Origin of the sequence: Sorangium sp. So ce375 (genome assembly GCF_051473855.1) — a bacterium.
Taxonomy (GTDB): domain Bacteria; phylum Myxococcota_A; class Polyangia; order Polyangiales; family Polyangiaceae; genus Sorangium.
Genome location: NZ_CP150335.1, coordinates 11,022,691 through 11,078,817, shown reverse-complemented (window position 1 = coordinate 11,078,817; position 56,127 = coordinate 11,022,691). Strand labels below are relative to the sequence as shown.

At 70.2% G+C, this 56,127-nt stretch carries 55 protein-coding genes (1 of these 55 only partly in view); 37 read left to right on the top strand and 18 right to left on the bottom strand.

Going from position 1 to position 56,127, the window contains the following annotated elements; genetic code table 11:
- Nucleotides 1–1,045 precede the first annotated feature (1,045 nt).
- On the top strand, nt 1,046–1,615 hold the full coding sequence (locus WME90_RS41475) for a hypothetical protein (protein ID WP_437277615.1): 570 nt from the start codon (nt 1,046–1,048) through the stop codon (nt 1,613–1,615).
- Between the two features lie 93 nt (nt 1,616–1,708).
- Here WME90_RS41475 and WME90_RS41470 read toward each other — a convergent pair whose 3' ends face one another.
- From WME90_RS41470 to WME90_RS41460, 3 genes are all read right to left on the bottom strand, one after another.
- Complete coding sequence (locus WME90_RS41470; RefSeq protein WP_437277614.1) at nt 1,709–3,136, bottom strand: hypothetical protein; 1,428 nt, start codon at nt 3,134–3,136, stop codon at nt 1,709–1,711.
- Between the two features lie 226 nt (nt 3,137–3,362).
- Nucleotides 3,363–4,322 (bottom strand): SUMF1/EgtB/PvdO family nonheme iron enzyme, encoded by a 960-nt coding sequence (locus WME90_RS41465; protein ID WP_437277613.1) that lies wholly within the window; start codon nt 4,320–4,322, stop codon nt 3,363–3,365.
- A 251-nt stretch (nt 4,323–4,573) separates the two neighbouring features.
- Entirely contained in the window at nt 4,574–5,290 is a 717-nt protein-coding gene (locus WME90_RS41460; RefSeq protein ID WP_437283728.1) for a hypothetical protein, read from the bottom strand.
- A 647-nt stretch (nt 5,291–5,937) separates the two neighbouring features.
- Here WME90_RS41460 and rplV point away from each other — a divergent pair.
- From rplV to rplQ, 24 genes are all read left to right on the top strand, one after another.
- Entirely contained in the window at nt 5,938–6,276 is a 339-nt protein-coding gene (rplV, locus tag WME90_RS41455) for a 50S ribosomal protein L22 (RefSeq protein ID WP_012240567.1), read from the top strand.
- A gap of 17 nt (nt 6,277–6,293) precedes the next feature.
- Nucleotides 6,294–6,986 carry a 30S ribosomal protein S3 gene (rpsC, locus tag WME90_RS41450; protein ID WP_437277612.1) on the top strand — a complete coding sequence of 231 codons (693 nt, stop codon included), beginning with the start codon at nt 6,294–6,296 and terminating at the stop codon, nt 6,984–6,986.
- 12 nt (nt 6,987–6,998) lie between these two features.
- Nucleotides 6,999–7,412: a 50S ribosomal protein L16 gene (rplP, locus tag WME90_RS41445; protein ID WP_437277611.1), complete on the top strand. Its 414-nt coding sequence runs from the start codon at nt 6,999–7,001 to the stop codon at nt 7,410–7,412.
- Between the two features lie 8 nt (nt 7,413–7,420).
- A complete protein-coding gene (gene rpmC / locus WME90_RS41440; protein WP_437277610.1) occupies nt 7,421–7,624 on the top strand; it encodes a 50S ribosomal protein L29 in 204 nt (67 codons plus the stop codon).
- A 53-nt stretch (nt 7,625–7,677) separates the two neighbouring features.
- Nucleotides 7,678–7,977 (top strand): 30S ribosomal protein S17, encoded by a 300-nt coding sequence (gene rpsQ, locus WME90_RS41435; RefSeq protein WP_272102908.1) that lies wholly within the window; start codon nt 7,678–7,680, stop codon nt 7,975–7,977.
- Between the two features lie 4 nt (nt 7,978–7,981).
- Complete coding sequence (rplN, locus tag WME90_RS41430) at nt 7,982–8,350, top strand: 50S ribosomal protein L14 (protein ID WP_012240562.1); 369 nt, start codon at nt 7,982–7,984, stop codon at nt 8,348–8,350.
- Nucleotides 8,350–8,667, top strand: coding sequence for a 50S ribosomal protein L24 (gene rplX, locus WME90_RS41425; protein WP_437277609.1), 318 nt, complete (start codon nt 8,350–8,352; stop codon nt 8,665–8,667). Before rplN ends, rplX begins: the two co-directional genes overlap by 1 nt.
- A gap of 2 nt (nt 8,668–8,669) precedes the next feature.
- Nucleotides 8,670–9,401, top strand: coding sequence for a 50S ribosomal protein L5 (gene rplE, locus WME90_RS41420; protein WP_437277608.1), 732 nt, complete (start codon nt 8,670–8,672; stop codon nt 9,399–9,401).
- Nucleotides 9,402–9,411: 10 nt separating this feature from the next.
- Nucleotides 9,412–9,597, top strand: coding sequence for a type Z 30S ribosomal protein S14 (locus WME90_RS41415; RefSeq protein WP_012240559.1), 186 nt, complete (start codon nt 9,412–9,414; stop codon nt 9,595–9,597).
- Nucleotides 9,598–9,601: 4 nt separating this feature from the next.
- Complete coding sequence (rpsH, locus tag WME90_RS41410; RefSeq protein ID WP_012240558.1) at nt 9,602–9,997, top strand: 30S ribosomal protein S8; 396 nt, start codon at nt 9,602–9,604, stop codon at nt 9,995–9,997.
- The gene (gene rplF, locus WME90_RS41405; protein WP_437277607.1) at nt 9,997–10,614 is read left to right on the top strand and encodes a 50S ribosomal protein L6; all 618 of its coding nucleotides are present in this window, start codon (nt 9,997–9,999) and stop codon (nt 10,612–10,614) included. Before rpsH ends, rplF begins: the two co-directional genes overlap by 1 nt.
- Nucleotides 10,615–10,661: 47 nt before the next feature.
- Nucleotides 10,662–11,021, top strand: a complete 360-nt coding sequence (gene rplR, locus WME90_RS41400) for a 50S ribosomal protein L18 (RefSeq protein WP_437277606.1) — start codon at nt 10,662–10,664, stop codon at nt 11,019–11,021.
- Between the two features lie 79 nt (nt 11,022–11,100).
- Nucleotides 11,101–11,709, top strand: coding sequence for a 30S ribosomal protein S5 (gene rpsE / locus WME90_RS41395; RefSeq protein WP_437277605.1), 609 nt, complete (start codon nt 11,101–11,103; stop codon nt 11,707–11,709).
- Nucleotides 11,706–11,909: a 50S ribosomal protein L30 gene (gene rpmD, locus WME90_RS41390; protein ID WP_437277604.1), complete on the top strand. Its 204-nt coding sequence runs from the start codon at nt 11,706–11,708 to the stop codon at nt 11,907–11,909. Before rpsE ends, rpmD begins: the two co-directional genes overlap by 4 nt.
- A gap of 50 nt (nt 11,910–11,959) precedes the next feature.
- A complete protein-coding gene (rplO, locus tag WME90_RS41385; protein WP_437277603.1) occupies nt 11,960–12,451 on the top strand; it encodes a 50S ribosomal protein L15 in 492 nt (163 codons plus the stop codon).
- A gap of 48 nt (nt 12,452–12,499) precedes the next feature.
- A complete protein-coding gene (gene secY / locus WME90_RS41380) occupies nt 12,500–13,828 on the top strand; it encodes a preprotein translocase subunit SecY (protein ID WP_437277602.1) in 1,329 nt (442 codons plus the stop codon).
- Between the two features lie 10 nt (nt 13,829–13,838).
- Entirely contained in the window at nt 13,839–14,480 is a 642-nt protein-coding gene (locus tag WME90_RS41375; protein ID WP_437277601.1) for an adenylate kinase, read from the top strand.
- Nucleotides 14,477–14,728: a translation initiation factor IF-1 gene (gene infA / locus WME90_RS41370; RefSeq protein WP_012240550.1), complete on the top strand. Its 252-nt coding sequence runs from the start codon at nt 14,477–14,479 to the stop codon at nt 14,726–14,728. The genes WME90_RS41375 and infA overlap by 4 nt, the downstream gene beginning before the upstream one ends.
- A 31-nt stretch (nt 14,729–14,759) precedes the next feature.
- Nucleotides 14,760–14,876: a 50S ribosomal protein L36 gene (gene rpmJ, locus WME90_RS41365; protein WP_012240549.1), complete on the top strand. Its 117-nt coding sequence runs from the start codon at nt 14,760–14,762 to the stop codon at nt 14,874–14,876.
- A 43-nt stretch (nt 14,877–14,919) separates the two neighbouring features.
- The gene (rpsM, locus tag WME90_RS41360; RefSeq protein WP_437277600.1) at nt 14,920–15,300 is read left to right on the top strand and encodes a 30S ribosomal protein S13; all 381 of its coding nucleotides are present in this window, start codon (nt 14,920–14,922) and stop codon (nt 15,298–15,300) included.
- Between the two features lie 20 nt (nt 15,301–15,320).
- Nucleotides 15,321–15,731: a 30S ribosomal protein S11 gene (rpsK, locus tag WME90_RS41355; RefSeq protein WP_437277599.1), complete on the top strand. Its 411-nt coding sequence runs from the start codon at nt 15,321–15,323 to the stop codon at nt 15,729–15,731.
- Between the two features lie 11 nt (nt 15,732–15,742).
- Nucleotides 15,743–16,372, top strand: a complete 630-nt coding sequence (gene rpsD, locus WME90_RS41350) for a 30S ribosomal protein S4 (protein WP_020740963.1) — start codon at nt 15,743–15,745, stop codon at nt 16,370–16,372.
- Between the two features lie 207 nt (nt 16,373–16,579).
- On the top strand, nt 16,580–17,620 hold the full coding sequence (locus WME90_RS41345; protein WP_012240545.1) for a DNA-directed RNA polymerase subunit alpha: 1,041 nt from the start codon (nt 16,580–16,582) through the stop codon (nt 17,618–17,620).
- A gap of 20 nt (nt 17,621–17,640) precedes the next feature.
- The gene (gene rplQ, locus WME90_RS41340; RefSeq protein WP_437277598.1) at nt 17,641–18,159 is read left to right on the top strand and encodes a 50S ribosomal protein L17; all 519 of its coding nucleotides are present in this window, start codon (nt 17,641–17,643) and stop codon (nt 18,157–18,159) included.
- 157 nt (nt 18,160–18,316) lie between these two features.
- Here the strand turns inward: rplQ and WME90_RS41335 are convergent, their stop codons facing one another.
- Nucleotides 18,317–20,524: a hypothetical protein gene (locus WME90_RS41335; RefSeq protein WP_437277597.1), complete on the bottom strand. Its 2,208-nt coding sequence runs from the start codon at nt 20,522–20,524 to the stop codon at nt 18,317–18,319.
- The gene (yccX, locus tag WME90_RS41330; RefSeq protein ID WP_436620013.1) at nt 20,524–20,802 is read right to left on the bottom strand and encodes an acylphosphatase; all 279 of its coding nucleotides are present in this window, start codon (nt 20,800–20,802) and stop codon (nt 20,524–20,526) included. Before yccX ends, WME90_RS41335 begins: the two co-directional genes overlap by 1 nt.
- A gap of 422 nt (nt 20,803–21,224) precedes the next feature.
- Here yccX and rho point away from each other — a divergent pair, with 422 nt between their 5' ends.
- From rho to WME90_RS41310, 4 genes are all read left to right on the top strand, one after another.
- A complete protein-coding gene (gene rho / locus WME90_RS41325; protein ID WP_012240541.1) occupies nt 21,225–22,472 on the top strand; it encodes a transcription termination factor Rho in 1,248 nt (415 codons plus the stop codon).
- Between the two features lie 115 nt (nt 22,473–22,587).
- Nucleotides 22,588–24,675 (top strand): GAF domain-containing protein, encoded by a 2,088-nt coding sequence (locus WME90_RS41320; RefSeq protein WP_437277596.1) that lies wholly within the window; start codon nt 22,588–22,590, stop codon nt 24,673–24,675.
- 49 nt (nt 24,676–24,724) lie between these two features.
- Entirely contained in the window at nt 24,725–25,819 is a 1,095-nt protein-coding gene (locus WME90_RS41315) for a (Fe-S)-binding protein (RefSeq protein ID WP_437277595.1), read from the top strand.
- Nucleotides 25,816–27,498, top strand: a complete 1,683-nt coding sequence (locus WME90_RS41310) for an ATP-binding protein (RefSeq protein ID WP_437277594.1) — start codon at nt 25,816–25,818, stop codon at nt 27,496–27,498. The genes WME90_RS41315 and WME90_RS41310 overlap by 4 nt, the downstream gene beginning before the upstream one ends.
- Nucleotides 27,499–27,567: 69 nt before the next feature.
- On the opposite strand, the gene WME90_RS41305 is transcribed toward WME90_RS41310, so the two are convergent.
- The 5 genes from WME90_RS41305 to grxC form a co-directional block, all read right to left on the bottom strand.
- On the bottom strand, nt 27,568–29,118 hold the full coding sequence (locus WME90_RS41305) for a serine/threonine protein kinase (RefSeq protein WP_437277593.1): 1,551 nt from the start codon (nt 29,116–29,118) through the stop codon (nt 27,568–27,570).
- 173 nt (nt 29,119–29,291) lie between these two features.
- Entirely contained in the window at nt 29,292–31,259 is a 1,968-nt protein-coding gene (gene acs, locus WME90_RS41300) for an acetate--CoA ligase (protein ID WP_437277592.1), read from the bottom strand.
- A gap of 303 nt (nt 31,260–31,562) precedes the next feature.
- Nucleotides 31,563–32,795, bottom strand: a complete 1,233-nt coding sequence (locus WME90_RS41295) for a hypothetical protein (protein WP_437277591.1) — start codon at nt 32,793–32,795, stop codon at nt 31,563–31,565.
- A gap of 7 nt (nt 32,796–32,802) precedes the next feature.
- Nucleotides 32,803–34,479, bottom strand: a complete 1,677-nt coding sequence (locus WME90_RS41290; protein ID WP_437277590.1) for a serine/threonine-protein kinase — start codon at nt 34,477–34,479, stop codon at nt 32,803–32,805.
- 191 nt (nt 34,480–34,670) lie between these two features.
- A complete protein-coding gene (grxC, locus tag WME90_RS41285) occupies nt 34,671–34,970 on the bottom strand; it encodes a glutaredoxin 3 (RefSeq protein ID WP_437277589.1) in 300 nt (99 codons plus the stop codon).
- Between the two features lie 74 nt (nt 34,971–35,044).
- On the opposite strand from grxC, the gene WME90_RS41280 reads away from it, so the two are divergent.
- From WME90_RS41280 to WME90_RS41265, 4 genes are all read left to right on the top strand, one after another.
- Nucleotides 35,045–37,660, top strand: coding sequence for an ATP-dependent Clp protease ATP-binding subunit (locus WME90_RS41280; protein WP_437277588.1), 2,616 nt, complete (start codon nt 35,045–35,047; stop codon nt 37,658–37,660).
- Between the two features lie 340 nt (nt 37,661–38,000).
- Nucleotides 38,001–38,309, top strand: a complete 309-nt coding sequence (gene rplU, locus WME90_RS41275; protein WP_012240531.1) for a 50S ribosomal protein L21 — start codon at nt 38,001–38,003, stop codon at nt 38,307–38,309.
- A gap of 14 nt (nt 38,310–38,323) precedes the next feature.
- On the top strand, nt 38,324–38,581 hold the full coding sequence (gene rpmA / locus WME90_RS41270) for a 50S ribosomal protein L27 (protein ID WP_272102141.1): 258 nt from the start codon (nt 38,324–38,326) through the stop codon (nt 38,579–38,581).
- An 85-nt stretch (nt 38,582–38,666) separates the two neighbouring features.
- Nucleotides 38,667–39,509 (top strand): HAD family hydrolase, encoded by an 843-nt coding sequence (locus WME90_RS41265; protein ID WP_437277587.1) that lies wholly within the window; start codon nt 38,667–38,669, stop codon nt 39,507–39,509.
- Nucleotides 39,510–39,708: 199 nt separating this feature from the next.
- On the opposite strand, the gene WME90_RS41260 is transcribed toward WME90_RS41265, so the two are convergent.
- Together WME90_RS41260 and recD2 are read right to left on the bottom strand one after the other, a co-directional pair.
- Entirely contained in the window at nt 39,709–40,845 is a 1,137-nt protein-coding gene (locus tag WME90_RS41260) for a tetratricopeptide repeat protein (RefSeq protein WP_437277586.1), read from the bottom strand.
- Nucleotides 40,846–41,281: 436 nt separating this feature from the next.
- The gene (gene recD2, locus WME90_RS41255; RefSeq protein ID WP_437277585.1) at nt 41,282–43,708 is read right to left on the bottom strand and encodes an SF1B family DNA helicase RecD2; all 2,427 of its coding nucleotides are present in this window, start codon (nt 43,706–43,708) and stop codon (nt 41,282–41,284) included.
- 225 nt (nt 43,709–43,933) lie between these two features.
- Here recD2 and WME90_RS41250 point away from each other — a divergent pair, with 225 nt between their 5' ends.
- The gene (locus tag WME90_RS41250) at nt 43,934–45,148 is read left to right on the top strand and encodes a LysM peptidoglycan-binding domain-containing protein (protein WP_437277584.1); all 1,215 of its coding nucleotides are present in this window, start codon (nt 43,934–43,936) and stop codon (nt 45,146–45,148) included.
- Nucleotides 45,149–45,238: 90 nt separating this feature from the next.
- Here WME90_RS41250 and WME90_RS41245 read toward each other — a convergent pair whose 3' ends face one another.
- From WME90_RS41245 to WME90_RS41225, 5 genes are all read right to left on the bottom strand, one after another.
- Nucleotides 45,239–45,874, bottom strand: coding sequence for an AMIN-like domain-containing (lipo)protein (locus WME90_RS41245; RefSeq protein WP_437277583.1), 636 nt, complete (start codon nt 45,872–45,874; stop codon nt 45,239–45,241).
- Between the two features lie 117 nt (nt 45,875–45,991).
- Entirely contained in the window at nt 45,992–46,576 is a 585-nt protein-coding gene (locus WME90_RS41240; protein ID WP_437277582.1) for a thioredoxin, read from the bottom strand.
- A gap of 1 nt (nt 46,577) precedes the next feature.
- The gene (locus WME90_RS41235; RefSeq protein ID WP_437277581.1) at nt 46,578–48,632 is read right to left on the bottom strand and encodes a TonB family protein; all 2,055 of its coding nucleotides are present in this window, start codon (nt 48,630–48,632) and stop codon (nt 46,578–46,580) included.
- Nucleotides 48,633–48,903: 271 nt separating this feature from the next.
- Nucleotides 48,904–49,800: a hypothetical protein gene (locus WME90_RS41230; RefSeq protein WP_437277580.1), complete on the bottom strand. Its 897-nt coding sequence runs from the start codon at nt 49,798–49,800 to the stop codon at nt 48,904–48,906.
- Between the two features lie 52 nt (nt 49,801–49,852).
- Nucleotides 49,853–50,776: a hypothetical protein gene (locus tag WME90_RS41225; protein ID WP_437277579.1), complete on the bottom strand. Its 924-nt coding sequence runs from the start codon at nt 50,774–50,776 to the stop codon at nt 49,853–49,855.
- A gap of 699 nt (nt 50,777–51,475) precedes the next feature.
- Here WME90_RS41225 and WME90_RS41220 point away from each other — a divergent pair.
- Nucleotides 51,476–53,095 (top strand): AgmX/PglI C-terminal domain-containing protein, encoded by a 1,620-nt coding sequence (locus WME90_RS41220; protein ID WP_437277578.1) that lies wholly within the window; start codon nt 51,476–51,478, stop codon nt 53,093–53,095.
- Nucleotides 53,096–53,171: 76 nt separating this feature from the next.
- Here WME90_RS41220 and WME90_RS41215 read toward each other — a convergent pair whose 3' ends face one another.
- On the bottom strand, nt 53,172–54,773 hold the full coding sequence (locus tag WME90_RS41215; RefSeq protein ID WP_437277577.1) for an APC family permease: 1,602 nt from the start codon (nt 54,771–54,773) through the stop codon (nt 53,172–53,174).
- A 189-nt stretch (nt 54,774–54,962) separates the two neighbouring features.
- Here WME90_RS41215 and WME90_RS41210 point away from each other — a divergent pair, with 189 nt between their 5' ends.
- Together WME90_RS41210 and WME90_RS41205 are read left to right on the top strand one after the other, a co-directional pair.
- The gene (locus tag WME90_RS41210; RefSeq protein WP_437277576.1) at nt 54,963–55,886 is read left to right on the top strand and encodes an alpha/beta hydrolase; all 924 of its coding nucleotides are present in this window, start codon (nt 54,963–54,965) and stop codon (nt 55,884–55,886) included.
- A gap of 69 nt (nt 55,887–55,955) precedes the next feature.
- Nucleotides 55,956–56,127: the start of a PEP/pyruvate-binding domain-containing protein gene (locus WME90_RS41205; protein ID WP_437277575.1), read on the top strand. The gene runs 2,888 nt beyond the window's last position; the window shows 172 of its 3,060 coding nt (coding positions 1–172); it begins with the start codon at nt 55,956–55,958; the stop codon falls past the right edge of the window.

Here is a 56,127-nt window from a genome sequence, read left to right as displayed (position 1 = left end):
GCGGACGCGCGGACTCGCGCTCGAGAGCGCGGGGCCGAAGGCTGAGCTCTCTCGGGAGCGCCCGATCGGAGCGGCCGACGACGATGAGCGCTCCTCCGCGCTCTGCCATGTAACGAGGCGTCCTGCGGGCCGAGCCGTGCGCGCGCGCCGGTCCGACGGACACGACGGCCTTCAAGCGGCGAGAGGGCCTCCACGCGGCTACCCCAGCGCCTGGCGCGGGCAGCAGCGTCGGGTGAGCGCGAGATCTCGAGAGCTGCGCTGCGCGGCCCGAGCGCGCCTCGGCGGCGGGATGGGCGCAGAATCATCATTTCGAAGAGCTCGGCGGGTTGGCTCGATCCGGACGCCAGAAGGGCCGGGGCACGCGCAATCCTCCGCGCGATGAGCGGATGTCGTGTGGAGAGCTCGACCCGGACTCCCGCCCCCGTCGGCGCTCATAGCGAAGCGCCCGTGCTGCGCCCCACCCCCTCGGGCGGGGCATCCTATCACGCCTCGGCATAGGTCAGTCGTGCGCCCAGGGCGTGCAATGTAGCCACGCGCCGGCCGCCTGTGTGTGGTCGCCAGGCGGTCGCACCCTGCGTGGGGCGCTTCAATGATTGGGGTGGGGAGGCTCGCGCGGGTCGCTGCGCGCCTCGCGGTTGTACGCGCGCCCGCATTGCCGCCCGTGACGGGCGTGGCCGTGAGGCGCGGGTTGCTCGGTTCTCGGACGGTGCTTACCTGACCGGACCCGAGCACCCCAGACACCCAATGCCGCGGTGCATCGTCAAGGGGGCCAAGAGGGGATTGGTGCGGCCTGGGCCGTCCTGCGCGGGGGAGGGGTCTCGGCTATCAATCGACGCTGACCGGGGTTTCATCGCTCGGTTCCTGTCGAGCAAAGCAGCCCAGCCGTTCGGGGCCGTCCCGTCCAATGACCTCTCCGATTGAGCCCGCCCGCAGCGCCTATTGAAAGAAAAGACGGCCCGCTATCCTCAATTCGCTTGACCAGGCAAGTGGCAACGGCATAGTCGTATCCAACCGCCGAGCTGGATTCGGCGACGAGGGAGAGCACATGGCAACGGACGCCTTTTCACAGCAGATTGTAAACCTCGTGCGGAAAATGCCGGACGAGGCGATCCTCGCGCTCGTCAAGAATCAGCTGGGCGCCGTGACAGGGGAAGCGCCGTTGGTTCCTCCTGCGGCCCCGCGCCGCAGCCGCTCGCGCGCCCGCGCTGCAGTGGTCCAGTCCAAAACGTCTTCCGTCGCGGCCAAGCGCGGCGCCGCGCCGAAGCGTCGGCCTGGTCGCCCGCGCAAGTCGCCGGCCGCCTCGGCGGAGCGTCAGGAGACGCTCGATGCCGTCGAGCGCGTCGTCAAAGCGAGCTCTGGCGTGAGCGCGAGCGAGGTGGCGAAGCAAGCGGGTATCCCGCAGACGCGCGCCGCCGCAGCGCTGAAGGAGCTCAAGCTGGAGAAGCGGATTTTCCAAGGTGGCGATCGTCGTTTCGCCCGGTATGCAGGCGATGCGAAGACGGCCGAGCAGGCGAGCGCGAACGCGCGCAAGACCGCGGCGGGACCTGCGCCTGTGAAGAAGCCGAGCGTCAAGGGGCGCAAGCGCGTCGCTCCGGCTGCCGCACCGCCGAAGTAGGTCCAAAGACCACCGCGCACGTCAGCATCAGATGGGGATGGAAGCTGTGCTGACGCGCTGCGTTTGGAATGGTTGTCCCGTTCGAGACGGAGCTCAGGGCGGGCTCCAGGTGAGCCCGCCATCATCGGAGGCCGCGACGTACCAGCCGCGGCGCGAAGTCCCGGTGACGTCCGCTTGGAGGAGCATCACGAGTCGATGTCCAAACGAGAGGAGGGTTCCTAGCTCGATACGGCCGCGCTCGCCTGTGCCTTCGCCGATTACCCTGGGGACATCGTAGATTTTGCCTGCTTCCGGCGATTGCGCGATGTAGAGCCCCCATCGCGCCGCGGCGCGAGAGGTCAGCACCGCCATGACCCCTTCACGTGTGGGCGCCAGGGCGACAGACCGCTCATGAGGCTCGAGCCAGGGGCGAAAGGGCGGTTTCTCCGCGATGACGCAGGTGCCTTGGAGGGTACACGTGGCGAGCGTGAGCTCTCCGGTTGTGGGCGTGATGACCTCGACCATGATGCGGTCGGCTGCGCAGCCGACCGATGCTCCAGGAGCGGCTTTCGCCGGGAGCTTCAGCACGGCTGTCTGGGTAGCGGAGACGGCGACCACGACGGTCTTGTCTGGCGGCTGAGGCACGAGCTGGATCGACCACCCGGCGAAGTCGCATACGGGTGTCGTGGAGAGCGAGGCCGTCGCCGCTGGGCTCATCGTGAGTCCCTCGACGCTCTTCGGTGCGTCGAGCGGTTTTCCCGGCGGGGGGACGGGCCGCACGAGGAGATTGCGCCCGCGCACCGAGAGGAGCACCGGTGGGCGGCCATAAGGCACGGGTAGCGCTTGTTCCTGCGTGGGGAGCGGGACGGGAGGCACCGGCTCGGCACCCGCCGGCCCCGCATAGACGAGGGTCGCGTGCCGGGGCTTGGGCTCCACGAGCAGCGCGGCGCTCTCGGCGGAGAGCACCGCGGGCACGGCGTTCACCAGCGGTCGCGCTCCGCGGCTCGGCTCGGGAAGCGCGACCGGTGAAGGCGCCGAGAGGTCGGTCGCGTCGAACGGAGCGAAGAAGAGACTCGGGGGGTCCAGCGCCGACGGGCCCCCTCGATTCCCGTTCGCCTCCTTCGGGAGAGCCGGGCCGCGCGGACCGGCGGTGAGCACGGTGGAGCCGTCTCCGCCGACCGACCAGGTCGACCACCCCTCGCGGACGCGCCGCAGAGATCGCCAGGTCCGGCCTGCGTTCTCGGTCACGAGGGCGATCGCCTCGTTCTCGACCTCTCCTGTCACCACGGCGCGCTTGTCATCGAGCACGAACGCCCGTCGCCATCGGGTCGACGACGGCGCGAGCGCCGAATCGATGCCACGCGCCTGGCCAATGGCGGTGCTGAGCTCATCCGCGGACGCAGCGCCTTGGGGGGGCGGGACGGTGATGGGCGCTGCTTTTTCCTTCTTCCCGCACCCGAGCGCCAGGAGCGCGGTCAGGGCGGCAAGGGCGGTCGCAGCGACACGCCGCCGCGTGGGCGCGCTCACTACGGAGTCGAGCATCGGTAATCTCTCCGCTGGTATCGCCCTGGTGTGCTGCGCGGCGGCCTTGGCCTCTCCACGACTCGCACGCGCGCTCGCGCCCCGCGCGAGCCCTCTTGTCGGAGCGCCCGTCGCGTCACGGCGGGATGCGCGGGCGGCCGTCGCCTCGCCTCCCCGCTGCATCGCCCCGAGCTCCGCGTCCGATTCGCACCCACCCTACGGCTGACCGCACGCCGCGCGGCCAGCACTAGTCGGCCTGCTCCGGATCCATGCAGCACCGGAAGCCGGTCGAGTAGTCGTGGTAGCCGAAGGAGTGGGCGGTCGTCGCATACTTGCACCCCTCGCCGTTGCGCGTCGTGTCCATGAAATAGCCGCCGCGGAAGGTGCCGCTCGGGTCATCGACCCACTCGTGGAGGTTGCCGACCATGTCGAACACGCCGTAGGCGTTGGTGCACCCCGCGCGCTCACCCGTCGGGAGCAGCGCCTGCGACAGCTGGTTGATGAGCGGGTTGTTCATCGCCGTCGTCCAGCGCTCCTCGGGCTTGATGTCGAGCAGCGCCGCGATCTCGGCGACGGGGTGGACCCGTCGCTCGTCATCGTTGCACACGCCCTGCTGGCGGAGCGCGCCGTAGGGGAAGGTCGTGTCGTCCGGCCCTCGGCAGGCGGTCACCCACTCCTCCGAAGTGCACAGGCGCTTGCCCGACGCCGCGCACGCCAGCTTGGCCTGCCGCCCGCTGATGTAGCCTTGCGGGATGACCCCCGGCCAGGACACGGCGCGGACGCGGCGCTCGTTCCCGTCGATCGGATCGTAGGGCGACCAGGGGCGCTCACCGCTGGGCGTCAGCTCGACCAGCGTGCCCTCCCAGCGGTCGACGCACACGCGATCGTCCACGAGGGCCATGTCCGCGGGGCAGGGCGTGCTGCCCGTCGAGGAGGAGATCGGGGCGGCGCCGATCTCGGGCTCCATCCCCGACGCGAGCGTGGCGCTGTCCTTGACGGCCGCAAGCGCGCTCTCCTTGGCCTTGATGCGCCGTTCCGTTCGGACGGCGGCGGTCCCCTCGAGCGAGGCTCGCACCATCAGGCGCGGCGTGATCTGCTCCGCTGTCGTCGACCCCGGCGCGCAGCCGGCCGACGCGACGAGCACGCCGAGCAGCGCTCCGCCGCGGAATGGACGCGCCCCCGACGATCGCGGAAGGGAAGCTGCCATACGCGGGCGGGAGGAGTCCTTGGCCACGGAGGAGGCGAGGATCCCTTCCCACGATCTTTTTTGCAACCGAATAGCGCGCTCGGGGGCTCCCCGAACGGGCCTACATGAGAGGGTGCGCGCGATGCGGCGCTAAGGTGGGTGTGAGCTGGTACGCAGGCCAGAGGTCATCTGGTGTGCGTTGAATGTCGGGAGAAAAGAACCGCGAGAGCAGAGCGGGCGCTCGTCGCGCCTCTCCGGCGGCGATCTGGTCGCTAGAAGTACAAGACCTCCCCGAAGCAGGTGTCATACGCCTGCTGACAGGTGACATCGAGGTTGTTGTTCATGCACTCGACGACGTCTTCCTGCGTGGCCGTGTTGATGGGGTTCATGTCCTTCGCGCAACTCGCAGCGTCGAACGTGCCGGCATCACAGGACCCGGAGATGACATTGCAGATCGCGACGGCCTGGTCGGGGCACGCGTTGAGGTAGATGCGGCTCACGCACTGCTGAGGGGGATCCTCGTCGCACGCGTTCTGCACGCCGATGTCGCTCAAGCAGTCCACGAGGTCCGCGGCGTGACCCGGGGCGAAGATGGCGAAGCCGCGCTTGCAGAGCGCGTAGCCGCTGGGCTCCTCGTTGCGGTTGGGGCCGCACTGGCTCGTCGCCCCCTGCGCCGGCGCGATGTTCAGGTCCTCGCAGTCGTCGACGGTGAGGTTGCCGTCCGACGCCTCGATGCAGGCGTCTCCGCCGCCCTGGCCGCCGTCGCCCCCGCCGGTCGTCGAGCCGCCCTGGCCGCCGTCGCCCCCGCTGGTCGTCGAGCCGTCGTGGCCGCCGTCGCCCCCGCTGGTCGTCGAGCCGTGGGTGACGCCGGGGCCGGACGTCTGCTCGACGTCGTTGTCGGTGTCCGCCGTGGTCACGACGCAGCCGGTGAAGACGGCGGGCAAGAGCAAGGAAAGCGCGAGAAAAGAAGGGCGATGGCGAGCAAGCATGGTCACGTTGCCTCCTACAATGTCAGGGAAGAGTTCCACGGTCTGGTGTACGTTCGACTGAACCTGGGGCTCTCCTATTCCCCTCGCAATCCTGCTCCTCGGCGCGGTCCAGCCGTCCGACGCCGACGCTCCAGGGGCACCCCCGCCTTCGGCGGCCCAGGCCGCCGAGGACGGCTTGTTTCAGCTGCATTTCGTTCTTGTCAAGAACAGTTTTCAACCTCGTGGGCGTCCGCCCGCTTTCCGGCATCGCCGCTCTTTCCGGCATCGCCGCTCGACGCGCGCGGATCCCCCCGACGTCCGTTCAGGAAGATCTGAAAGACTGCTCAGGCCGCGGGGACCTGCGAAACAAACTGAAAGGGAGCGGAAGGATCGCGCTTGCGTACCGCCCATCCCGCTGGTAATCACCGCGCTCCGTTTTCCCGGGCGATCGGGTGTCCTCCCGGTCTCCCAGTAGAAGAGCCGTAACGGCGCTTCGATCTCAGCTCCGCCCCTTCGGCCGCCGCGGGAGCCCCCCCGGTGACGCGAAGGGGGCCCACGTCGATGGACGTCGGGCTGGGACCGGAAGCGTACGACGGTGCAACCGGTTCGCAGCGAACCGAAACCCGGTACGGAGTCACTCCGCCCGCCGGTGTCGCGAGGTGTCTCGAATGGTAAGCAAAGCCAGTGCGATGTTTTCGCGGATCGCCCCGCGTAAGGCTCGCATGATCGCGGATCTCGTCCGGGGTCGCGACGCGGACGAGGCGATCCAGCTGCTCTCGTTCACGCAGAAGAGCGGAGCCCCCGTCCTGCGGAAGATCATCGAGAGCGCGGTCGCGAACGCCCAGCAGGCGGGCGCCGACATCGACGCGCTCTTCATCAGCAAGGCCACCGTCGACAAGGGGCCGAACAAGTTCAACCGCCGCTGGCGGCCGCGCGCGATGGGCCGTGCGACCCGGATCACCAAGGGCGTGTCGCACATCGTCATCGAAGTCGACGAGAGAAAGTAAGTAGAGGACCTGCCGATATGGGACAAAAGACCCATCCGTATGGCTTCCGCGTCGGTGTCATCAAGACGTGGAGCAGCAAGTGGTACGAGGACGGCGCTGCGTATCAGAAGTGGCTCCACCAGGACATCCGCATCAAGCGCGCGATCAAGCAGTACCTCTACAACGCGAACATCGCCGGCGTGGAGATCGAGCGTGCCGCCAACCGCGCGAAGGTGATCGTCTTCACCGCTCGCCCCGGCATGGTGATCGGCAAGGGCGGCAAGGGCATCGAGACGCTGAAGAGCGGCAACGTCGGCACCGCGTCCAAGGGTGAGACGCTCTTCCCCGGCGTGTCGTCGTTCACCGACAACGAGGTGTTCATCGACGTGCAGGAGGTCCGGAAGGCCGAGACCAACGCGCAGCTCGTCGCCGAGAACATCGCGACGCAGCTCGAGCGCCGGATCGCGTTCCGCCGGGCGATGAAGAAGGCGGTGGCCACCGCGATGAAGTTCGGCGCGAAGGGCATCCGCGTGCGCTGCGCCGGCAGGCTCGGCGGCAGCGAGATGAGCCGCGTCGAGACCTACCGCGAGGGCCGGGTGCCGCTGCACACGCTGCGCGCCGACATCGAGTTCGGCCTCGCCGAGGCGAGGACGAAGGTCGGCATCATCGGCGTGAAGGTCTGGATGTTCAAGGGCGAGGTCCTGCAGCGTAAGGCGCGCCGGATCCAGTAGAGGGATTGCAGAATGCTGTCTCCGAAGCGAACCAAGTTCCGCAAGATGCAGAAGGGGAACAACCGCGGCCTCGCCATGACGGGCAGCGACGTCTCCTTCGGCGACTTCGCGCTCCAGTGCGTCGAGCCTGCCCGCGTCACCTCGCGGCAGATCGAGGCGGCTCGTATGGCGATCCAGCGGCACGTGAAGCGCGCGGGCAAGCTCTGGATCCGCATCTTCCCGGACCGCCCGGTGACGAAGAAGCCGCTCGAGGTCCGCATGGGTGGGGGCAAGGGCGCGCCCGAGGAGTGGTGCGCGCTCGTGCAGCCGGGCCGCGTGATGTACGAGATCAGCGGCGTGAGCGAGGAGATTGCGAAGGAGGCGTTCCGCCTCGCGTCGCACAAGCTCCCGATGCAGTGCAAGTTCCTCGCCCGCGGGCTGACGTGAGGTAGGCGATGAAGGCGAAGGATTTGCGTGAACGCACCACCGAGCACCTGCGCGAGCTCGAGAAATCTCTGGCCGCGGGTCTGTTCGAGTCGCGGTTCAAGAATTTCACGAATCGGCTGAACGACACGGCGACGATCCGCAAGGCGAAGCGGGATCTCGCGCGGGTGAAGACGATCCTCACGCAGCGCGCGCGTGCCGAGGAGAAGGCGTAGCCATGGCGAAGAAGAAGGCAGAGAACCAGCAGCCGGTCGCTGCGGCGCCCGAGCTGGCCGCCGCGGCGCCTGCGCAGGCCGAGACCGAGGCGAAGGCCCACGGCTTCCGGCGCAAGCTGGTCGGCAAGGTGACCAGCGACAAGATGAACAAGACGGTCACCGTCGAGGTCATCCGGAACGCGCTCGACCCTGTGTACAAGAAGTACGTCCGTCAGCGGGAGCGCTACAAGGCGCACGACGAGACGAACCAGTACAAGGTGGGCGATCGCGTCGAGATCACGGAGCACAGGCCGATCTCCCGCGACAAGCGGTGGCTCGTGACCAAGCTCGTTGCCCGGCCGGTGGAGGAGTAGCGCCATGATCCAGGTGTCGACGCATCTCGAGGTCGCTGACAACTCCGGCGCCCGAATCGTGAAGTGCATCAAGGTGCTCGGCGGCTCGCGCCGCAAGTACGCCGCCCTCGGCGACGTCATCGTCGTCTCGATCAAGGAGGCGTTGCCGGGGACCAAGGTGAAGAAGGGCGAGACGGCGCGCGCCGTCGTCGTCCGCACCGCCCGTGAGTACCAGCGCTCGGACGGCAGCTACATCAAGTTCGACGGGAACAGCGCGGTCCTCATCAACAAGGAGAAGGAGCCGATCGGCACCCGTATCTTCGGGCCGGTCGCTCGTGAGCTCCGCGCGAAGAAGTTCATGAAGATCATCTCCCTCGCGCCGGAGGTCCTCTGATGAAGCGCCTCAAGGTCGGTGACCTCGTGCAGGTCATCAGCGGCAAGGAAGAGGGGAAGCAGGGCCGCATCACGAAGATCCTCGCCGACGAGGAGCGCGTGGTCGTGGAAGGCCTGAACACGGTGACCCGCCACCAGCGGCCCACGCCGCGCAATCAGGAGGGTGGGAAGATCACCAAGGAGGCGCCGATTCACGCCTCGAATGTCATGCCGGTCGATCCGGCGACGGGCAAGCCGACGCGGGTGAAGGTCCGCGTCGGTGAGGACGGCAAGAAGACGCGCGTCGGCAAGAGCGGCAGCGCGATCGGTGTGGGCTAGCCATGGCGGACAAGAAGGACAAGGACAAGGCGGCCAAGGACGCCGGCAAGGGCAAGGACAAGGACAAGCCCAAGCCGCAGCAGGCCAAGCCGCAGGCGCCCGCCAAGAGCAAGGAAGCCAAGGGCGCGAAGGCCAAGGGCGCCGAGGCCGAGGCCTCCGGGCCGGCCGAGGATCGCCCGCGCGACCCGAACTACGCCCCGCGGCTGCGCACGCACTACAGGAAGAGCGTGACGGCCGCGCTGGCGAAGAAGTTCGGCTACAAGAACCCGATGATGGTGCCCCGCCTGCAGAAGGTGGTCATCAACATGGGGCTCGGCGCCGCGGTGCAGAACCCGAAGATCATCGACTCCGCCGTCGAGGACATGCGGGCGATCTCCGGCCAGAAGCCGGTTGTCACCCGGGCCCGGAAGTCGATCGCGACCTTCAAGCTGCGCGAGAACCTGCCCATCGGCGTGATGGTGACCCTGCGTGCCGAGCGGATGTGGGAGTTCGTGGATCGCCTGATCTCGTTCTCCCTGCCGCGAGTTCGCGACTTCAAGGGCGTGAGCCCGAAGGGGTTCGACGGCAAGGGCAACTTCACGATGGGCCTGCGCGAGCAGATCATCTTCCCCGAGATCGACTACGACAAGATCGATGTCGTGAAGGGGCTCAACATCTCGTTCGTGACGACGGCGAAGACGGACGAAGAAGGACGCGCGCTCCTTACCGAGCTTGGCATCCCGTTCCGGCATTGAGGGATTTTCGATGGCCCGTGCAAAAGAGTTTGCGAAGCTGAACCGTCCGCCGAAGTTTTCTACGCGGCACAAGAACCGTTGCAAGGTGTGCGGGCGCGCGCGCGCTTACTACCGCGACTTCGAGCTCTGCCGCGTCTGCCTTCGGTTGTTCGCGCTCCGTGGTGAGCTCCCTGGTGTGATCAAGGCCAGCTGGTGATTCTATGATGACCGATCCCATCGCCGACATGCTGACCCGCATTCGCAACGCGGCGCTCGCGCGGCACGACAGGACCGAGGTCCCCGCGAGCCGCATCAAGGCCGCGGTCGCGGAGATCCTTAAGTCCGAGGGCTTCATCGCCGACGTGCGCGAGACCGAGGGCGAGGGTCCCAAGAAGCTCACGATCGTGCTCAAGTACGGGCGCGATCGACAGAGCGCGATCGACGGCGTGCGCCGCGTCTCCCGCCCCGGGCGCCGCGTGTACGTGCGTCACGACAGGATCCCGCGCGTGTTCAGCGGGCTCGGGATCTCGATCCTGAGCACCTCCCGCGGGCTCATGAGCGACAGGGATGCGCGTCGCCTCAAGATGGGCGGCGAGCTGATCTGCGAGGTGTGGTGATGGAAGCTCAGGCGAACGCAGCCCAGCCCGCGAACGGTGACAGCCGGCTCGCTCCGAAGACGTCGCGCGTCGGCAAGCGCCCGATCGACCTGCCGAAGGGGGTCACCGCGACCGTCAACGGCCGGAAGATCGACGTCAAGGGCCCGAAGGGGCAGCTCTCCCGCGCGATCACCGACAAGGTGGATATCAAGCTCGAGGGGAGCAAGCTGCACGTGAGCTCGGTGGCGCCGGGGCGCGACGGATCGCGCCTCCAGGGGCTCACGCGGGCGCTCGTGGCCGCGATGGTGAAGGGCGTCGCCGAGGGGTACGAGCGGACGCTCGAGCTCAAGGGGACCGGCTATCGCGTCGAGCTCAAGGGCACGACGCTGAACTTCGCTCTCGGCTTCTCCCATCCGGTGACGTTCCCGGTGCCCACGGGGCTCACGGCGACGATCCCGGCGGACTCGAAGGGCACCGTCCTCGTCCTGACGGGCGCGGACAAGGAGCTCATCGGGCAGACGGCCGCGACGATCCGTGGCTTCAGGCCGCCGGAGCCGTACGGCGGCAAGGGCGTCCGTTACCGCGGCGAGCGCGTGCGGGAGAAGGCTGGCAAGGCCGGCAAGGGCGGCAAGAAGTAAAGGCGAGCAGCGGCGGAGACGCCGCTGCACCGAGGGACGAGACGGTCATGGGCATGAAAATCGTCGGTCGGGAGCGCCGGAAGCTCCGCATCCGCAAGAAGGTCGAGGGGACGCCGGAGCGCCCGCGCCTCAGCGTCTTCCGCAGCTCGAAGCACATTTACGCGCAGGTCATCGACGACGTGAGCGGCAATACCCTCGCCCACGCTTCGACGCTGTCGAAGGACCTCAAGGGCTCCCTCGACGAGGACAACAAGGTCGAGGCGGCGAAGAAGGTCGGGGCGCTGATCGCCAGGATCTGCAAGGAGAAGCAGATCGACAAGGTGGTCTTCGACCGCAACGGCTATCTGTATCATGGGCGCGTCAGCGCCCTCGCCCAGGCTGCGCGCGAGGCAGGTCTCGATTTCTGACTCCCACTGCCGCTGCCCTGATGGTGAGGGCTGCGGGCGCGGTCAACTGCCGCGGCGGAGAACGTGATAGAGGACGGTTATGGCGTTCGATCATGTCGACGAAGAGAAGCTGAAAGAGCGAGTCATCCACATCAACCGCGTCGCCAAGGTCGTCAAGGGCGGCCGGCGCTTCAGCTTCTCGGCGCTGGTCGTGGTGGGCGACGAAGCGGGGCACGTGGGCGTCGGCCTGGGCAAGGCCAACGAGGTGCCGGAGGCCATCCGCAAGGGGAACGATCAGGCTCGCAAGAACCTGTTCCGCATCCCGCTGGACGGCGTGACCATCCCGCACGACTCGTTCGGTCACGTCGGGGCGGGCAAGGTCCTGCTGAAGCCGGCCAGCCCTGGGACGGGCGTCATCGCCGGCGGCGCGGTGCGCGCCGTCGTCGAGTCGGCGGGGATCCACGACGTGCTGTCGAAGTCGCTCGGCACGAGCAACCCGCACAACGTCGTGCATGCGACCGTCGCGGCGCTCCGCGGGCTCAAGAGCCCGGAGAGCGTCGCCGGGAAGCGGTCGATGCAGCTCGACTCGCTCGACTACCAGCGTCGCGGTGGCACGAACACCGCGAGTCGCCGGCGCGCGAGCGTGGCGCCGCCCGCTGCCCCTGGGCGGCCGGGCGCGCAGGGCGGCGGTGAAGGAGGCTCGCAGTGAAGCTCCGGGTACGTCAGAAGGCCAGCAACATCGGCCAGGTGGAGCACACCCGCAAGGTCATCAAAGGGCTCGGCCTGCGTGGTCCGGGGTCCGAGGTGGTCGTCGCGAACACGCCCTCGTTCCGTGGCATGGTGAAGAAGATCCTCCACCTCGTCGAGGTCGAGGAGGTCGCCGACGACGCGACCTCTTCGAAGTCCTGAGAAGCGAGATCGTCATTCCAGCGGAGTCGCCGCGTACGGAAGTGTGAAACATGGACATTCTTTCTAAGCTCCAAGCCCCTGAAGGCGCCGTAACCAAGAGGCTCCGCGTTGGCCGTGGCGTGGGATCAGGTGTCGGCAAGACGTCTGGCCGCGGACAAAAAGGGCAGAAGGCGCGGGCCGGCGGCAACATCAACAAGAAGCACTTCCAGGGCGGGCAGACGCCGATCCAGCGTCGCCTCCCGAAGCGTGGCTTCCGCAACCCGCTCGCCGACATCGTCGCGAACGTCAACGTCGGCGCCCTCGAGGCGTTCGACGATGGCGCGCAGGTCGATCTGATCGCGCTCCACGAGCGCCGCCTCGTGCAGGGGCGGTTCGACGTGCTGAAGGTCCTCGGCGACGGTGAGCTCACGAAGAAGCTCACGGTGACGGCGCACCGCTTCTCCAAGGGGGCGGTCGAGAAGATCGAGAAGGCGGGGGGCAAGGTGATCGTGCTCGCGTCGCCTGCACCCCAGGGCAACTCGACGGACTCCTCGTCCTCGTAGTCAGCGCGCAGGCGCAGCACCCCACCAAGCCGGAGTCCAGGATCGCCTATGGCCAGCCTCGCGGGAATCACCAACTTCCACAAGATCCCCGAGCTCCGGCGGCGCGTGATCTTCACCCTGGTGATGCTCGCGGTCTACCGGATTGGCGTCTTCGTGACGACGCCCGGCGTCGACCGGAACGCGATGCGGCAGTACGTCGCGAAGCAGTCCGGCGGGCTCCTGAGCTTCTTCAACATGTTCTCGGGCGGCGCGCTCGAGAACCTGTCGATCTTCGCGCTCGGGATCATGCCCTACATCTCGGCCTCGATCATCATGCAGCTCATGGGCATGGTGTACAAGCCCATCGACGAGCTGCGGAAAGAGGGCGAGCAGGGCCGTCGTCGGCTCGATCAGTACACGCGGTACGGCACGGTCGCGCTCTCGCTGTTCCAGGCCTTCTCGATCGCGAAGATGCTGGAGGGCCTGTCGAGCAGCGAGACCGGGGCCGGGATCGTGAACCATCCCGGCATCGGCTTTCAGCTGATGACGGTCATCACGCTGACGACCGGCACCGCGTTCCTGATGTGGATCGGCGAGCAGATCACGGAGCGCGGCGTCTCGAACGGCGTCTCGCTCCTCATCTTCGCCAGCATCGTCACGCGCATCCCGGCGGAGATCGGCAACTACTTCGCCCAGAACGCGGGTGATCTCCAGCCCCTGACGATGGCCGCGGTCGCCGCGTTCATCGTGTTCGTCATCGCCATCATCGCGTTCTTCGAGAACGGCAGGCGTCAGATCCCGATCGTGTACTCGCGGCGCCAGGTCGGTCGTCGCGTCTACGGCGGGCAGACGGCGCACCTGCCGCTGAAGGTGAACACGTCCGGGACCATCCCCCCCATCTTCGCGTCGTCGCTGCTGATGTTCCCGCAGACGCTCGCGAACATGAACGTCCCCGGGGCCGACCACCTCCAGGCGATCATCAACCGGGGGGACTGGGTCTTCAACACCGGCTACGCGCTGCTCATCGTCTTCTTCTGCTTCTTCTACACGAACGTCACGTTTCAGCCGGTGGACGTCGCCGAGAACCTGAAGAAGCAACAGGCAAATATCCCAGGGATCAGGCCAGGCAAGCAGACGGCGGACTACATCCATCGGGTGATCCAGCGGATCACCGTGGGCGGTGCGCTCTATGTCGCCGCGGTGTGCGTGGTTCCCTCGATCATCGGCAACCTGTTGCGTGTCCCCTTCGGCTTCGGTGGCACGTCGCTCATGATCGTGGTCGGCGTCGCGCTCGACACCGTGAACCAGCTGGAGGCGCACCTGATCACGCGGAGCTACGAGGGGCTGACGGGCCCCGGTGCCACCCGCATCCGGGGCCGCAGGCTCCCGGAAGCGTGATGGAGGGCAAATGATCTTGGTTCTTGTGGGGCCTCCTGGAGCTGGGAAGGGTACGCAGGCGAAGCTGCTGTGCGCACGCTTCGGCATCCCGCAGATCTCGACCGGCGACATGCTGCGCGAGGCGAAGCGGTCCGGGACGCTGGAGAAGCGCTATCTGGACATCATGGACTCTGGCGGGCTCCTGCCGGATGAGGCCGTCATCGGCCTCATCGCTCGCAGGACGGTCGAGCCTGACTGCGGCAACGGCTTCCTCCTGGACGGATTTCCCAGGACGGTGCCCCAGGCGGACGCGCTCGACGAGCTGCTCGCCAGCCAGGGCGGCAGCCGGATTGATGCGGTGATCCAGCTGGACGTGGCGCGGCCCCTGCTCGAGGAACGGTTGATCCATCGCCGCACTGACAAACGCAGTGGACAGATATATCATCTCGTCTATAATCCGCCGCCCCCCGGTGCGGAGCTAGAGCATCGGGCCGATGATCGGCCCGAGGCTGTTGCAAAGCGTCTCGACGCCTACGAGGCGATGACGGCCGCCCTTCTTCCGTTCTACGAGCAGAAGAAGCTGCTGCATCGCGTCGATGGGGTCGGAAAGCCTGAAGATGTGACGCACAGGGTGCTGTCGGCCATTGGCCGGCCGGGCTCGGGTGGAGAATGAGGCGTAAGAATCAGACCAGACCGCCGAAGGAACCGAAGGGCGACAAGCTCGAGTTCGACGGCGTGGTTCAAGAGGCCCTGCCGAACGCCATGTTTCGCGTGAAGGCGGATAACGGCCTCGGCGTCCTCGCGACCATCAGCGGCCGGATGCGGCAGTACTACATCAAGATCCTGCCGGGCGACCGCGTGACCGTCGAGGTCTCGCCGTATGACCCGAGCCGAGGCCGGATCACGTACCGGCACAAGTAACGTAGTTTTTTGAGGAATCTGGAGGCTCCCCGTGAAGGTGCGCCCGAGCGTCAAGAAGATTTGCGACAAGTGCAAGGTGGTCCGGCGGCGTGGTGTCGTTCGGATCATCTGCGAGAACCCCCGCCACAAGCAGCGCCAGGGGAACTAGCTCTTTCGGCGGAAGCCCGCCCTCGTTTCGGTTTGGAGTAACCATGGCTCGTATCGCTGGTGTCGATCTCCCGCGTCGGAAGCATGTCGCCTACGCCCTGCCGTACCTGTTCGGTATCGGGCGGACCCTCGCCTTGCAAATCTGCGAGAAGACCAACATCCCGCCGAACAGGCGGGTCGAGGAGCTCAGCGATGCGGAGGTGAAGGCCATCCGCGACATCCTGGACGCTGACTACAAGGTCGAGGGCGACCTCCGTCGCGAGGTGCAGCTCAACATCAAGCGGCTCATGGACCTCGGCTGCTACCGCGGGCTCCGCCACCGGCGCGGGCTCCCGGCGAACGGGCAGAGGACGCATACGAACGCGCGCACCCGGAAGGGACCGCGCAAGGGCATGTTGCAGCGGCGTCCTGCCGCGACCAAGTGACGAGCGGGGATTAGGACGCCATGGCGCAAGCGAAGACGGCTGCCTCCACCACGAAGGCCAAGCAGAAGAAGAAGGTCAAGAAGAATGTCTCCGCGGGCATCGCGCACATTCAGTCGACCTTCAACAACACGGTCGTGACGATCACGGACATCAACGGCAACGCGATCGCGTGGTCGTCCGCTGGCGCTCGCGGCTTCAAGGGATCGCGCAAGTCGACGCCGTTCGCGGCTCAGCTGGCGGCGGAAGAGGCGGCGCGCCGGGCGCAGGAGCACGGGATGCGATCGGTCGCCGTGTTCGTGAAGGGGCCGGGGGCCGGGCGCGAGAGCGCGCTCCGTGCGCTCCAGACCGCTGGCTTCAAGGTGACGCTGATCCGCGACGTCACGCCGATCCCCCACAACGGTTGCCGGCCGCCGAAGCGGCGCAGGGTTTGAGGTAATTCACGATGGCTCGCTACATTGGTCCGGTCTGCAAGCTCTGCCGCCGCGAGGGGATGAAGCTCTACCTCAAGGGAGAGCGGTGCTACTCCGAGAAGTGCGCGTACACGCGGCGCCCGTATCCCCCCGGCCAGCACGGCCAGGGGCGCATCAAGCTGAGCGAGTACGCGGTGCGCCTTCGCGAGAAGCAAAAGGTGCGTCGCATCTACGGCGTGCTCGAGCGGCAGTTCAGCGGGTATTTCCAGGAGGCCAACCGGCGCAAGGGCCGGACGGGCGAGGAGATGCTCGCGCTGCTGGAGCGGCGGCTCGACAACGTCGTGCACCGGATGGGCTTCGGCTCGTCCCGCGCCGAGGCGCGCCAGCTCGTCCGGCACGGCCACGTGCACGTGAACGGCAAGCGGCTGGACATCCCGAGCTACGTGGTGCGGGCGGGCGACCGGATCGAGCTCACCGAGGGGGCGCGCAAGTTCAAGAGCGTGCTCGCGTCGGTCGGCGGCGCGGACAAGCGCCCGGTCGCGAGCTGGATCGACGTGGATCGCGCGGCGTTCACCGGCGCGATCAAGGGCGCGCCGATCCGCGAGGATCTCAACGAGCCGGAGATCCGCGAGCAGCTCGTCGTCGAGTACTACTCGCGCTGATCGCGCGAGGGCGGCGCAAAGGAAGGCAGCATCGCGAGCGTACCTTCAGGGTGTGCTCGCTCGCTGCGGGCTCTCCTTCGCGTCGCCTTCCCGCGCTCGCGCGCGGGTGCATGGAGCCTAGGATGCGGGCAGGAGGCGGCGCCGATCGGTCGAGTGCGGCCGCGGCGTGAGACCTCCGCGCAAACCTCATGAAGGAAGGAGATCGCCATGACGATGAACAACCCGAACCTCACGATGATCGCCCGTAACTGGCGCGATCTGATCCGGCCCAAGGGCATCTCGATCGACGCGGAGAGCGGGACCCAGTTCTACGCCAAGTTCACCTGCGAGCCCCTCGAGCGCGGCTTCGGGATCACGATCGGCAACTCGCTGCGCCGCGTGCTGCTCTCCTCCCTCCAGGGGGCGGCCGCGACGGCCATCCGCATCGAGGGCGCGCTGCACGAGTTCACCACCGTGCCGGACGTGGTCGAGGATGTCAGCGACATCATCCTCAACGTGAAGGAGGTCGTCTTCAAGGCGGCCACCCCGAAGACGTACTCGGTGCGGATCGATCGCGAGGGGCCCGGGCCCGTGTACGCGCGCGATATCCAGCTCGTCGAGGGCCTGTCGGTGCTCAACCCCGACCACCTCATCGCCGTTCTCGACAAGAAGGGCCCGCTCTCGATGGAGCTCACGGTCAACGTGGGCCGCGGCTACGTGCCCGCCGAGCGCAACAAGACGCCGACCATGCCCATCGGGACGATCCCGATCGACGCGCTGTTCTCGCCGATCCGCAAGGTGAACTACACCGTGCAGAACGCCCGCGTCGGGCAGGTGACGGATTACGACAAGCTCACGCTCGAGGTCTGGACCAACGGGTCCGTCTCGCCTGCGGACGCGGTCGCCTTCGCCGCGAAGATCCTCAAGGAGCAGCTCTCCATCTGGGTCAACTTCGAGGAGAGCGAGGAGACGAGCTACCAGGCGGTGATGAGCGACGACGAGCCGCTCAACGAGAACCTGTTCCGTTCCGTCGAGGAGCTCGAGCTGAGCGTCCGCTCCGCGAACTGCTTGCAGAACGCGAACATCACGCTCATCGGCGAGCTCGTGCAGCGGACCGAGCAGGACATGCTCAAGACCAAGAACTTCGGTCGCAAGTCGCTGAAGGAAATCAAAGAGATCCTCGCGAACATGGGGCTCTCGCTCGGGATGAAGATCGACAACTGGCCGCAGCTCCTCGAGCGCTGGAAGGCGCAGCAGGCGCAGGCGTGAGTCGGTACTGAGGGAACGTCATGCGTCACAAGAAAGCGGGCAGGCAGTTTGGTCGGGACACCTCCAGCCGCAGGGCGATGCTTCGCAACCTGACGGCGAACCTGATCACCCACGAGCGGATCGAGACGACCGACGCCAAGGCGAAGGAGCTGCGTCGCGTGGCCGAGCGGCTCATCACCAAGGCGACGCGGCTCGGCAAGGTCGCGTACACCGCGCACGGGGAGCTCAGCCCCGGCGAACGGGCTCGCCGGCTCCACGCCGAGCGGCTCGTGGGCAGCTACATCCCTCGCTGGGGGGTCGCGACCGATGGCAAGAAGGTCGACATCATCGCGAAGGTGATGATCGATCTCTCGAAGCGCTTCGAGGGGCGACCGGGTGGCTACACGCGGATCATCAAGCTCGGACCGCGCCGCGGTGACAGCGCCCCGATGAGCCTCATCGAGTTCATCGACGCGCCTCCGGTCGCGGACGCGCCTGCGCAGGCGGCCGAGCCGGTCGCCGCGGCGGAGCCGGCCACCCCGGCCACGACCGCCGGCTGAGCCGGGTGCAGCCGGCGCCCCCTGGCGCCGGCGCAGTTGCAGACAGTACGCCGGGAGAGCGCTCAGCTCGCCCGGCGTTTCTGCGTTGTGGGCCCGGCCTTCGATACGGCGCCGCGCGCGATGTCCGGTGCAGCGCGGGGCCGGCGCGCGCGACGGCTCAGCGGCCGGGCGCGCCGGTTTCAGGGGCGTCGTCGTTCCGCGCTTCCGCCTCGTCGAGCGGCTGGGCCGGCAGGGCAGGGTTCGGCTTCGAGGCCGGGGCCGACGCTGGCTCAGGAGGCAGGGCAGGGTTCGGCTTCGGGGCCGGGGCCGACGCTGGCTCAGGAGGCAGGGCAGGGTTCGGCTTCGAGGCCGGGGCCGACGCTGGCTCAGGAGACGTCTGAGGCTGCGAAGGAGCGGTGTTGTCGTCGCTTCGGGACGGCACCGAGGCAGGGGATGAGGGCGGCTGCGAAGAGGCGGTGCTGTCGTCGCTTCGGGACGGCACCGAGGCTCGCGATGGGGGCGGCTGCGGAGGAGCGCTGCCGGGTCGCTCTCGAGAGGGTGACGGAGCGCTTCGACGCCGGGCGATGAGGAACATCGAGAGCACCGCGGCGAGACCTACCGCTCCCGCTGCGAGGTGGCGGTTCGTCTGGCTCTTCCGCTCGGCGACCTTGTCCCCGAGGGAGGCCAGCGCCGCCTTCGCGCCGGCGTGGGATGGGTCGAGCTCGATCGCCCGCTCCAGCACGAACTTGTCCGGCGTGCCGCGCTCGATGAGGAGCGCCCCCTCGAGGTAGGCGATCTCCGCTTCGATCTTCTTCGCGCGCTCGCCGGGCGCGTCGAGGCGCAGCGCCTTGCGCAGCATGGCGAGCGCGTCCTCGCGCCGATCGGCGGGCAGCGAGCGCGCTTGCTCCACGTAGGCGTCCACCATCTCCTTGCGGCGCTCGAAGAGCGGCGCGCGGGCGAGGACCCTGTCGAACGCGTCGGTCGCCTCGGCGAGCTTCCCCGCGCTCGCCGCGGCGACGCCCTCGTCCATCAGCTTGTACACCTCCGCGAGGCGCGCACGATCGTACGTGCCGAAGAGCTCGCGCGCGACGCGGTCCCACGACCACTCGCGCGGCGGCTTCGTGCCGGTGAGGTCCAGGTAGGCGTCGCGGAGCTGCCAGATGCCGGGCTCGCCGATCGCGGAGATGGCCTCGCGCGCCGCGTCGCGCAGCCGCGCGCGGTCGCTGTTGCAGAAGCTCAGGATCACGCGCATGGCGTCCACGTCGCGGACGCGACCGTAGGCGCGGAGGACGTCGGCCAGGATCTGCGTGTCGTTCGACGCGATCGCCTCGCCGGGGATCGCGCGGCCGAGCAGGTCGAGCTGCTTGCTGGCCCACCGCTGGACGATCTTGGCGTCGTGCTGGCGCGCCTCGATCAGCGCGGGGACCGCCTTGTCGCGCAGCTTGGCCACCTGCCGCTGGAGATCGATGCGGAGCAGCTCGCCGAAATACGCGTGCAGCGCGATGAGCTCGCGGACCGCCGGCGTCGTGCCCGTGGCGACGAGCATCCGCTCCATCGCGAGCAGCTTCACGACATCGCGCCACGCGCTGTCACGCGGCCGCGGCATGGCGAGCATGAAATCGAGCCAGTCGCCGTCGTCCTTCTCGTCGTCGGCGCCCTTCTTCGCGCCCTGGTCCGCCTTCGCGTCCTTCTTGGCCTCCTCGGCGGCCTTCTTCGCGCCCTGGTCGGCCTTGGAGTCCTTCTTCGCGTCGCCGGCGGCCTTCTTTGGGTCGCCGGCGGCCTTCTTTGGGTCGCCGGCGGCCTTCTTTGCGTCGCCAGCGGCCTTCTTGGCATCGCCAGCGGCCTTCTTTGGGTCGCTAGCGGTCTTCTTGTCGCCCTTGTCGCCCTTGGCGTCCTTCGCGTCGGCAGCCTTCTTCTTGCCGTCGCGCGCGTCCTCCCCCTTCATCGCCTTGCGGCCTTCTCTGCGCGCGTCCGCGAGCACGCGAGGCGCCGCGCCCCGATCGAGCGAGCCGCGGATCTCCTGCACGCGCAGCCGCACCGCATCGACGATGCCAGGGATCGGCTCATCCACGGCCGCGCGGGCGCTCTCCCGCGAGCGGGCGTCGTCCGACGTGAGCTGCTCGAGCACCCGGTCGAGCTCGCGGATCGCGGTGATGTCGGGCTCCGGGCGGGCGATCGGGGCGAGGCGCGGGAGCTCCGGGAGCGCCGATGAGGCCGGCGCGGAGGCGCCCGCGTCGCGCTCCCCGGCGGCGCGCGCCAGCGGCGGCGCGAGCGGCGTCGCCCCGAAAAGACCGAGGAGGACGAGCCACGCGCACGCCGTCCGGCGTCGCCGCGTCGGCCGCGCGCCTGCGTTCCTCGGATCCGACGAGCTGCGTGCCGAGCGCATCAATCCGTGATGCGAAAGTCGAAGAAATCGCCGGAGAAGCCGCGCCATCGGACGTCGACCCGCTCGACGCGCGCGGCGCTCGGGCCGCGGTTCGCCCAGGCGATGAGCTCCTTCAGCCCGTCCTCCTCCCCCTCGGCGAGGACCTCGACGCTGCCGTCGGAGCGGTTTTTCACCCAGCCGGTGAGGCCGAGCCGCTTGGCCTCGCGCTGCGTGGAGGCACGAAAAAAGACGCCCTGGACGCGACCGCGGACGAACAGCTGAACCTGTTTGAGCCCCATGGAACCAGCTTGACTTAGCCGCGCATTCAGGGGGAGGCAACTTCAGGCAGCACCGGGGTGCCACGGGCAGTTCGCCCCCGCCGTCCTGCAGAAGGACGGCGCGGACGAGCTGCGTCCGTGCCTCGTCCGCGCCTCCCGGGGCGCATCGACCGTGCCTCCCGGCGCGCATTGACAGAGCAGGCGTGCTTGATAGAGTCGCCGCCCGATCGGCAAGCACAGCCCGCCGATCGAGCGACATGAACGTGAGGGGCGCCGGCTACGAGGCGAGCCCTCTTCCCTCTGGCGACCCGCCGACATCGACGACATGCTCGGCCCCGCCTCGGGTCCGACCCGCTAGACCCCTCCAACCAAAAAACCAACGACCGACGGCCTCCACGTCCTTGACAGGACACGTGCCGTCGCATCCTGGAGCTTTTCGACTCATGCACCTCAGGGAACTGAAGCAGAAACCGATGGCCGAGCTCGTCCAGATGGCGAAGGGGCTCAACATCGAGGGCGCTGCCGGGCTGCGCAAGCAGGAGGTCATCTTCGCTCTCCTGCAGGCCCACGCGGCGCAGGACCAGCCGGTCTACGGCGAGGGCGTGCTCGAATGCCTGCCCGACGGCTTCGGCTTCCTCCGGGCGCCGGACTACAACTACCTGCCGGGTCCGGACGACATCTACGTCTCGCCGTCCCAGATCCGGCGCTTCAACCTCCGCACCGGCGACAGCGTCAGCGGCTCCATCCGGCCCCCCAAGGAGCGCGAGGCGTACTTCGCGCTGCTCAAGGTCGACAAGATCAACGGCGAGCCCCCCGAGGTCGCCCGCGACAAGATCCTGTTCGACAACCTCACGCCGCTCTACCCGCAGCAGAAGTTCAACATCGAGAACGGGACGAAGAGCTTCTCGACCCGCATCATCGACATGCTCTGCCCCATCGGGAAGGGGCAGCGCTGCCTCATCGTCTCGCCGCCCCGCGCGGGCAAGACGGTGCTGCTCCAGCAGATCGCCAACGCGATCTCCGCGAACCACCCGGACACGACGCTGATCGTGCTGCTCATCGACGAGCGCCCGGAGGAGGTGACCGACATGCAGCGCACCGTGAAGGGCGAGGTGATCAGCTCGACCTTCGACGAGCCGCCGACGCGGCACGTGCAGGTGGCCGAGATGGTGATCGAGAAGGCGAAGCGCCTCGTCGAGCACAAGCACGACGTCGTGATCCTGCTCGACTCGATCACCCGCCTGGCGCGCGCGTACAACACGGTCGTCCCGCCGAGCGGCAAGATCCTCTCGGGCGGCGTCGACTCGAACGCGCTGCACAAGCCGAAGCGGTTCTTCGGCGCCGCGCGCAACGTCGAGGAGGGCGGATCGCTGACGATCGTCGCCACCGCGCTCGTCGACACGGGCTCGCGCATGGACGAGGTCATCTTCGAGGAGTTCAAGGGGACGGGTAACAGCGAGATCCACCTCGATCGCAAGCTGATGGAGAAGCGGATCTTCCCCTGCCTCGACATCAACAAGAGCGCGACCCGCAAGGAAGAGCTGCTGCTGCCGGAGTGGATCCTCCAGCGCGTGTGGCTGCTCCGCCAGCTGCTGCACCCCCTGAACGTCATCGACTCGATGGAATTCCTCTTGGACAAGGTGAGCCGCACCGAGACCAATCAGGAATTCCTCGAGAGCATGAACCAGTAGCCGCACGTCTAGGGGCGCTCCTGGCGGTCGTCGGGGGCGCTCTCTGTCGAACGAACGGGTCGTCCAGGGGACCGCGCGCGCGCTCCTCGGGGCGAAGTCGTGTTAGCGTCTCCTTGTGACCGCGAAGGCGGAACAACGTACGAAGGCGCTGCAGGCTCGCATACAGGAGCTCGAGGCGCGCCTCGCCCACGCCGACAAGACGGTGCAGGCGCTAAGAGACGTGGGGCTGGCCCTTGGCAGCACCCTGGATCTCGACCAGCTCCTCGCGCTCATCCTGAACAAGATCACCGAGCTGCTCGACGCGGATCGGGCCACCCTCTACCTGCTCGACGAGCAGCGCCAGCGGCTGCTCTCGCGCATCATCATCGGCGAGGAGGCGCGCGCGATCGAGCTGCCCCTCGGCGCGGGGATCGCGGGCCATGTCGCCAAGATCGGGCGCACCGTCCGCGTGAAGGACGCCTACCGCGATCGCCGGTTCCAGCGCGACTGGGACGAGGTCACGGGGTACCGCACGCGCTCGATCCTCGCCGCGCCGATGAAGAACCACGTCGGCCGGACCATCGGGGTCATCCAGGTCCTCAACAAGCACGGGGAGGGGGAGTTCTCGGTCCACGACGAGGAGCTCCTGAGCGCCCTGGCGACGCAGGCGGCCGTCTCGATCGACAACTCGCGGCTGTTCCTCTCGGTCATCCAGAAGAACACGCAGCTCGTGGAGACGAAGGAGCAGCTCGAGCACCGCGTGAGCGATCTCAAGCTGCTCTTCGACCTCGAGAGCGCGATGGGCCGCGCGACCACGATGGAGGACCTCGCGCGCGCGGTCATCACGGAGGCGGGCAGGGCGTGCGAGGCGCGCGCGGGGGGGATGCTCGTCGACGAGATCGAGGGCGGGCTGTTCCTCTACTTCTTCGATCTCGCGGCGTCCGACGGGGGCAGCGTGCCACCCCGCGCGACCGCCCTCGGAGAGGAGCCGGAGGGCGTCGTGGGCGGGGCACCCCCGAGGCCGGCGGTGAAGCGCATCGCGATGCGCCGCGGCGAAGGGGTGGTCGGGCACGCCATGGTGAACAACGAGGCCGTGTGCTTCTCGCGCGAGGGGCGGGGCGAGGAGCCGGACGACTCCCTCGTGTCGCCCCGCCTCGCCCAGCTCGTCGGCGCGGAGCTGAGGACGGCGATCGCTGTGCCGCTCGAGGGCGAGGACGCGGTGCCGATCGGCGCCATGGCGCTCTACAACTCCAGGCATCCCCACGGGTTCTCGAAGGACGATCGCGCGCTGCTGCGGCTCGTGTCGGCGAACGCGTCGACCGCGCTGCGGCTGTTCCGGTCGCGCCTCGAGCGGGAGCAGAGCGAGCGGCTCTCCACGATCGGGCGCCTGCTCTCGGGGGTGATGCACGACATGCGCACGCCGCTCACGGTGATCAGCGGCTACGTCCAGCTCATGGCCGGCGCCCCGGACGCGGCGACGAGGGAGGACCACGCGCGGCTGATCCTCAAGCAGTTCGACGTGATCAGCGCGATGCAGCGCGAGGTGCTGGAGTTCGCGCGCGGCGAGCGGAGCATCCTCGTGCGCAAGGTCTACTTGACCAAGTTCTTCGGCGACATCGAGAAGCAGCTGGAGCACGAGCTCGCCGGGACCGGCGTCGAGCTCTCCCTGGAGCTCGAGGACCGAGGGACCGCGCGCTTCGACGAGGCGAAGATGACGCGGCTCCTGCACAACCTGGTCCGCAACGCGGTCGAGGCGATGCGTCCAGGCGGGGGCACGGTGACGATCCGCGCCTACCGCGACGAGGGCGACCTCGCCATCAGCGTCGCGGACACCGGCAAGGGGATCCCGAAGGAGATCCAGGGCCGGCTCTTCCAGTCGTTCGTCACCTCCGGCAAGCGCGGCGGCACCGGCCTCGGGCTCGCGATCGTCAAGAAGATCGTCGACGAGCACGCCGGGACGATCACGGTCGCGTCGTCCGACAAGGGCGCGAGGTTCACGATCCGCTTGCCCCAGGAGAGCGCGCCGTCGCGGTCTCCCGAGGCCGCGGGGGGGCAACCCCAGCGGGCGTCGACGGACGGCAACCCGGCGACCAAGCCGGGCGCGAGCGCCGGGCCGGTCGTCCACGAAGGCATCGCTCGCCGCAGGCCGTCGGGCTCATCTTCTGCCGTGAACCCCGTGAACGAGCGAGGCCGACGCTCGTCCAGCAACGACTCGGACGCCTGACGCGCCTCCGCCGCTTGCGCGAGGCGCGCCCGATGGAGAGACTCGAACGGTGTCCCAGCTCCGCCTGAAGCTCCTCGAGCCGCACCGGACGTCGCTCGAGAAGTGCGTCTACTGCCCCAAGCTCTCCCGCGCCGCCTGCCCCGTGTCGAACGTCGAGGCGAACGAGACGGTGACGCCGTGGGGGAAGATGTCGATGGCGTACTTCGCCGCGCGCGGCGACGTGCCGCTCGACGAGCGCCACGCGGACCCGGCCTGGGCGTGCTCCGCGTGCTTCGGGTGCCGCGAGCGCTGCGATCACAAGAACGAGGTGGCCACGGTGCTGACCGACGCGCGCGCGGAGCTCTTCGCGCGCGGCCTCGCGCCGGAAGGGGCCAAGGGCGTCGCGGCGCGCTTCTCGGTGCGCGAGGAGGGCCTCGCCGGTGAGCTCGACGCGCGCGCTCGGTCGGCCATGGCCGCGCCTGCCGCCGTCCACGTGCTGCTCGGCTGCGGCTACGCCCGCCACGCGCCGGACGTCGCTCATGACGCGCTCGACGCGATCGAAGCGCTGACGGGCTCCCCGGCCCGCCCGGTGCGCGCCTGCTGCGGGTTGCCGCTCCTGTACGCCGGCGATCGTCCGGGCTTCGAGGCCGCCGCGCGGCGGCTCGCCGCGGAGGTCGCGCCCGGAGAGCGCTTCGTCGCGGTCGATCCCGGGTGCGCGCGCGCCGTGCGCGTCGAGTACCCGCGCGCGGGAGTGAGCGTGAAGACCCCGGAGCTGTTCGTCGATCTCGCGCGCTCTTCGCTCGATCGGCTGCAGCGATCGACGTCGGAGCGGCGGGTGCGCTACCACGATCCCTGCCAGCTCGGGCGCGGCCTCGATCGCTACGACGCGCCCCGGGAGATCCTCGCCCGCCTCACGGGGCGCCCGCCTGAGGAGTTCATCCACCGCCGCGAGCACGCCGACTGCAGCGGCGGCGGCGGCCTCCTGCCGGCGACGCGCCCCGCGTCGTCCGCCGCCATCGCCGACGCCAGGATCGCGGAGCACCGCGCGCTCGGCGGCGCGCTGCTCGTGACGCACTGCGCGCAGAGCCTCCGGCGGTTCAGGACGCGTGGCGAGCCGGCGGAGGACCTCGCGAGCCTCGTCGCGCGGGCCGTCGCGCCGCGATGACCGCGCCGCCGCCAGCCCTGGACGAGGCGCGCGGCGGCGCCGCGGGCCCGGAGGAGCGCGCGCCGCAGAAGCGGCGCACGGTCGCGGGGAGGCTCCTGGCGAGCTACCTCGTGGTGCTCGCCGCCTTCGCGCTGACCGTCGGCTGGAGCGTCCAGGCGCTGCGGGAAGCCTCGCGCGACGCGCAGCTGCTGCGCGCCGGGTACGTCCCGCTGCTGCTCCGCATCGGCGAGGTCCTGGCCGAGCAGAACGTCTTCAACGCCCAGCTCAACCACATCACCGCCGCGAAGAACCCGGGGGACGTTCGCGAGTGGATCGAGACGGCGAGGCGGACACGGCCGCTCGCCTTCTCGATCGTCAAGGACGCCGCGCGGGCGCTCGCCGGCGCCGATGAGAAGGCGATCGGCGGGGGCGCCCGCATCGGGCAGGCGGCCGCGTCGTCCGGCGTGCGCCGTTTCAGCGACGAGATCGCGGCCGAGGTGGCGGCCATCGAGCGGCTCGTCGGCGCCAGCCCGGAGCGGTTCAACCAGCTGTTCCAGGCGCTCGAGGTCGGCGACCGCAAGCTCGCGGAGCGCACGCGCGACGAGCTGGTCAAGCGCGAGGTCGAGGGCGCGCAGCGGCTGCGGGCGATCAAGAGCCGCGTCGACGACCAGATGGAGAGCCTCACCCTCGAGGCGAGGCGGCGCGAGGAGCGCTCGATGCACCTGCTCCTCGGGCTCGGCGTGCTGACGTTGCTCGTCGGCGTGATGATGTCGCTGTACGCGCGGCGCGTGCTCGCCCCGCTGACCGCGGTCACCGAGCGGGCCAACGCCGTCGCGCGCGGCGATCTCACCCCCAAGCAGGCGCTCGCGACGAACGACGAGATCGGCGAGCTCGCGACGACGTTCGAGGACATGGTCGCGGCGATCCGCCGGGCGCGCGCCGAGCTCGTGAACGCCGAGCGGCTGGCGGCGATCGGGAAGATGGCGGCGCACGTCACGCACGAGATCAGGAACCCGCTGTCGTCGATCGGGCTGAACCTCGAGCTGCTCGAGGAGGAGGTGGCGCGCGCCTCCGCCGCGGACACGCCTGACGCGGAGCTCCGGCCCGTGATGAAGGAGTCGGCGCAGCTGGTCACCGCCATCCGGGCCGAGGTGGACCGCCTGTCCCGCATCGCGGAGCAGTACCTCAGCGTCGCCCGCCGCCCTCGCCCGCGCCTGGAGCCAGAGCGGGTCGACGATCTGGTGCAAGAGCTCGTGGCGTTCGTGCGGCCCGAGCTCGACCGCGCCGGCGTCGCGGTCCGCGTCGAGGTGGAGGACGCGGGCCCCGAGATCCTCCTCGACGAGTCGCAGATCCGTCAGGCGCTGCTGAACCTGCTCCGCAACGCGCGCGAGGCGATGCCCAAGGGCGGCGAGATCGTCGTGAGCGTCAGCTTCTCGAGCGGCGCCGCGACCATCGCGGTCGACGACACGGGCCCCGGCGTGCCGGAGGAGCTGCGCGCGTCCATCTTCGACCCCTTCTTCACGACGAAGCAGCGCGGCACGGGGCTCGGGCTCGCGGTCACGCGGGACATCATCGAGGCGCACGGCGGCACGATCTCGTGCGAGCCGCGCGAGGCGGGGGGCACGCGGTTCCGGATCGCCCTGCCGGCCGGGGGCTCGCCGGTCCAGGGTCGCGCCGCGGATTCGGGCGCAATGCTGTGAGCCGCTCCGGCCGCGGCTCGATCGCGCGGCTTCGATGCGCACGTCCGACGCGGAGCCGCGGCGCGCAGGCTACTTCAGCATGTCCAGGTGCTCGAGGGCGAACCCCATGAGAAGGAAGCCCACGACGGCGAACAGGATCGCCGCGAGCACGTAGACGATGGTCCGAAACGTCCGCGGTGGCGGCGGCGCCGGAGGCCGCTGCTCGATCGGCTCCGGCTCCCCGGCGACGGTCGCCGCCGGGCTCATCGAGCCCAGGCTCGGCCGCACGGGCTTGTAGACGAGCGTCGGACCCTGCCCCGTCGACGACCCGCTGTCCTCGGAGAAATCCGGGAGCGTCCGCGGCGTCGCGGGGTGGGGCACGAGCTCTCCGGCCGCGTTGTTCAGCACCATGGTGCCGTTCGGGCCGGTCCATTGCCCGGGCGCCACCGCCGGCTGTCCGCCCAGCGCGCGCCCGCCAGGCGCGTAGGGCGGGGGCTGGCGATCGTTCTGCGTGAGCGGCGGAAGCTCCGCGAAGGGGTGGGCCGTCCGAACAGACTCGCCGTGCGGACGCGGCACGGTCTCGATCAGCGGTTGCGCCCCCGGGTCGGTCGCCGTGCGGATCAGGATGGGGTCGACCGGTGGAACCGGGAGCTTGACCGTGCCGGAGGACGGGGGCTTGACGGTCTGGTGCACCGGCGGGACGGGCGAGCCGCGCGCATTCCCGGGGGCGCTGCTCGCGGGCAGCGTGGAGACGGGTGAGCCGCTGACCGGATGGCTGGAGCTCATCGCCGGCCGTAGCTCTCGCCACGCGGCGAGCCCCTCGAGCGCGCTCTGGAAGCGGTCCGCGGGCTCCCGCGCCAACCCCTTCGCGAGGAACGCCTCGAGCCGCGGGTCGACCGGCCCGGCCATCGCCTCGGCCAGCGTCCGCGCGTTGGTCTTCTGCTTCATCTCGACCATGATGAGCAGGTTGCGCGCCAGGTAAGGCAGCTGGCCGCTCAGCGACTGGTAGATCATCGTGGCGCACGCGTAGATGTCCGCGCGATGATCGACCGTCTTCGCCTTGCCGATCTGCTCGGGCGGCATGAACGAGAACGTGCCCAGGCTCTGGCCCATCTCGGTCAGGGTCTCCGCTCCCATCTCCTTCGGCAGCTTGGAGATGCCGAAGTCGAGGATCTTGACGCGCTTCGACCCGTCGGGGCGCGTTTCGATGTACACGTTCGACGGCTTCAGATCGCGATGGATGATCCCGGCGCGGTGCGCGTCGGCGAGCCCCATCCAGACCTGCTCGATGATCGGGTGCAGCTCCTCGAAGTCGATCGGCCCCGTCCGCTTCAGCCGATCGATCAGCGACTCGCCTTCGAGCAGCTCGAACACGAGGACGATGCCGTGCTCGGGGTCCTCCTCGACGTCGAGGATCTCGGTGACGTGGTCGCTGTTGATGGATCCCGCGGCGCGCGCCTCGCGCCGGAACCGCTCGGCCGCGGACGATTTGGTCTTCGACTCGGCGCGCAGGAGCTTGATCGCCACCTGGCGGCCGGTGCGGATGTTCTCCGCGGCGAACACCTCGCCCATGCCGCCGCGGCCGAGCTGGCGGATGATGCGATACCGGTTCGCAACGACGGTTCCAGCTTCGAGCTCCAAGCGCGCCTCGCCACAGATTATCCTCCGTGCCGATGCGGGGGATCAAATTCTCCGGCGCGAACCAGGTGATCCGACCGTAAGCCGCGGGATGCCGGCGTCAGCGCTGCCCCTTGCGTCCGGTGTCGCCGCGTCGGTCGCAGGGGCACGGCCGCGCCCCTGCGCCGCCGCGGGGCTCACTCGTCTTCTTGCTGGCGGAGCTTCGCCATGACGTTCAGGTCCTCCAGCGTGGAGGTATCACCGGTCAGCTCTCGACCAGCGGCGACGTCCTTCAGGAGCCGGCGCATGATCTTGCCGCTGCGGGTCTTCGGCAGGGCGTCCGCGAAGCGGATGGCGTCGGGGCGCGCGAACTTGCCGATCTCCTTGGCGACGTGCTCGGCGAGCTGAGCCTGGAGCTCCGGCCCGGCCTTGCTCCCCGGCCGGAGCGAGACGAACACCACGAGCGCCTGCCCCTTGAGGTCGTCCGGACGACCGACCGCGGCCGCCTCTGCGACGGCGGGATGCGACACGAGCGCGCTCTCGATCTCGGCCGTCCCGATGCGGTGGCCGGCCACGTTGAGCACGTCGTCGATGCGACCGACGACCCAGTAATAGCCGTCCTCGTCCCGGCGAGCGCCGTCGCCGGTGAAGTAGCAGCCCTCGACGTCGCTGAAGTATTGCTTACGGAAGCGATCGTCGTCGCCCCAGACGGTGCGCAGCATCGACGGCCACGCCTGCTTCAGGACGAGCAGCCCGCCCTCGCCCGCCGCGACGGGCTTGCCGTCCTTCGTCACGACCTCGGGCACGACGCCGAACATCGGCAGCCCGGTCGAGCCCGGCTTCGACGACGACGCGCCGGGCAACGTGGTCATCATGATCGAGCCCGTCTCCGTCTGCCACCAGGTGTCCACGACCGGGCAGCGGCCGCCGCCGATGGTCCGGTGGTACCAGACCCACGCCTCGGGGTTGATCGGCTCGCCGACCGAGCCGAGCAGCCTGAGGCTCGACAGATCGCTCTTCGCGGGCCACTCGTCGCCCTGCCGCATGAAGGCGCGGATGGCCGTCGGGGCGGTGTAGAGGATGGTGACCCCGTGCTTCTCGATGAGCCTCCAGAAGCGGCCCCAGTCGGGGAAGTTCGGGGCGCCCTCGTACATGAGGCACGTCGCGCCGTTCGAGAGCGGGCCGTACACGATGTAGCTGTGGCCCGTCACCCAGCCGACGTCGGCGGTGCACCAGTAGATGTCGTCATCGCGCAGGTCGAAGACGTACTTCGTCGTGACGTGCGCGCCGACCAGGTAGCCGGCCGTCGTGTGGAGCACCCCCTTGGGCTTCCCGGTCGAGCCGCTCGTGTAGAGGATGAAGAGCGGGTGCTCGGCGTCGACGATCGTCGGCTCGCAGGAGGGCGCGGCCTGGGCGAGCAGATCGTGCCAGAAGACGTCGCGGCCCTCCGTCATCTGCACCTCGCAGCGCTCCTTGCCGAGGTGCTGGTACACGATCACGCGCGTCGCGCTCTTCGCCTCCGGCTGCGCGAGCGCCCTGTCGACGGTCGCCTTCAGCGGCACGACCTGCCCGCGCCGGTACGCGCCGTCCTGCGTGATGACGAGCTTGGCCTGGCTGTCGTGGATGCGATCGCGGAGCGCGTCCGCGGCGAAGCCGCCGAAGACCACGGTGTGCACGGCGCCGAGGCGCGCGCAGGCGAGCATCGCGACGGCCACCTCGGGGACCATGCCCATGTAGATCGCGACCCGGTCCCCCTTCTCGATGCCCAGCCGCTTGAGCGCGTTGGCGAGCAGCAGCGTCTCGCGGTGGAGCTGGGCGTAGGTCAACGTGCGCGTGGCGCCGTGCTCCCCCTCCCAGATGATGGCGGCCTTGTTCTTGGTGGCCGTCGTCAGGTGCCGATCGAGGCAGCTCTCCGTGACGTTGAGGGTGGCGCCGAGGAACCACTTGGCGTGCGGCAGGGACCAGTCGCTGGTCGTGGCCCACGGCGTGCGGAACACGAGGTCGCTCGCCTCCCGGCGCCAGAACGCGTCCGGCTGATCGATGCTCTCGCGGTAGAGCGCCTCGTAGGTCGCCTGCGCGCCGACGCGCGCACGACGCGAGAACTCGGCCGGAGGCTCGAACCGGCGCGTCTCCTTGAGCAACGACGTGATGGCATCTTGCGACATGGTCACCCCTTGAGGGGACGGCGGCGGCCGATCCCGACCTGCGTTGAGGGGACGGCGGCGGCCGATCCCCGACTGACGTTGAAGGGACGGCGGCGGCCGATCCCGACCTGCGTTGGAGGGGACGGCGGCGGCCGATCCCGACTGACACTGATTGAAGAGGACGGCAGCAGCCGATCCCCGGCCCATGCTCCCCGCTGGAGAGGACGGCGAACCACCTCCGACTCACCGCGAGGGCGTGCGAGGATACATCCGTCAAGCGGCAGAACAAGGATGGAACGAGCGGCCGGAATGGGCAGAGGCCGATCACCAGAACGCGTAACCGGCGTGCAAGCTGCCTCCCAGCTGCAGCAGCACGGCCGAGTAGAGCGTGACGTCGTCTTGGTCGTTGTTTTTGTAGCTGATGCCGCGCGACGACTGGAAGTAGCTGTCCAGCGAGACCCCGAGCAGCACGCCCCCGAGGTCGAGCTCGACGCCCACCTCGGAGAACACGAACGCGTTCACCCCGTCGGCCTTCTGGCACAGGCCATTGCAGATGTCCCCCTCCGGCGTCTTGATGCTGTCGAACTTCACGGAATCGTAGGTGAGACCGCCCCCGATCGAGCCCACGAACCGCCACGTCTGCCCAGGGGTCATCAGGCGGACGTTCAACCCGAGGCGCGTCGAGCCCAGCGTGTAACTGGCGTTCGGGTAAGCCGGGTCGTCCGACCCGGTCGCGATGTTCGCGTACTGGAGCATCACGTCGAACGCGGCGGGGGTGTTCACCCGGTAACCCACCCGGATCGAGCCGGCCCCGCCGCTGTTCGCCTCCGGCCTCGGGAATGCTCGCGGATGGCCGAGCGGCCAGAGCAATGACGCGGCGCCGATCACATAGTAGCCCTGCGGCGGGATCGCGAGGGGCACCGCCTTCGGCGGCGGGGGTAGGGGCGGCGTGAACGGCTGCGTCGCCGGGGTCGCGGGGGCTCTGTCCGGGACCAGCGAGAGGTTCACCCTCTTGTCGCGCTCGCCGCTCACCACGGTGACGCTCTGGTCGGCGCTCGCGTGACCCTCGGCTCGCGCGCCGATGCGGTGCACCCCCGGCCCGAGCTCCACGACGCGCGTCGCCGAGGACGAGGGGGGCTGTTCCTCGCCATCGATGAGCAGCGTGGCGGTCGGTGGACTGAGCTCGATCGTGAGACGGGCGAGGAGCGCGCGCATCTCCTCGATGGCGCTGCGCGCCGTCCTCTCGTCGCTCTCGTCCATCGTGTCGCGGTGCTGCGCGAGCGCGCGCTCGAGCGCCGCGATGGCCCTCGGGTAGTTGAAGAGGGCCTTCTCGGCGAGCGCGATGTTGAAGAGCGGGCTGGCCTTCGGCTTCTCGTTGTAGGCCGCCTCGAACTCGACGACCGCGGCCCGGTAGTTCCTGTCCTGGAACAGCTTGATGCCGTTCTCCATGTGCTGCCGGTACGGCTCGACCTGCGCGAGCGCCGGCGAGAGCTGCACCGTCAGGCCGAGCGTCGCCGCGCAGAGCGCGAGCGTGAGTCGTCCGTGCGATCTGCCCAAGCCCGCCTCAGTCGACCTTAAGCTGCAAGCCAGCCGCGACCCCCGGCGGCTTCGACGCCGTACCCGCCGGGGTGACCTGGGCCGGAGCGCCGGCCTTCGCGCCGGTGCCCGTGCCCCTGGGGCGCGCTGCGAAGGGGAGCGTCGCCGTCTTCTTCGTGTTCGTGCTCGTCTCGACCTTGGGCGCCGAGGTGGGCGCAGCGGGCGCCAAGGTGGGCGCGGCGGGCGCCGACGCCACGGCCTCGGCCGGCACCGGCGTCGCGGCCACAGGCAGCGGGTGGAGCAGGACCTCGATCGGGGACCTGCCGTCCTGGAGCGTCACCTCCTTGTCCACGGGCGTGTAGCCGGAGGCCTCGATCCGCACCCGCTTCGTCTCGCCCGTGAGACCGCGCAACATGCGGTCGGCGAGCGCGACGCCGTCGACGGTGAAGAGAGCGCCTTCCGCGTTCGTCCGGAGCTCCACGGAGACCTGGGCGGGCGGCGCAGGCGCGGTGGCTGCCGTGCCCGCCTCCGGCGAGCGGCGCGCGTGAAGGACCGCGCCGGTGAGCCCGCCAACCAGCGCCACCAGCGCCACCGCGACGAGCGCGAGCCGCCGCGGGTCGCGCGCGCCCGTCTGCCCGCTGCTCGACCAGCCCACCTTCGAGCCGCTGCCGTGCACCTCGAGCGTCGGATCCAGCCCGATGCTCGGATCGCCGGGCGTCTGCTTCGCCGGCGTCAGCCCGGACGCGCCAGGAGCGCTCGTCGTGTGCGCCCCGAGCTCATCGCTCGAGCTGCGCCGTGAAGCGAGGAGCCCGCCGGCGCCGGCGACGAGGGCGTCCAGGAAATCACGCGCGGAGGAGAACCTCGCCTCCCTGTCCCGCGTGAGCGCCTTCGCGATGACGCGCGCGATCGGCTCGGGGACGGCCGGGTTCCCCATCCGCACGTCCTGGGCGTCTTTCATGCAAATGTTGACGATCACCTGCTCGTACGAGCTGCCGCTGTGCGGTGGGTGCCCGGTGAGACACTCGTAGAGGATCGCGCCGGCGGCCCAGAGGTCGGTCCTGCCGTCGACGTCGGGCAGCGCCTGCGCCTGCTCCGGCGACATGTAGAACGGCGTTCCGAGCACCGTGCCCTGCCGGGTCAACGTGTGGGCCGGGGTGCCGTCGGTCCGGCGCACCTTCGAGATGCCGAAATCCAGGATCTTGGCGAAGTTGCGGTCGTCGTCGCGGTCGACAAGGAAGACGTTGTCCGGCTTGAGGTCGCGGTGGACGATGCCCGCCTCGTGGGCGCGGTGGAGGCCGCGGAGGAGCTGCGCGGTCACGTGGAGCGCCTCGCCGAGGTCGAGCCTGCCGCAGCGCCGGATGCGGTGGCCCAGGTCCTCGCCGCGGAGCAGCTCCATGACGAGGAAGGGGATGTCATCGGCGAAGCCGGCGTCGAAGATCTCGACGATGTGCGCGCTCTCGACGGCGCTCGCCGCCTGCGCCTCGCGGTGGAACCGTGCGACCGCGTCCTTGTTCTGCGCGAGCTCGGCGTCGACGAACTTCATCGCGACGCGCTTCCCGATGACGGTATTCACCGCCTCGTAGACCGTGCCCATCCCGCCACGCCCGATCGTCCGTACGATTTCGTACTTCTGCACCCGCTTTCCGACGAGCGCCCCCTCGACCGGCTGGGTCGCTGCGGCGGTGGTGTCGGTGCTGCTAGGCATGGCGGTTGCGACTTGGGGGAAGCGGACGAAGCCCGTGAAGCCCTATGGACGAACCGTATCAAAGAAAGCTGCGCCCCGTCCCCGCGCGGCAGCTTATCACCTCCACATGCCGGGGTGCACCTTCGCCGGCGGGGCCCCAGGGGTGCGTCCGGCGAGGTTCTCCGTCGCCACCTCGGCCACCCTCATCCGTCTCAGCGCGGCATGGGAGGTGCGTCCGCGCTCGGCGCCTCGCCGAGGCGCGGATCGAGCCCCCCCTGCTTGTCCAGGGCCGAGAGCTCGCTGAAGCCGCCGATGCTGGCTCCGTTGATGAAGATCTGGGGAACCGTCCGCTGGCCGGAGGCCTTGACCAGCCAGGCGCGGAGGTCGTCGCGGCTCTCCACGTTGATCTCCGTGAAGCGCACCTGCTTCTGCGTCAGCAGGCGCTTCGCCATGGCGCAGTATCCGCAGTAGTCGGTGACGTAGATGGTGACTTCGGCTGCTTGCATAGACATCTCGCCCTCTTTCCTTTCCCGGGGAGGCCAAAGATGCAAGCGCGCAGGGCGCTACGTTGCGGTAGGCTGCGCGCATGGCCGAGAAAGAGGGGACGATTCACCTCGATCGCTATACCAGCGACGCGAAGCAGGTCGTCGCCGGCGCACAGCAGATCGCAGACGAGCGCCAGCACGCCGAGGTCACGCCGCTGCACCTGCTCATGAGGTTGCTGGAGCGCGATCGGGGCGTGTCCGAGGTCTTTCGGCGGGCGGGAGCCGATCCGAACGAGGTGCTTCAGCTCGCCGAGAACGCGCTGAAGAAGCTGTCCAGGGCGGGGGGCAGCGGCGTCGCGTACGTGAGCCCGCGCCTGCTCGATCTGCTCGGGCGCGCCGAGCGGGAGGCGACCCGGGACAAGTCGGCGAACGTGGGCATCGAGCACCTGCTGCACGCGCTCGCCCAGGAGATCCGCGGGCCTGCGGGGGAGATCCTCTCCTCGTTCGGCATCGGTCCCGGCGCGTTCCGGCCGCACCTTGGCGCGCTGGAGTCGGCCTCGCGGGAGCCCTCGCCCTCGCCGGCCAGCGCGGCCGAGCCGGGTCAACCCGCGCCCTACACCCGCGATCTCGTCGCCGACGCGCGCGAAGGGCGGTTCGACCCGGTCATCGGCCGCGACGTCGAGGCGCGCCGCTTGCTGCAGATCCTCGAGCGGCGGTTCAAGAACCACCCCCTCATCGTCGGTGAGCCCGGCGTGGGCAAGACCGCGCTCATCCGGGGCCTGGCCGACCGGATCGCGCACGGCGACGTGCCCACGAACCTCGCGGGGGCCCACCTCTACGAGCTCGACACCGGCGCGCTCGTCGCCGGGGCGAAGCTCCGCGGGGAGATCGAGCAGCGCCTCAAGGTCCTTGTCGACCGGCTGCGCGGCGAGCAGGACGTCGAGAGCATCCTCGTCGTCGAGGATCTCGACGCGCTCTTCGGCCAGGGGGTGCAGGGCGCCGGCGTCGGAGAGCTCCTGAAGCCGCTCCTGTCGCGCGGGGAGATCCGGATCATCGCCACGACGACGCCCGAGGGCGTGCGCAAGATCAACGAGCGCGACCCCGGGATCATCCGGCGGTTCTCGACGATCACGCTGGAGGCGCCGAGCATCGATCAGGCGACGGAGATCCTGCGCGGGATCGCCACGAAGTACGAGGCCCACCACCGCGTCCGCGTGGGGGAGAGCGCCATCACCTCGGCGGTCGCGCTGGCCAAGCGGTACATCTCGGACCGCGCGCTCCCCGACACGGCGGTGGACCTGCTCGACGAGACGTCCGCCCGCAAGCGGGTGGAGGTCGACGGCGTGCCGGCCGAGCTCGACACGCTGACCCGGCGGGTCGACGCGCTCCGCGCCCAGATCGCCGCGCTCGCCGACGACGACGACAAGCTCAGCGTCCAGACCCGCGCGCGCCTGGAAGCCGAGCTCGCGGAGATCGAGCCGAAGGCGTCGTCGATGCGCAGCCGCAACGCGTCGCGTCGCGGCGTGATCGCGGCGTGTCAGTCCATTCGACGGGAGCTCGTCGCCGCGACGGAGGCGCTGAAGGCCGCCCAGCGCGACAAGGCGTTCGCCAAGATCGGCGAGCTCGAGCACGTCACGCTCCCGGAGATCAGGCGGCGGCTCCAGGCCGCCGAGGAGGCCGCGCAGCGGGAGGGGGTCGCGCCGACCTCGAACGTCGTCGCGGAGTCGGACGTGGCGGCGACGCTCAACGACTGGACCGGCATCCCGGTGGCCAAGATGCTCGAGGGCGAGGCCGAGAAGCTCCTCAAGATGGAGGCGCGGCTCGCGCAGCGGGTGGTGGGCCAGGACGAGGCCGTGCGCGCGATCGCGAAGGCGGTGCGCCGCGGGCGCGTGGGCCTGCGCGATCCGGGCAAGCCGATCGGCTCGTTCCTCTTCCTCGGGCCGAGCGGCGTCGGCAAGACGGAGCTCGCGAAGGCGCTCGCCGAGTTCCTGTTCGACGACGAGCAGGCGCTGACGCGCATGGACATGAGCGAGTTCATGGAGCGCCACATGGCGCAGCGCCTGATCGGGGCGCCCCCGGGCTACGCGGACAGCGAGCAGGGCGGCTTCCTCACCGAGGCGGCCCGGCGCCGGCCGTACAGCGTGCTCCTGTTCGACGAGGTCGAGAAGGCGCACGCGGACGTGTTCAACCTGCTGCTCCAGATCCTCGACGACGGCCGGCTCACCGACGGCCGCGGGCGGCTCGCCGACTTCTCGAACACGGTCGTCATCATGACCTCGAACATCGGGTCGAAGCGCGTGCTCGAGACCGACGCGAAGCTCTGGGCCACGGAGGACGGGCGCGAGGCGATCCGCGACGTCCTGCTCGAGGAGCTGCGCGGCTTCTTCCGGCCCGAGTTCCTGAACCGCGTCGACGACATCGTCGTCTTCAAGGCGCTCAGCAAGGAGGATCTCCGGGGCATCGTCGACATCCAGCTCCGTCGCCTCGAGCAGCTGCTCACGGACAAGGACATCCGCCTCGCCCTCACGGACGCCGCGAAGGCCCGGCTCGTCGAGCTCGGTTACGAGCCGAGCCTCGGCGCTCGCCCGCTGAAGCGGGCGATCCTGCGCGAGCTCCAGAACCCGCTCGCCGAGACCATCCTGGCCGGCGGATACCAGCCCGGCCAGACGATGCAGGTCGACGTGGCCGACGAGAAGTTCGTCTTCACCAAGGCGTGAGGGCGAACGAAGCGCTCGACGCGCGCTTCACGCGCCGCGGCCGTCCGCTATCGGGCGCGACGCTGGCGACTGCCGGGCGCGCGGCCTGTGCAGCGCTCTGTCTCGGGCCTCCAGGGCGTTGCTGCCGGCGCGGGGCCGCAGGGGATTCTCCAGGTGAACCAGGGCGAACCGGGGCGAACCGCGCGATGACAAGAGAACTGAGCGACGCCGCCGCGAATCACTTGCCAAGCCGGAGAAGGTCCGTATACTGCCGCTCCCTCGCTCACAGGCCCTCAGATCGAGGGCCATTTGCGTGGCGTATCGTGAGGGATCGCGGTCCCCAGGTTGAGGAAGACGCACCATGTACGCGGTCATCAAGACGGGCGGCAAGCAGTATCGGGTCGCCGAAGGTCAGAAGCTCCGGGTGGAGAAGCTCGTCGGCAATGCCGGTGACAAGGTCACCTTCAGCGAGGTGCTCCTCGTCGGCGGTGACTCTCCCAAGATTGGCAAGCCCCTCGTGAGCGGCGCCTCCGTCGCGGCCGAGATCACCGGGCAGGACCGCGGCAAGAAGATCGTGGTCTTCAAGTTCAGGCGCCGGAAGAACTACCGCCGCAAGAACGGCCACCGTCAGCCGTACACCGAGCTCAAGATCACCGGCATCACCGCCTAGCAGGAGAAGTAGAGATGGCTCACAAAAAAGGCGGCGGCTCCTCCAGGAACGGCCGCGACTCAAGCGCGCAGCGTCGTGGGGTGAAGGTGTACGCCGGGGCGCCCGTGCGCGCTGGCAACATCCTGGTCCGGCAGGTCGGTTCCTCGATCCACGCTGGCCACAACGTCGGCACCGGCCGCGACTTCACGCTCTTCGCCCTCGTCGACGGCGTCGTGACGTACGAGTGGAAGTCCAACACCAAGAAGCAGGTGTCGGTCTACCCCGCTTCCTGAGCCTTCCTCACTGGGAGGGCGTCCTGATCCGTCGCATCACGTCCCGCCTGCTGCGCTCCACGCGCTTCCGAGCTACTCAAGCGCGGTGACGACCTACAAGCTCCTCGCCCTCGACGTCGACGGCACCCTCGTCCGTCGTGATGGCTCCATCCACGAAGAGGACCTCCGCGCCATCCAGCGGCTCCAGGACGCCGGCGTCCCCGTCTCGATCGCGACCGGGCGCCTGTACTCGGGGACGCGCGAGGTCGCGCGGCGGATCGGCGTGGTCGGTCCCATCGCGTGCGTCGACGGCAGCCACATCGTGCACACCGAGGGCGACGCGCACCTGTACTCGCGGACGATCTCCGGCGCCGAGGCGTCCCTCCTGCGCTCGATCACCGAGCGGCACGCGACGGCGTCGTTCCTCTTCGCGCAGGACAGCATCGTCCACGACGCGACCGGCGCGCCGCACGTCCACTATGTCCGGGGCTGGTCGCACGCCATCGCCGAGGTCGAGCGCGTCTCGTCGCACCCGTACTGGGAGCACGAGCACGGCCTGCTCGCGCTGGTGGCGATCGGGACCGAGCTCCAGGTCGCGGCGGCCGTCGAGGAGGTCCGGTCCGAGCTCGGTGAAGCGGCCTTCGTCGTCTCGTTCCCCTTCCTGCGCGACGATCAGAGGAGCATCTACGCGATGATGGTCCGCGCCGCAGGATCGACGAAGGGGACCGCGATCGCGTGGCTCGCGGAGCACCACGGCTGTGAGCTGTCGGACGTGGTCGTCGTCGGCGACTGGCTCAACGACGTGCCGATGTTCGAGGTCGCGGGGCGGTCGTTCGCCATGGCGCAGGCGCCCGAGCACGTGAAGCATGCGGCGACGGACCGCCTGAAGGCCGACGGCCTTGTGGGCGGCGGCATCGCGGAGGCCATCCGCCGCGCCTTCGGTCGCTGAGCGCTGGCGGATTGCGGGGCGGCATCGCGGCGGAAGCCATCCGCCGCGCCTTCGGTCGCTGAGCGCTGGCGGATTGCGGGGCGGCATCGCGGCGGAAGCCATCCGCCGCGTCGTCGGTTGCTGAGCGCTGGCGGACGGCGAGCGCCGGGAGGGCAGCGGAGGAGCGCCGTTCCGCGCTCCCCACGCTCGCTGCTGCGCGTCAGGCCTTGCGCTGCGCTGCCGGCTGCGCCGCCGCGGCGAGCTGCTGCTGCTGCTGCTGCAGGTACTGAGCGACGGCGCGCGACCGCTCGATGGCGAACTGCTTGACCTCCTTGTTCGGAGAGCCAGCGAGCGCATTCAGCAACTTTGTCACCTTCTCGAGCTGGCGCGACTGGAACAGCGCCTCGAAGTAGTTGTTCGCCAGGCGCACGTCGCGGCTCATCTTCGCCTCGTGCGGCTGGAGCAGACGGACCACCGCCTCGAGGTCGTTCTTCTGCCCGTAGAGCGCCGACAGGCAGAGCAACGCCAGCGGGTTGTCCGGGTTCTGAGCGACCGCCTTCTTGGCGTACTCGACCGCCTTGTCCCGCGTCTCCTCGTTGGCCGCGTAGAAGCCCTGGATCGCGATGTACGGCGCTGCCGTCTTCTTGTCGGCCGAGAACTTCTCGACCGCGGCGACAGCGCTCGCCTCGTCGCCGCGCTGCTTCTCGTGCTGGAAGAGGTAGGCCCACGCGTCGATACAGTCCACGTCGATCGCGATCGCCTTCTCGATGAACTCGCGCTCCTTCGCGTCGTCCTTGCGCGCCTGGTAGAGCTTCGCGAGGTGCAGCGAGGGGTAGGGGTTGTCCTTGAGCAGGTTCTGCGCGCCCTTCAGCGTCCCCTCGGCCTTGTCGTGCTTGTCCTGCGAGAGCTGCGCGATGCCGAGCGCGAGCCAGTCGTCGCCCGTGCCGCCCTTCGCGACCACCTTCGAGAGCACCTGCTCGGCGCGCGCCAGCCGGTTGTGCTTGAGGAGCTCCTGCGCGTAGATGCGCCCGCGGTTCAGGTCGTCAGGCTGCTCGGTCCAGTGCTTCTCGAGCCCCGCGAGCAGGTCCTCCAAGCCGATCGCGATAGGGCGCCCCTGATCGTCCTGCACCTGCACGGCCGGCCCGTTGAAGCCGAGGAGCTGCCACATCTGCTCGAGCGTCACCGCCGCGGGACCCTGCTCGAGGAGACCCTTCAGCTCATCGGTCGGCTTATTCATCGGGATGACGATGAGCGCGTTCCCCGGCACGCCGTTCGGAAACGCGCTCACGGGCGCGACGATCGCCGCCCCTCCGGTGATGTTGAGCCCAGCTGCCTGCTGCTGTCCGTTGGTCGTCATCGTCGATGCTCCGAGATCTCTCCCCCACGCGCGTCGAGGCGCAGGAATCGCCCAGCCTCGCCCCGGTACCCTACGCGCCGAAATGATGGGGGCAGTAGTTCGTGTAGAAGGGGCGCGAACGCTAGCAGGGAGGGCCCAGCCGGGCAACGGGGGAGCTCGAAGCGCGCGGGGTCTCACCGCCGTCGAGGCCTTCGGGCCGAATGAAGCTCCACCCGTGATTCCACCCGTGATTCCACCCGCGCATCCGCCCGTGATTCCACGCGTCGCGACCGTGAAACCTGCCGCTGACCTTGCCGTCGTCCCCGCGCCTGAAGCCGGCTGCGCTGCGGCTTGCGTCGCCGTCGTCGCCTCGCGGTCGCTCGTGTGATCCCTGTCGTGCTCGCTGTCGCTATCGCCGTCACGGACGCCCATGTCGCTCGCCTTCTCGGGCGCCGTCCTAGTCGAGCCGTGGGCCGGCGGCGAGGGGCGCCTCGAGCGCGCGCGCCGAGCCGGAGCGCGCCGGCGCGCCGCGCAGCCGCTCCGCGAGGTGGGTGCGGCGCTCCTCACGGCGGGTCTCCGCCAGCGCCAGCGACACGGCTCGAGGATCCGCCACGAGCACCACGAGCCGCTTGCCGCGGGTCACCGCCGTGTAGATGAGGTTCCGCGAGAGCATCACGAAATGCTGGGTGAGGATCGGCACGATCACCGCCGGATATTCGCTCCCCTGGCTCTTGTGGATGCTCGTCGCATAGGCGAGCGTCAGCTCGTCGAGCTCCGCTTCCTCGTAGCTGACCTCGCGATCGTCGAAGCGCACCTGGAGCTTCCGCTCCTCGGTGTTCACGTCCGTGATGAAGCCGACGTCGCCGTTGTACACCTCGCGGTCGTAGTCGTTGCGGAGCTGCATCACCTTGTCGCCGAGCCGTAACGTCCGCGCGCCGCGCGTGACGCTCGGGCCCTCGGGGTTCAGCGCCGCCTGCAGCCGCGCGTTCAGGGTGATCGCCCCCGCGTCGCCCTTGTGCATCGGCGTCAGGACCTGCACGTCGCGCCGCGGATCCAGCCCGAACCCCTTGCCGATGCGCTCCGTCACGAGGTGGAGGATCAGATCCGCCGCCGCCTCGGCCTCGATCCGCTCGATGACGTAGAACTCGCCGCCGGGCCCGCGCGCGCCCTCCGGCGGCTCGCCGTCGTGGATCCGGTGCGCGTTCCGGACGATGAGGCTGCCCTCCGCCTGCCGGAAGATCTGCGTGAGCCGCGCCGTGGGCACCTCGCCCGAGGCGATCACGTCCCGCAGCACCGCGCCCGGCCCCACCGACGGGAGCTGATCGACGTCGCCCACCAGCACGAGCCGCGCCGCGTCGGACGTCGCCTGCAGGAGCGCGTCGGCGAGCGCCAGATCGAGCATCGAGGCCTCGTCGACAACGATCGCCCCGGCCTCGATCGGCCGGCCCCTCTGGCGGCCGAACTTGCGCTGCTTCGGGTCGAACTCGAGCAGGCGGTGGAGCGTGACCGCATCGCGCCCCGTCGCCTCGCTCATCCGCTTGGCGGCGCGGCCCGTCGGCGCGGCGAGCCGCACCGGGAGCCGGGCGCGATCGAAGAGCGACAGGATGGCCCGGACGATGGTCGTCTTGCCCACGCCCGGTCCGCCCGTGATGACCAGCACCTTGTTCCGCGCCGCCTGCGCCACGGCGTCGCGCTGCGCAGGCGCCAGCGAGACCTTCGTCTTCTCCTCGAACGCGGCGATCGCCGCGTCGACGCCCTCCACGAGGCGCGCCTCGGGCGCCGCGTCGTCCTCGCCGTCGCCCAGCAACGAGCGCATCCGGCGCGCGAGCCGCACCTCGGCCTCGTAGAGGTCCTTCGGGTAGACGGCCACCTCGCCGGTCTCGAGCGTCTCGATCCGCACGTGGCCGCTCGCCACGAGCGCGTCGATCGCGCCGTCGACCTCGGCTGCGTCGCGCTCGAGCATCGTCGCGGCGAGCTCCGCGAGCTCCGGTCGCGTCGCCAGCGTGTGCCCGCGCGTCGACAGATCCACGAGCGTCTGCAGCACGCCCGCCTGCGCCCGCTCGGGCGAGTCGGCCCGGACGCCGATCGAGCGCGCGATCCGGTCGGCGGTCTTGAAGCCGATGCCCCACACGTCGAGCGCGAGCCGGTACGGGGAGCGGGAGACGACGTCGATCGCGTGGGGGCCGAACCGCTTGTAGATGCGGCTCGCCAGCGCCGGGGAGGCGCCGTGCGCCTGGAGGAAGATCATGATGGCGCCGATCGCCCGCTGCGCCGCCCACGCCTTCGCGACGGCCTGCGCTCGCCGCTGGCCGAGCCCGGGGACCTCGGCGAGCCGCTCCGGCGACCGGTCGAGGATCTCCAGCGTCTCCGCGCCGAACGCCTCCACGATCCGCTTCGCGTACGCCGGGCCGATGCCCTGCACCATGCCGGACCCGAGGTAGCGCTCGAGCCCATCGAGCGTGGCGGGGGCGATCGGCAGCAGCGTCTCGACCTTGAGCTGCTCGCCGTGCTTGGGATCGCGCTCGTAGCGCCCCGTCGCGCGCACGCGTGTGCCCGGGCCGACCTGCGGGAACACGCCGACCCAGACCTCCGGCAGGGCGCCGGGGGTGACCTCCACCCGCAGCACCCGGAAGCCGCTCGACTCGCTCTCGTAGGTGACGCGAACGACCTCTCCCTCGACCGTCGCCGGCCCGTTGCCCGCCGCCTCCCGGGCCGAGAAGAGCTTCTGCTGGCCCCCGCCGCCCGGCTGCCGCTCGCCGGTCCCGCCGGTGCGCTCGCCGCGATCGGGATGGCGCGGCGCGTCGTCCGGCCCCGGCGGCGTCGCCGTCGCGGCTGCCCCCCGGGCTGCCCGATCGGGGCGGCCGCTCCGCTGGGACGGTTGCACGAGGGCAGCATGTAGCCGCCGGCGCGGCGACGGCAACGCCCTCGTGCGCGGACGCGAGCGCCGCCGAAAAACGTCGCGTACCACCGCACAACATCGCGCACCGTCACGCCAGGCAAGCCTCGCGCTGAACGTGCGTCGCGTGGAACGCGCCCGCGCCAGCGCGGGGGCCACGGTTGGCGTCGCTCCGTCGTCCCAGTATAGTGGCGCGCGATGGGGCGCAGCAGCTTGGTTTCCGTCCTGTGCGCCCTCCTCCTCGCGGGCTGCGCCGGGAGGGCGCCGGAGGCGGCGCGCTCCAAGGACAGCCTGCTTCGCGTCGCCTCCACGGTGTCTGCCGAGCAGCGCGGCGGCGCGCCGCCGCCCGGGACACCCGAGGAGGAGGCTGCGCTCGCGGACGCCCACGACACGGAGGTCGACGACGACGGCGGTGAGGTCGATGACGGCCTGGAGCTGCCGGCGGATCCCGGCACCGGCGCGCGGGTCCACTCGCCGCTCGCGGCGATGACCGAGGCCCAGATCGAGGAGCTGTTCTCGAAGGATCCCGCGGCGCTCGGGCCGATGTCGCTGGGCGCCACCAACGCGGGCGCGCTGTTCAACGGCGTCCGGATGCCCGAAGGCGATCGGTGGGAGCTCGTGGATCCGGCCCACGCCTGGGGGACGCGCGAGACGGTCGACGCGCTCGACCGGGCGATCGCCGAGGTGCACCGGCAGTTCCCGGCGAGCCCGAAGCTCTATATCGGGCACATCAGCGCCCGCGACGGCGGCCGCCTCTCTCCCCACAAGAGCCACCAGGCCGGGCGCGACGTCGACATCAGCTATTTCCTCGACGCGCGGCACCGCTGGTACCAGCGCGCCACGGCGGCGAACCTCGATCGGGAGCGCACCTGGGCCTTCGTCCGGGCGCTCATCACCGAGACCGACGTCGAGCTCATCCTCATCGACAGCAGCGTGCAGCGGCTGCTCAAGGAGCACGCGCTGAAGATCGGGGAGGACAAGGACTGGCTCGACGAGGTCTTCCAGCTCGGGTCGAGGAAGCCGCGCCCGCTCATCCGCCATGCCCGGGGGCACGCGAACCACATCCACATCCGGTTCTACAGCCCCATCGCGCAGGAGTCGGCCGCGCGCGCATATCCGCTGCTCGTGAAGCGCGGGGCGATCAAGCCCGCGGCGCAGTACGTGCGCCACACCGCGAAGAAGGGGCAGACCCTGGGCTCGCTGGCCCGGCAGTACGGCACCACCGTGGAGGCGATCAAGCGGGCCAACGGCCTTCGAACCACGGCGATCCAGGCGAAGCGCGTCTACAACATCCCGCGGCCGTCCAGCGGCCCCGCCGCGCCGCCGCCGAAGCAGGTCGTCGTACCGCCGCGGAGGCTGCCCCCGCCCAAGGCGGCCGACGCGCCCCCGCCGCCGGCGCGCCAGCCCGGGCCCGCGCTGGACGGCTGAGCGGCGGGAGGCGCGCGCCGCGCTCTCCGGAGGCGCGCGCCACGCCCTCCGGCCTGGCCGCGGCGCGGCGAGCCGCAGGAGGCCGCGGCCTCAGTGCTTCACGTCGACGACGAGCCGCGCCGGCTTTGTCAGCTCGAGGACGCGGTACCGGTTCGGCGACGAGACCCCGAGCACCCACGTCACCTCGGCCTCGAAGTCGCACGTCCGCTCGATCTCCCGCGTCACGCCGAGCGCGAGCTTCCGCTCGCGGAACGGGACCGTGGCGTTGCCCGCGTCGTTGTGCGCCGCCGCGGGGGTCATGCGCACCGCGAGCCATGCGTCGCCAGCGATCTCGGTGGCCTCGCCCGAGCCGCACTGGCGCACCGGCTTGTCGATGTAGTCGATGTGGTAGCCCGGCACCGCGTCCCCCTCGAACTCGAACACGATGCGATCGTAGTGCTCGTGCCGGGCTGCCCGCACGTCGCGCAGGACCGCGACCTTCGCGCCGGCGCGCGGCTTGTCGGTGGCGCCCGCGGTGCCCTCGAACACGTCGGTGCTCGTGGGATCGGCCTCCTTGGGGGGCCGCGGCGTGGGCGGCTCGTCGTCCACTGCCGGCTCGGCGGAGGCGCGCGTGTCGATCGGCGTGACGTTCGGCATGGGCTGGGCAGGCTCGCTGCCGGCGCCGTTGCGGCAGCCCGCGGCGAGCGACACGGCGGCGGTTGCGAGCAGCAGGGCGGCGGTCCTCATGAGGTCCCTTCCATGGCGCTGCGGCCTCCGCTCGTCCACCGCGACGCGATCACCGCGACGCGAGGGCCGCCGCGTCGCGGCGCTCGCGCGGGCGGGGCGGCCAGCGCGCGGCGAGGATCACCGCGCCGAGGTCCGCGCTCGGCTCAGGATGGCCGCGAGCCGGGGCACGATCTCGTCCACCGCGCGCTCGCCCTTCACCGACCCCTCGATGCGGAGGGGCGTTCCACGGCCGTCCTCGCTGGGCACGACGAAGAGCGGGATCATCTCCGACGCGTAGCCGGCCTCGGCGAGCCGATCCCGATCGCGGTCGAGGTCGAACTCCAGCAGGCGCAGCGCGGGCAAGACCGCGTCGAGCTGGCCGGCTTTCACGGCGTCGTGGAACCTCGTGCACGGCTCGCACCAGGTCGCGCCCACGTAGACGACGAGCTCGCGGCCGTCCCGCCGGGCGCGCTCCCGCGCCTGCTGCACCAGCGCGGTGATCTCGCCGCCCTCCGCCGCCGGCTCGACCTCGGCCCGCTGCGCCGCCGGCCGCGTGGCCCCGCTCCCCGCGGCCGGCTGAGAGGGCTCTTCCCGCGAGCAGCCGAGCAGCGCCGCGAGACATAGAACCAGCCCGGCGCGAGCCGGCCCCTTCCTGGCATGATCGTTCACGTCGTCGCTCGCCTCCCGGCCACCGTCATTGCTCAGCGCGGAGCGCGCTGCCACCTCAGGGCAGCACGAGCTTGATCGGGAATACGTAGCCGACGTTGACGGGCCTGCCCTGGTAGGTGACCGGCTGGTAGCGGCTCGCTGCGAGCGCGGCGAGGACCGCCTCGTCCATGTGGGGTACGCCCTTGACGATCCGGCAACCGGTGAGGCTGCCGGCCGTCGTCACCACGCACTTCGCCAGGACCGTCCCCTCGACGCGCGCCTCCAGCGCCTCGCGCGTGTAGACCACCGCGGGCGCCGAGAGCGGCACGGGGCGCGTCATCCCCTCCTGGAAGCTCAGGATCTCGGGGGCGACCGGCGCCACGGCCGGCGCGGGACTCGGAGGCTCTGGCAGGACGGCCGCCCTCGGCGCAGCGCCGGGCTCGGCAGCGCCCGCCATCGCGGGATCCGGCTGGTCAGCGCCGGCCGCGACAGCGCCGTCCGTGGGGGCCCCGGGCTCGGCAGCCGTGATGGCGGTGCCGGGCTCGGCGGGCGCCGGTTCTGCTGGCGGAGCTGGCTCTGGAGGCGCGCTGGCCGTCCGCGAGCCCGGCGGGGCCGCCGGGAGGATCGTCGCGAACGCCTCGAGCTCCGCCGAGGCGGTCTCGTCCTCGGGGCGTACGACCAGCACGGCCGGCCTGTAGCCGGGCTTGGTCAGCTGGAGCCGGTACTCGGCCCTGCTCCCGGCGCCCTGCAACACGAGCCGGCACGGCGTCGCCAGGCAGACCTCCGTCCCACGGTCCGACACACGGGCGCCGGGCGGGGCGCTCTCGATCCTCACGATCCTCAACTCGGCCGCTGCGACGGGCTCCCTGTCCGCCGATGCCTCGACGGGCACGGCGATCGGCACAGGGGCGGCCTGGACGGCGGCGCGGGGGCTCGCGGCGTCCGCCCCGCGCCTGCCGAGCGCCAGCACCAGACCCCCACCGACGACCGCCGCCACGAGCGCCACCAGATAGAGGGACACCGTCGAGTGACGGGGCGGGGCGACGGAGCCGCTGAAGGTCGCGGGGGCCTGCGGCGGAGAGAGCGAGTCGCGCTGCGGCGAGCGAAGCGACACGGTCGGCTCGCCCGGAGAGGGCGAGAGGGCCGAGATGCGGGGCTCCGAGATCGTCGGCACGGAGGGCAACGGGCCCCAGGGCTGTGGAACGGACAGGCGGTCGGGGATCGAGGCCCGCGAGGCGTCGGTCGGCTCGCCCACCGCGCTCTTCAGCGCGGTGAGACACTCCCTCATCGACTGGAAGCGCCTGTCCGGGCTCTTCTCGAGACAACGCATCACGATGGCCACCATCGCCGGCGATACGAGCGCGCCTTGGGCGTGCTCGGCGAGCGGCGGCGGCGGCTCGCTGACGTGGGCCATGAGCGTCGCCGAGGCCACCTTCTTGTCGAACGGCGCCTTGCCGCAGAGCATCTCGTAGAGCAGGACGCCGAGCGCATAGATGTCCGCGCGCGGCGAGACCTCGTGGCCCATCGCCTGCTCCGGAGCGGTGTACTTGGGAGAGCCGATGAACAGGCCCTTCTGGGTCAGGTCGTCCAGCTGTCCCGAGACGTCCTTGACCAGGCCGAAGTCGAGCACTTTGACGAAGTCCTTCTCGTCACCTTGGTCGACGAGGAGCACATTGCTCGGCTTGAGATCCCGGTGCACGAGATCGAGGCCGTGCGCCTCGGTGAGCGCGCGGCAGATCTGCCGCGCGATCCGGCTCGCGCGCGCCTCCGGCAGCGCGCCCTCGTCGTGGAGCACGCGGTGGAGCGTGCGTCCAGCGATATACTCCATCGCGATGAAGTATATCCCACGAGGATCGTCCCGGCCGTAATCGAAGACGGTGACGGAGTTCGGGTGGGTGAGCCGCGCCGCGGTTGAGGCCTCGCGCGAAAAGCGTCGGAAGAACTCCGGATCTTGCTCGAAGCGCTCATCGGGGAGGAGGAGCTTGAGGGCGCAGATCCGACCGAGCGCGAATTGCTCTGCCCTGTAGACCTTGCCCATCCCCCCGCGCGCGATGAGCGAGATGATCCGATATCGATCGGCGATCGTCGCGCCGATGAGGGGGTCTTGACCGTTGCTCCGGGCCGCACCCATGGTCGTCACTATAGCTGCGAGGACGGGTGCACGGCTACCCCAACTCGTGTGTCCTGGCCGACTGCGCAGATGTAGATCAACGATGCGGCTTGGATCGTCCGGGGGGGCGGAGCGCGATCGACGCGGCGAGTTGCCGGCGCGTTTTCATGATGGCCTCGCCATTCGGGTTCGGAGCGGTTAACCAGCGAGCGCCGAGATATTACGATCCGGTTTCACACCGCCTCGCCCCGCGCGCTGCCCGGCGCGGGGCGACTCTCCACCGGCGCGCGCGTCACAGCGCGGCGACATCGACGTCGACCTCGCGCGGCTCCTCGGTGACGCCGCCGCGCGTGACCTCGGCGCCCAGGATCGCGCCCACTGTCAGGGTCAGGGTCACCTCTCCGCTCGTGAGGGGCGTGGCGACGTACTTCCAGCGCAGCCGTACGCTGCCGCCTCTCTCCCCCTCTGCCGAGAGCGCCTCCGCGGCGCGCCGCTCGATCTCCGGCGCCGCGAGCGCGGTCCGGAGCCGATGGCCACTCGCGGCGATGGCAGGCCACCGGATGAGGGCGCGGTTGAATGTCCCATCGAGCGTGTGGGTCACGACCGCGCGGTGCCCCTGGACCCGGACACCGTTGACGGCCCGGAACACGAACGTCTTGTAACGATGGACCTCCGGCGCGCTCGACGCCGTCCCGTCCTGATCCTCGCGCAGCGTCCTCCGCTGCACCACCGCCCCGATCTCGTCGTTCGGTATGCCCCAGCCGTTCAGGCGCGCCAGCGCGTTCCGCCGGAGGAGCGCCTCGTCCGGCGAGGTGCGCGGCCCGCTCGGCGTCTTTCGCAGGACGAGCACCTGGCCCTGCGTCGGGTCCTTCTCATAGGTCCAGTCCGCCGACTCGTGCTCCGTCCGGCGTCCCAGCTCACCTAGCGGCGTGAACGGTTGATCGGCCCCGATGAGCGAGCGCTGGATGAGCGCGTCATCGAACGAACGCAGCGTCAGCCGGGCATCCGGGAGCTTCGCGGCGGGCGCCGTGGCGATCTCCCGCGAGTTGAACGTGAACCCCTCGAGCGCCTGCGCGGCCGCGGCTATCTCGCCGTCGTCGCCGCCCCCTTCGGTCGCGACCTCGGGCGCCCCGCAGGCGATGAGGGTCATCGAGAGCGCGGCCCAGAAACCAATCGTTCGCGTCGTCATCGTCATGTCTCCTGTCGTTCGAATTCCTCGGGCAACACGCGTCGTTCGTCGTTCATCCGCCGGGCAACACGCGCCCGTGCGAGGGGTCGCAGCCGGCGATGTAGTAGATGGTCGAGCCGGTCTTCAGGCCGGTGTTCTTCCGGTCGCGCCACCCGCCGTACTCGTACATGAGCTCCCGCGACGCGAACGACGAGCCGAAGACGATGGAGACGGGGCAGTCGTCGTCGTTGCTGAACGCGCTGTCGTCGTACGCCTCGTCGATCCAGTTCTCTCCCACCCCGTTCGAGATGGAGCTGATCGAGTAGTCGCCCACATAGTCCTTCACGTGATTGCCGCACGACGAGTCGCCGTGGAACGCGTTCCACATCGTCATGGTGCTGTCGGTGGTCGTGATCTGCTGCCGGTACCCGCCGTTCTTCCACACATCGTAGTCGCCCGACTGGCACGCTTTGACGACGGCGATCTCGAGATCGCCGCTTGTGCCCGGGTTGCCGAAGAGCATGTTCTCGTTCGTCAGGACGCCGCAATCGTAGCTGCCGTTGCCCATGACCAGGCCGCTGTAGGCGGGCGTCGACGAGCTCCCGGCGTCGTGCCAGCCGTGCGTGTGGATGAAGACGACGTCGGCCTCGTCCGCGCCCGCGCCGGACGCCATGTCGTTCGACGAGCAGGCGCAGGACGCCGCCTGGCTCGAGTCGGTCCAGTAGCTCCCGCGGGCGCTCGTGTTGTTGCGCGTCGAGACCTCATCCCAGAGCGAGACCGAGTCGAGGAGGGTGAACGTGCTCGCGAACGCGGCGGCGGTGCTCGTGTGCACCGAGTGCGACAGGCTTGTGTCGTCCTCGCACTCTCCGGCGTGCCCGAAGCTCGCGATCCCGTAGACGTGCGTCTCGTGCTGCGCGCGCGCCGTCGACGGCATCGCGAGCAGGCACCCGAGCAGCGGAACCCCTGCGAGGACATGGGACAATCGCCTGTTGCTCATACGCTCGACTCCTTCGTTGTCTCGATCGGTGGATGTCCGCCGCGGCCCGGCGCACAGCGCGCGCTGCCCGGCCACGTCGCCGCAGGACCGCGGGCGTGGACCCGCGCCGGGCAGCGCCGGCGGGCGTCGGCGCGCCGCGCTCCGTTCCGCGCGGTCGCACGTGGTTGACGTCGACAACGGCGTCGACCGCGACGCCGTCGCCAACGCACCCGACGTTGCCGACGTGCCCAACGTTATTCGCAGCTTCCGTGCCAGCGGCTGGCGTCCGTCGCCGGGGGCGCCACGTCACCTCAAGCTCCGGCGATCTCCCGGGGATGCGCGGGCGCTGCGCCCGAGCGAGCGCCGTCCGCCTCCGTCCGCCTCCGTCCGGTTCCGCTCGAGGTGGCGGCGCGATCCCGCGGGGTGATGGCGCGAGCCACCACCACCCGGAAGCGCCGGGCAGCGGTCCAAGGTATTCAACCCGCCGGCGCGCGCATGCGCCGCTGAAAATCGCGGCGCGGCTCCGGAACCTGGGGCGGGCGGCGCTGTCGATCCTCGGCGTGGACGCGGTGCTCCGCGGCGCACGCAGAGAGCGGTGAAGCTCGCCGCGCGTGCGTTGAGGAGCGCCGAGAGAGGCGGGCCCTCGGGGGCTCGCTCCATTCAGACCGCTCGCCGCGCGGACATGCGCGCGAGCGCGAGCAGGGAAAGGGCTGGTCTCCGATGGACACGTTCAAGATGGCTCCGGGCATCGCACCCTCGAATCCGTTCCTCAGCAAGCTGCCCTTCAGCCCGTATCAGGCCATCGAGGCCGACGTGCCCGCGGACGCGCCGGAGGGCTCGTATACGTACGCGCTGGTCAAGAGCGCGCCGGACGTCCCCGCCGAGGAGTGCGAGACCGATGCGCTGTCGCTCGAGGTGCTCATCCGGTGGGGGAACACCCCGCTTCACGTGGCCCACCTGACGCCGCCCCGGGCCTTCCATGTGGGTGAGGCGGACGGCGTCGAGGGCGCGTGCGACTTCTTCATCCCTGCGGAGCGGCTGGGCGCGGCGCGGGCGCCGCTCGTGCTCGTCGGCGAGGGCGGCGGCGTGAGCGCCGTCATCCCGGCGGGCGCGTCGGGATCCATCGAGATCGGCAGCTGCAGGATGACGATCGCGCAGGCGATCGCCTCGGGCCGCGCCGTTCCGTGCGCGGAGCTCGACGGGGCGCAGCGGATCGAGCTGCCGCCCGGCGCTCGCGCGAAGCTCGAGCTCGGCGATTTCGGCTTTGAGGTGGCGGTGGGCAGGGCGGGCCGCCGCGTCGCGGGCAAGGCGGGCCTCGACCGCCGCAGCCTGCCGTTCACCGCGCTCTCGACGCTGCTCCACGTCGGCCTGCTCGGGGCCATGGCCGCGTTCATGCCCCCGCTCGCCATGGCCGACGACGGCGGCGTGAGCGCGGAGCAGGCGTACCTCATGGCGCAGGCGATCGGGGCGATCGCCGAGAAGGAGCTGCCCGAATCGAAGGATGCGGACGACGCGAGCCGTCCGGCCGAGCGCGACGGCGGCTCCGGCGCGGCCGCGATGGGCGAGTCGGGCAAGGCCGGGAGCGAGACGAGCCGGAAGACGGGCGGGCGGTTCGAGATCGCGGGGCCGAAGGACAACCGCGACGTGCGGATCTCGAGGGCGCAGGCGCTCGACGACGCGGCGCGCTTCGGCATGATCGGCGTGCTCCAGGCGGGGTCCGGCGGCGATCCCAACGCGCTCTCGGCGCCCTGGGGCGGGGCCGACACGCTCGGCAACGGCGAGAGGAGCGTGATCGGCAACATGTGGGGTGAGACGATCGACGAGTCGGGCGGCGTGGGCGGGCTCGGGCTGACCGGCGTCGGCGAGGGCGGCGGTGGGCATTTGGCGGGCATCGGGATCGGGGCCATCGGCACCATCAACCACGGGAGCGGCGTCGGCGACGGGCCGGGCTTCGGCCCTGGCGTCGGCGCGTCGCGCTTCGGCAGCGGCCCCGGCCACAAGGCGAGCGCGCCGCGCATGCGGGTCGGGTCGCCGTCGGTGTCGGGCCGGATCCCGCCCGAGGTCATCCAGCGCATCGTGCGGCAGAACTTCGGCCGCTTCCGGCTCTGCTACGAGAACGGGCTGCGCAACAACCCGAGCCTCACCGGGCGCGTGTCGGTCGGCTTCGCGATCGGCCGCGACGGGGCGGTATCGAGCGTCCAGAACGGCGGCTCCGATCTGCCGGACGCCGGCGTTGTCGGCTGCGTGGTGCGCTCGTTCTACGGGCTGTCGTTCCCGCCGCCGGACGCCGGCATCGTGACCGTGACCTATCCCCTCCTGTTCAGCCCTTCGGGCGGCTGATTCCCCGCCTCAGCCCCTCCAGCCGCCGATTCGCCGCCTCGGCCCTCCGGCGGCCGCTTCGCCCTCTGCCGGCTTCCTACTGCCCGCCGCCCGCGGCGATCTGGCCGACGGCCCGCTCGGCCTCCGCGATCTCTTGCTCTCGCTGCTGGATCATCACCCCTTGAGGCGGGCCCTGGAAGCGGCGGCGCTCCAGCGCGAACCAGACGATGGCCGTCACGGCGAACACGATGAGCATGATGCCCAGGGCCTTGTCGTTCGGCGGCTGGACGCTCACCACGATCAGCATCAGGCACGCGAGGACGCTGACGATCGCGAGCGGCCGGTACAGCGGGCCGAGGTCCCACGGGCCCATCTTCACCCAGGTGCGGCCGTACGCGCGCACGCCCATCATCGTGGGCATGACATAGGAGATGTAGAGGAAGATCACGCAGACGGCGGTGATCGTCGAGTAGACGGGCGTGTATACCGTGAAGCCGATCGTCAGCGCGCTGACGACCCAGATCGCCGTCGCCGGCGTCCGGAACTTCGGGCTCACCTTGCGCAGCTGCTCCGAGAGCGGCAGCCCCCCGTCGCGCGCGAACGCGAAGGTCATGCGCGAGGCGGACGTCACCGTCGCCAGCCCGCAGAGGTACTGGGCCACCGAGATGCCTGCGTAGAGCGCGATCCGGAGCTTCTCCGGGATGACGCGCTCCATGATCCAGAAGAAGACGTTGCCGCCCTTCGACGCCGCCTCGTCCATGTCCGGGATCGCGAGCACGATCGCGCTCAGCATGAGCGCCCCGAACACGCCCGAGACGAGCACCGCCCGGACAATGCCCCGCGGGACCGTCTGCGCCGCGTCGATCGTCTCCTCCGACGTGTGCGCTGACGCGTCGTACCCGGTGATCGTGTAGGCGGGCAGGAGGAAGCTCAGGAGGAACAGCGTCGTCATGCTGCCCGTCTCCGGCCACACGTCGCCTCCCTTCGGCCCGCTGTAGTTCGTGAACGTGACGAGCCGGCCGAGGTCGATCGCGGGCGCGTAGAAGAGCATCGCGGCGGTGAGGATCACCGAGACGACGAGGATGAGGTACCCGCTGAAGTCGGTGAGCAGCGTGGTGACGCGGATCCCGAGGTGATTGAAGAGCGCCTGCGTCCCCGTGATGAGCGTGACGCCGACGGCCTGCATGATCAGCGCCCGATCCGGGGGCATCGTGGCGAGATCCACGCCGAACAGCGGGCCGAGCGAGCTCACGATGAACAGGTAGGCCCCGACGTTGATGGCCGCGAGGACGGTGATCAGCCCGATCAGGTTGAACCACGCGGTGGCCCAGCCGAAGCCCCGGCCGCCGAGGATCGAGGCCCAGTGGTACAGGCCGCCCGCGGTCGGGAACGCCGACGCGACCTGGCCCATCGTGAGCGCGATGCAGAGCGCGAGCGCGCTGCACACCGGCCACCCGATGCCGATCCCCGCGCCGCCGACGCTGCAGAAGCCCATCTGGAACGACGTGATGCCGCCCGCGATGATGCAGATGATCGAGAACGAGATCGCGAAGTTGGAGAAGCCCCCCATCCGGCGCAGGAGCTCCTGCGCATAACCCATGCTGTGGAGCGTCTTCACGTCCTCGGCGATCACGCCCTCCACGCTGCGCGGCGCACCGCCTGCGCGCGGCCCGACGTCCCCCTTCGTCTCACGGCTCATGAGCGGTCCCCTTTCGTCACGGGTCTCTCGCCCGGGACCGACGGAGCCCTTCGGACCTCGTCAGGATCGGCGCGTCTCGCCGACGAGCGCTCGCCCCTCGGGGCCCTCGCCCGGACCCATACAGCCTACATGGGGGCATGTGGGTCTGCCCAGGCCCGCGCCCGCGCCCCGCTGCTAACCTCGCCCCCGATGGCCGCCACGACGATCTTCCCGCTCTCGCGCCGGCGCGCGCTGCTCGGCCTCGCCGCGCTCGCCGCGCCCTCGTGCCGGTGCGGCACATCGCCGCCGGCGCAGGACGAAGAGGCCCCGTCGGCCTGGAAGGATCTCGCGTTCGAGCCCGCGGGAGGCGGCGAAGACCCGCAGCGCGCGCTGCTCCTCGCGCCGGAGGCCGCGCCGGCGCCGCCGCTGCTCGTCGCGCTGCACGGGCGTGGCGAGGCGGTGCGGGGCCTCGAGGTCGGCGCGCGCGGGTGGCGCGACGACTACCGCCTCGACGCCGCTCTCCAGCGGATCGGCTCGCCGCCGCTCACGGCGGACGATCTCGGGCAGATGGTGACGCCCGAGCGGCTCGCGCAGCTCAACGCCTCGCTGAAGGAGCACCCCTACCGCGGGCTGTGCATCGCCACGCCGTTCACGCCCGACCTCCGCGACCGCTCCGTCGAGGGGGCCGCGGGCTTCGGCCGGTTCCTCGTCGAGCGCCTCCTGCCGCGGGCGCGCGCGGAGGGCGGCTGCGAGGCCGCGCGGGAGGCGACCGGCATCGACGGCGTGAGCCTCGGCGGTCGCCTCGCGCTGCTCGTCGGCCTGTCGTTCCCCGACGTCTTCGGCGCGGTCGGCGCCCTGCAGCCGGCGGTGCGGGAGAGCGAGGCGGAGATGTTCTCCGCGCTCGCGCGCCGGGCGATGGAGCGCCGCGCGGTCGCGCTCCGGCTCGTGTCGAGCGAGGCCGACCCCTTCTTGCCCGCCATCCAGGCGATCAGCGATCGGCTGCGGCAAGACGGCGTGAGCCACACCCTGCTCGTCGTGCCCGGCCCGCACGACTACGTCTGGAACCGAGGGCCGGGCGGCGTCGAAATGGTGCTCTGGCACGAGCGCGTCCAGCGCGGATTGCCGCCGCCGTGATCGTGGCGGTCCGGCCGTCACAAGCCCCTGACCCAGGCCGCCGAACCGTGTTACTCCCTCGGGAACGACGTGGCCGATCCCACACGCACCGCCCGCGCCGACGGCGCGACCGACCCGCCCACCGTGCGCGAGTGGCTCAAGCCGCTCGAGAGCGCCGGCCTGCGCCGTCACACGAGCGCGAAGCGCGTCGGCGGCAAGGCGGCGTCGCTCGGGCGCCTGCTCCGCGAGGGCTTCCCGGTGC

Coding starts and splice junctions, on each gene's coding strand:
- WME90_RS41475 (WP_437277615.1), top strand. CDS start 1,046: ATGGCAACGGACGCCTTTTCACAGCAGATTGTAAACCTCGTGCGGAAA.
- WME90_RS41470 (WP_437277614.1), bottom strand. CDS start 3,136: ATGCTCGACTCCGTAGTGAGCGCGCCCACGCGGCGGCGTGTCGCTGCG.
- WME90_RS41465 (WP_437277613.1), bottom strand. CDS start 4,322: ATGGCAGCTTCCCTTCCGCGATCGTCGGGGGCGCGTCCATTCCGCGGC.
- WME90_RS41460 (WP_437283728.1), bottom strand. CDS start 5,290: ATGCTTGCTCGCCATCGCCCTTCTTTTCTCGCGCTTTCCTTGCTCTTG.
- rplV (WP_012240567.1), top strand. CDS start 5,938: ATGGTAAGCAAAGCCAGTGCGATGTTTTCGCGGATCGCCCCGCGTAAG.
- rpsC (WP_437277612.1), top strand. CDS start 6,294: ATGGGACAAAAGACCCATCCGTATGGCTTCCGCGTCGGTGTCATCAAG.
- rplP (WP_437277611.1), top strand. CDS start 6,999: ATGCTGTCTCCGAAGCGAACCAAGTTCCGCAAGATGCAGAAGGGGAAC.
- rpmC (WP_437277610.1), top strand. CDS start 7,421: ATGAAGGCGAAGGATTTGCGTGAACGCACCACCGAGCACCTGCGCGAG.
- rplN (WP_012240562.1), top strand. CDS start 7,982: ATGATCCAGGTGTCGACGCATCTCGAGGTCGCTGACAACTCCGGCGCC.
- rplX (WP_437277609.1), top strand. CDS start 8,350: ATGAAGCGCCTCAAGGTCGGTGACCTCGTGCAGGTCATCAGCGGCAAG.
- rplE (WP_437277608.1), top strand. CDS start 8,670: ATGGCGGACAAGAAGGACAAGGACAAGGCGGCCAAGGACGCCGGCAAG.
- WME90_RS41415 (WP_012240559.1), top strand. CDS start 9,412: ATGGCCCGTGCAAAAGAGTTTGCGAAGCTGAACCGTCCGCCGAAGTTT.
- rpsH (WP_012240558.1), top strand. CDS start 9,602: ATGATGACCGATCCCATCGCCGACATGCTGACCCGCATTCGCAACGCG.
- rplF (WP_437277607.1), top strand. CDS start 9,997: ATGGAAGCTCAGGCGAACGCAGCCCAGCCCGCGAACGGTGACAGCCGG.
- rplR (WP_437277606.1), top strand. CDS start 10,662: ATGGGCATGAAAATCGTCGGTCGGGAGCGCCGGAAGCTCCGCATCCGC.
- rpsE (WP_437277605.1), top strand. CDS start 11,101: ATGGCGTTCGATCATGTCGACGAAGAGAAGCTGAAAGAGCGAGTCATC.
- rplO (WP_437277603.1), top strand. CDS start 11,960: ATGGACATTCTTTCTAAGCTCCAAGCCCCTGAAGGCGCCGTAACCAAG.
- secY (WP_437277602.1), top strand. CDS start 12,500: ATGGCCAGCCTCGCGGGAATCACCAACTTCCACAAGATCCCCGAGCTC.
- WME90_RS41375 (WP_437277601.1), top strand. CDS start 13,839: ATGATCTTGGTTCTTGTGGGGCCTCCTGGAGCTGGGAAGGGTACGCAG.
- infA (WP_012240550.1), top strand. CDS start 14,477: ATGAGGCGTAAGAATCAGACCAGACCGCCGAAGGAACCGAAGGGCGAC.
- rpsM (WP_437277600.1), top strand. CDS start 14,920: ATGGCTCGTATCGCTGGTGTCGATCTCCCGCGTCGGAAGCATGTCGCC.
- rpsK (WP_437277599.1), top strand. CDS start 15,321: ATGGCGCAAGCGAAGACGGCTGCCTCCACCACGAAGGCCAAGCAGAAG.
- rpsD (WP_020740963.1), top strand. CDS start 15,743: ATGGCTCGCTACATTGGTCCGGTCTGCAAGCTCTGCCGCCGCGAGGGG.
- WME90_RS41345 (WP_012240545.1), top strand. CDS start 16,580: ATGACGATGAACAACCCGAACCTCACGATGATCGCCCGTAACTGGCGC.
- rplQ (WP_437277598.1), top strand. CDS start 17,641: ATGCGTCACAAGAAAGCGGGCAGGCAGTTTGGTCGGGACACCTCCAGC.
- WME90_RS41335 (WP_437277597.1), bottom strand. CDS start 20,524: ATGCGCTCGGCACGCAGCTCGTCGGATCCGAGGAACGCAGGCGCGCGG.
- yccX (WP_436620013.1), bottom strand. CDS start 20,802: ATGGGGCTCAAACAGGTTCAGCTGTTCGTCCGCGGTCGCGTCCAGGGC.
- rho (WP_012240541.1), top strand. CDS start 21,225: ATGCACCTCAGGGAACTGAAGCAGAAACCGATGGCCGAGCTCGTCCAG.
- WME90_RS41310 (WP_437277594.1), top strand. CDS start 25,816: ATGACCGCGCCGCCGCCAGCCCTGGACGAGGCGCGCGGCGGCGCCGCG.
- acs (WP_437277592.1), bottom strand. CDS start 31,259: ATGTCGCAAGATGCCATCACGTCGTTGCTCAAGGAGACGCGCCGGTTC.
- WME90_RS41290 (WP_437277590.1), bottom strand. CDS start 34,479: ATGCCTAGCAGCACCGACACCACCGCCGCAGCGACCCAGCCGGTCGAG.
- grxC (WP_437277589.1), bottom strand. CDS start 34,970: ATGTCTATGCAAGCAGCCGAAGTCACCATCTACGTCACCGACTACTGC.
- WME90_RS41280 (WP_437277588.1), top strand. CDS start 35,045: ATGGCCGAGAAAGAGGGGACGATTCACCTCGATCGCTATACCAGCGAC.
- rplU (WP_012240531.1), top strand. CDS start 38,001: ATGTACGCGGTCATCAAGACGGGCGGCAAGCAGTATCGGGTCGCCGAA.
- rpmA (WP_272102141.1), top strand. CDS start 38,324: ATGGCTCACAAAAAAGGCGGCGGCTCCTCCAGGAACGGCCGCGACTCA.
- WME90_RS41260 (WP_437277586.1), bottom strand. CDS start 40,845: ATGACGACCAACGGACAGCAGCAGGCAGCTGGGCTCAACATCACCGGA.
- WME90_RS41245 (WP_437277583.1), bottom strand. CDS start 45,874: ATGAGGACCGCCGCCCTGCTGCTCGCAACCGCCGCCGTGTCGCTCGCC.
- WME90_RS41235 (WP_437277581.1), bottom strand. CDS start 48,632: ATGGGTGCGGCCCGGAGCAACGGTCAAGACCCCCTCATCGGCGCGACG.
- WME90_RS41230 (WP_437277580.1), bottom strand. CDS start 49,800: ATGACGACGCGAACGATTGGTTTCTGGGCCGCGCTCTCGATGACCCTC.
- WME90_RS41225 (WP_437277579.1), bottom strand. CDS start 50,776: ATGAGCAACAGGCGATTGTCCCATGTCCTCGCAGGGGTTCCGCTGCTC.
- WME90_RS41220 (WP_437277578.1), top strand. CDS start 51,476: ATGGACACGTTCAAGATGGCTCCGGGCATCGCACCCTCGAATCCGTTC.
- WME90_RS41215 (WP_437277577.1), bottom strand. CDS start 54,773: ATGAGCCGTGAGACGAAGGGGGACGTCGGGCCGCGCGCAGGCGGTGCG.
- WME90_RS41210 (WP_437277576.1), top strand. CDS start 54,963: ATGGCCGCCACGACGATCTTCCCGCTCTCGCGCCGGCGCGCGCTGCTC.